Genomic DNA, 57,671 nt, shown 5'->3' on the forward strand with positions numbered 1-57,671 from the left:
GCCGAGCCATGCTCGGCAGAGGCTTTACCGGTAGAGCCTCTGCCGAGCATGGCTCGGCACTACATTTCGGCAATGTTGGTAATGCCCTTTGCCGAGCATGGCTCGGCACTACAGTTTCTGCAGGCGGGTGCCGCTCAGGCGGTCATGCAGGGTCAGGCGCTCGCGGTCGAACAGCGCCCAGATGAAGCCCAGTCCGCCCAGCAGCAGTGACAGCGTGGCCAGTGCATAGCGCTTCCACAGCAGGGCCCGGCTGGGTGCTTGCCCGTCAGCGGTCTGCAGGCGCAGCCGCCACGGGCGCATGCCCAGGGTCTGCCCGCCGCGCTTCCAGCTCTCGGTCGCATAGAGGCCGGCTATCAACCAGCAGCTCAGCCATAGCAGCCATTGCAGTGCGCTGAAGGGGTGGATGTTGTCGCGGCTGGCATGGCCGGCCACGGTGTAGCCGACGGTGAACAGTGCCGACACCAGCATCCACAGCGCCAGTACCGGCCACAGGTCGTAGAACAGAGCGGCCAGGCGGCGCAGCAGCAACGCGGAGGGGTGGGGCGTTTCGGCAAGGGCGGGTGTGCTCATGGGCTGAGCATACGGTCTGTGCCGGTATGCGTGCATGGGCAGTCGTGGAAGCAGGGCTTATCCTTGCGCCGATGTCTGCGTCCCTGACCCCCGCCGAACGCCGCCAACTGGTACAGCAACTGCCGCCGTTGCGTGATGCCGATGACCGTGTGATCCAGCGTTTCCTGGATGCGATCTGGGCTGAGAACGGCTTGGCGCGGGCTTCGCTGGAGAGTTATCGGCGCGACCTGGAAGGTTTGTCGCGTTGGCGTGACGGCACCAGCGACGGCTTGGCTGGGATTGATCGTGCGGGTCTGTTTGATTATCTGGCCTGGCGCACGCGTCACGGTTGGACCGCGCGCAGCAATGCCCGCTTGCTGTCTGTGCTGCGCGCTTTCTTCGCGCAGGCACTCAAGCGTGGCGAACGGAGTGATGACCCTGCGGCACTGCTGGAGTCGCCCAAGCTGCCACGTTCGCTGCCCAGGGCCTTGGCCGAAAGCCAGGTCGAGGCACTGTTGGCAGCGCCAGACACGGAAAGCCCGGTCGGCCTGCGCGACCGTGCGATGCTGGAGCTGATGTACGCCGCCGGCCTGCGCGTCAGCGAGCTGGTCAATCTGCCGGCCAATGCGATCAACCTGCGCCAGGGCGTACTGCGGGTGACCGGTAAGGGCAGCAAGGAGCGGCTGGTGCCCTTGGGCGAGGAATCGCAGTACTGGCTGGAGCGCTATCTGGCCACGGCGCGGCCGGCGCTGACCGGAGGCAAGCCGGTTGCAGCGACGCTGGCGGGGCAGGTGCCGCTGTTCGTCGATGTCGACCGTACCCCGTTGAGTCGCCAGCAGTTCTGGGCCTTGGTGAAAGCCAGCGCGGCAGTGGCCGGCATTGATCCTGGCAAGATCAGCCCGCACGGCTTGCGGCACAGCTTTGCCACCCATCTGCTCAACCACGGCGCCGACCTGCGCGCGCTGCAGATGCTGCTTGGCCACAGCTCGCTGTCCACCACCCAGATCTACACCCTGGTCGCACGCGAACACCTGCAGAAGCTGCACCGCAAGCACCACCCGCGAGGGTGAATCGCCTCGGCGCGAGGGGGGCTGTTTTGTGGGCGCGGCGTGAGCCGCGAAGCAGAAGGACCATGAGATTGCAGTTGCTGGCTGTGTTCAGGCATTCCAGGCGCCGCGGCTGACGCCGCTCCCACACTGATTCGGGCGGTGTGCGAGAATCCGGCTGTTCTCTTTCGATGGGTCGCCATGTTCCGATTTGCCATTGCCGCGCTGTTTGGCGCGCTCAGCCTTACCGCCTGCGCGCAACAGCCCGCAGCACCCAAAGCCGCTGCCAGTGCTGCCGCTTCGCCGGCCGATGCCGCAGTTGAAAAGCAGGTACGCGACGCCCTCAAGGAGCTGGATCCAAACCTCAAGCCGGAATACATAGGCGCGGCACCGTTTGCAGGTTTCCGTGAAGTGTTGGTGTCCGGGCAGGTGCTGTACGTGACCGATGACGGTCGCTATCTGCTGCAGGGCACGCCTTATGACATCGAGAAGAAGGCCCAGGCCACCAGCCCCGGCTTGCTGGCTTACCGCCGCAACCTGCTGCAGACGCTGCCGCATGCGGACCGCATCGTGTTTGCGCCGCCAAATGCCAAGCACACCATCAGCGTGTTCACGGATATCGAGTGCGGCTACTGCCGCAAGCTGCACCAGGACATCGCCGAGCTGAACCGCAACGGCATTGCCGTGGAATACCTGGCCTTCCCGCGTATGGGCCTGGCCAGCAAGGACGCCACCGACATGATTTCGGTCTGGTGCGCCAGCGACCGCAAGGCTGCGCTGACCGCTGCCAAATCTGGCCAGCCGGTGCAGTCCAGGAACTGCACCAATCCGGTTGCCATGCAGTACAACCTCGGCCAGCAGCTGGGCATCAACGGTACCCCGGCAATCTTTGCTGCCGATGGCAGCCAGCTCGGCGGCTACCTGCCGCCAGCACAGCTGAAGGCCGCGCTGGACCGTATCGAAGCTGGCGGCAGCCGCTGATGGCGATACGCAGCAAGGCTTGAGCAGACAACGCCCCTCCCGTCAACGCGAGGGGCGTTGTGGTTTTTGGCAGCTGCCTACTTCAGGCCGTTGCTGACGCTGTTGACCAGCGTGCCCTGCGCATCGTCACCGCTGAACTCCCAGAAGAACGCGCCGCCCAGCCCCTGGGCTTTGACGTAGGCCATCTTGCGGCCAAGCATCTCCGGGGTGTCCACGCTCCAGAAGGTGTTGCCGTCATACAGCCACGTCGCCTGCGCAAGCGGGTCGGTATACACCGGCCAGCCGAGGTTCTTCAGCACCTTCCAGTCCTCGATGCCGGCCTCGTACTTGCCTGCTGCTGGCCGGCCGCTCTGGTACAGGCCGTTGTTGCCGCGTGCCACGTTGGTCCAACCGCGGCCGTAGAAACCGACGCCGAGGTTCAATTTGGCGGCAGGCACACCACGTTGCAGATACGCCTCGATGGCGTCATTACTGTTGTACAGCGCGGCGTCACCGGTTGAAGGATCTGCCGGGGAGTGGAACAGGGCGGTGTGGTGATTGGTGGTGCCGGCCCAGGCGCCATGGAAGTCGTAAGTCATCACATTGATGAAATCCAGGTGGCGGTGGTAGGCGGCCGGGTCGGTCGGGCGGATCTTGTCGATGCCGGCACCGACCGCCACGGTCAGCAGCAGGCCGGGGCGCACTGCGTCCAGCTGACGGCGGAACTCGGCCAGCAGGGCGGTGAAGTTGTCGCGGTCGGCCGGCGTGCCGCAGCTCAGTCCGCAGGCGGCCGGGTATTCCCAATCAATGTCGATGCCATCGAACACGCCTGCAGCAACACCCTGGCCGCCGGCATTGTCGGTGAACGGCAGGTTGCCCTTGATGTAGGCATCAATGCAGGAGGCGACGAAGGCCTGGCGGTTCTCCGGGCGTGCCGCACTGGAGAAGCCGCGTGACCAGGTCCAGCCGCCCAGTGAAATCAGCGTCTTCAGCTGCGGATGCTTGGCCTTGAGCTGCTTGAGCTGGTTCCAGTTGCCGCGCAGCGGCTGGTTCCAGCGGTCGCCGACGCCGCTGACGCTCTCGCCAGCGCCGAAACTGCGGGTGTAATCGGCATAGGCATCGCCGCCGGCGCCGGTGGCCGAATTGGCGGCCTGGGTGACGCCGACCTCGCAGCGGTTGTTGCGGACATTGCCGAAGGCATAGTTGATGTGGGTCAGGCGCGCCGCCGAGCCACTGCTGTCGATGTTCTTTACCCGGTAATTGCGGCCATAGATGCCCCATTGGGTGAAGTACCCAATCACCCGCTTGCCGTTGTCATTCGGGCCGCCGGGACCGCCCGGAGTGCCGGGATTGGGTGGATCGCCGCCGCCGTTGTCCTCGGGTAGCGTGCTGGTGCTGACCGCGGCGCTGAGTGCCGAGGTATTACCGGCTTTGTCACGGGCAAGCACCGCGTAGCGATAGTTGGTGGCCGGCTGCAACGCGGTGTCGCTGTAACCGGTATTGGAGAGCGAGGCGATCTGCTGCCCGTCGCGGTACAGCGCATAGCCGGCGATGCCGCTGCCACCGGGATTGTCGTTGGAGGCATTCCAATGCAGTGCGATGCTGGTCGGGGTGCGTGCCTGCACGCTGAGCCCGCTCGGGATCGACGGCGCGGTGGTGTCCTTGTCTGCCGCGCTGACGGTCACGCTGACCGTGGCCGAGCTGGTGCTGGCGTTGCGGTCATCGGTGGCGATGGCGGTTAGCAGATGGTCGCCTGCTGCGGCGTTATGCCAGGTCAGGCGGTAGGGCATGCCGCCGACGCTGCCCAGCGGCACGCCGTTGCGGAAAAATTCGACCTTGCGGACGCTGCCATCGCGGTCGGTGGCGTCGGCGCTCAATGTGATGCTGTTGCCGGCGTTGAACGTGCTACCCGCGGTGGGCGAGGTGATACGGACCTGCGGTGGCTGGTTGGCTACCGGCGCAGCGCCGTCGCAGCGTCCCAGGTTGTCGTAGTAACGGCGGCCAGCGGGGTGGTCCGGCGGGGCGTTCCAGATGGTCTGCCGGACCCGATAGAGCACGCCATCTTTCTGCAGGGTCTGGCCGGGCTGGTAGATCGTGGTTCCCAGCCAGGGGTTGACGCCCGCGCAGTCGGCGGCCTGGGCGGCAGGTATGGCGCAGGCGGGCGCCACTACCAGCGCCAAGGCCCAGCGCAGCCGTCCTCGGCGGTGGGTGAACGGGGGCCGGCAACGGCCTGCGAAATGATCCTTCATGGGGTTCTCCTTGTGGGTGGGGGGCGTGTCTGGGCATGCCTTCGGCATGACGGGCGCGCTTGCGCCCGCTCCTGGACCGCCTGGGGAGTGTTTTTGGGCCCTGGAATGGGGCGCCGCACCGGCATCGGTTGCCGGCTGATCGAGGATAACGTCGCCCAAAACGCTGGCGCGGTTTACCCGTCTCTTGGGGCTGTCGGTGTGAACCGCGTCATCCCTGAGGACTTCCGGTAGCCGGGATGCTGAGGCTTGGGGCGGCCGAGTCCGGTACAATCGCGGGCCGATTCCCACCATGGTCTCCCGGACATGATCGTCCTCGAGGGCGCAGCTGCCCTTTCGCCGTTCCGCCGCGAACGTCTTGAATCCCGCCTGCAGTCCATTGCCGCCGATCTGCGCATCACCGGTGCCTGGCACGTCTATTTCACCCAAGCTGCCGATGCCGGCGCGGTCGACCAGACCACGCTGGGCCGCATCCTGCAGGGCCAGCCACAGGCCGCCGAGCGCGCCGACGGCGCGATCTCGCGCTATGTGGTGCCGCGCCTGGGCACGCTGTCACCGTGGTCGAGCAAGGCCACCGAGCTGGTGCGCGGTGCCGGCCTGCCGATCCAGCGCGTGGAGCGCGGTACCCGCATCGACCTGAGCGGCTGGCCGTCCGATCCTGCACAACAGGCCGCACTGGCCAAGCTGCTGCACGATCCGATGACCCAGTCGCTGCTGGAAGGCATCGATCAGGCCCAGGCGCTGTTCAACAACGTTGGCCGCGGCACTCTTGAGCGTATTGCTTTGGGTGACCTGGAGGGCGCCAACAAGCGCCTCGGCCTGGCCCTGGCCGATGACGAGATCGACTACCTGCGCCAGCGTTACAGCGAACTCGGCCGTGATCCGTCCGACGTCGAACTGATGATGTTCGCGCAGGCCAATTCCGAGCATTGCCGACACAAGATCTTCAACGCCAGCTGGACCATCGATGGCAACGAGCAGGAGCGCTCGCTGTTCAAGATGATCAAGAACACCCACCAGCAGACCCCGCAGCACACGCTCAGCGCGTACAGCGACAATGCCGCGGTGATCGAAGGCGAACCGGCCGCGCGTTATCGCCCGGACCCGGCCACCGGCAAGTACCGCAGCGAAGCGGTGGTGCCCAGCGCCTTCCAGATCAAGGTGGAAACGCATAACCACCCGACCGCGATTGCGCCGTTCCCGGGTGCCGCGACCGGCGCCGGTGGCGAGATCCGCGACGAAGGTGCGACCGGCCGTGGCGGCAAGCCCAAGGCTGGCCTGACCGGCTTCTCGGTCTCGCACCTGCGCATCCCGACCTTGCCGCAGCCGTGGGAAGCGCCGCGCGCACTGAACCCGCGCATGGCACCGGCCTTGGACATCATGCTCGACGGCCCGCTGGGTGGCGCCGCGTTCAACAACGAATTCGGCCGCCCGAACCTGCTCGGTTATTTCCGCAGCTTCGAGCTGCCGGAAAACGGCATTACCCGTGCCTACGACAAGCCGATCATGTTGGCTGGCGGCCTGGGCGCGATTGACCGCGTGCAGGTCGACAAGCTGCAGCTGCAAGCGGGCGACGCGGTGATCGTGCTCGGCGGCCCGGCCATGTTGATTGGTCTGGGCGGCGGTGCGGCTTCGTCGGTGGCCTCGGGCGAAAGCGCCGAAGACCTCGATTTTGCCAGCGTGCAGCGCGACAACCCGGAAATGGAACGCCGCTGCCAGGAAGTGATCGACCGTTGCGTGGCCATGGGCACGAACAACCCGATCAAATTCTTCCATGACGTCGGCGCCGGTGGCCTGTCCAACGCCATTCCGGAACTGCTGCACGACTCCAACGTCGGTGGCGTGATCGACCTGGGCAAGGTGCCGACCGACGATCCCTCGCTGTCGCCGCTGGAGCTGTGGTGCAACGAGTCGCAGGAACGTTATGTGCTCGGCGTGGCGCAGGAGCGTCTGGCCGAGTTCGCCGCCATCTGCGCGCGCGAACGCTGCCCGTTCGCGGCCGTTGGTGTTGCAACCAGCGAAGAACACCTGGTCGTGGCCTATGGCGCGACCCCGGGCAATACCCCGGCCGATGCCCCCATCGATCTGCCGATGGACGTGCTGTTCGGCAAGGCGCCGAAGATGCACCGCGATACCGTGCATCCGCCGGCTCCGCGCTGGCCGTCGCTGAAGACTGCCGGCATCGATCTGCATGACGCTGGCCTGCGTGTGCTCGCACACCCGACCGTCGCTTCGAAGAGCTTCCTGGTCACCATCGGTGACCGCAGCGTGGGCGGTCTGACCGCGCGTGAGCAGATGATTGGCCCGTGGCAGCTGCCGATGGCCGATGTGGCGATCACCCTGGCTGGTTTCGACACCTATGCCGGCGAAGCCATGTCGCTGGGTGAGCGCACGCCGCTGGCACTGTTGAACGCCGCTGCATCGGCGCGCATGGCGGTGGGTGAAGCCATCACCAACCTTTGCGCCGCACCGGTAACCGCGCTGGATACGGTCAAGCTGTCGGCCAACTGGATGGCCGCCTGCGGCCACAACGGCGAAGACGCGCTGCTGTACGACGCAGTCAAGGCCGTCGGCATGGAGCTGTGTCCGCAGCTGGATATCAGCATCCCGGTGGGCAAGGACTCGCTGTCGATGCAGGCGCAGTGGCAGGCCGATGGCCAAGCCGAGAAGTCGGTGTCGCCGGTATCGCTGGTGATCACCGCATTCGCGCCGGTCAGCGATGCCCGCCAGCAGCTGACCCCGCTGCTGGACCGCGAAACCGAAAGCGAGCTGTGGTTGATTGGCCTGGGCGCTGGCAAGCAGCGTCTGGGCGGTTCGATCCTGGCGCAGACCCAGGCCGATCACAGCGCGTTGCCGGCGTTCGCCGGTGAAGCGCCGGATCTGGACGACCCGCAGCGCCTGCGCGCGTTCTTTGAATTGATCCGTGATGCACGTGAGTCGGGCCTGTTGCTGGCCTACCACGACCGCAGCGACGGCGGTGCGTTCGCCGCACTGTGCGAAATGGCATTCGCCTCGCGCATGGGCCTGGACATCGTGCTCGATGCCTGGGGCGATGATCCGTTCCGGAGCCTGTTCAACGAAGAACTGGGCGCCGTGGTGCAGATCGCCAAGGAAGACCGCGCTGCGTTTGCCGACCTGGTCGAACGCCATGCACTGACCGAATGCGCGCAGCGCATTGCCCGCCCGACCACCGCACCGGTGGTGCGGGTGCAACTGGCCGGCGACAGCGTGGTGGAATGGCGCTGGGAAGAATTGTTCGATGCCTGGTGGTCGGTGACCCACGCCATGCAGAAGCTGCGCGACAACCCGGATGCGGCTGACCAGGAGCGTGCGATTGCGCGCAACTTCAACGCGCCAGGCCTGAAGCCGAAATTGGCATTCGATCCGGCCGACGACGTCGCCGCGCCGTTCGTTGCAACTGGCACGCGACCGAAGGTGGCGATCCTGCGCGAGCAGGGCGTCAACGGCCAGATCGAAATGGCCAACATCTTCGAGCGCGTTGGTTTCGACGCCTACGACGTGCACATGAGCGACCTGATCGAAGGCCGCGTGCAGCTGAGCGACTTCCGCGGCATCGCTGCCTGCGGCGGTTTCAGCTACGGCGACGTGCTGGGTGCAGGCCGCGGCTGGGCAACTTCCATCCTCGAACGTCCGGCACTGCGTGAGGCCTTCGCGGCCTTCTTCGCCCGCCCGGATACCTTCGCGCTGGGCGTGTGCAACGGCTGCCAGATGATGAGCCAGCTCAAGGACATCATTCCGGGTGCCGAACATTGGCCGAAGTTCCTGCGCAATGCCGGCGAGCAGTTCGAAGCACGCACCGCTTTGCTGGAAATTGTGGAGTCGCCGTCGATCCTGCTGCGTGGCATGGCCGGCTCGCGCCTGCCGGTTGCAGTGGCACATGGCGAAGGCCGTGCCGAGTTCGACAGCGCGGTGGATCAGGCAGCCGCCAGCATCGCGCTGCGTTACGTCGACGGTGATGGCCGCGTGGCCACCCAGTACCCGCTGAATCCAAACGGCTCGCCGGACGGCATCACCGGCCTGACCACCAGCGATGGCCGCGTCACCATCCTGATGCCGCACCCGGAACGCACCCCGCGCACGGTCAACCTGAGTTGGGCACCGGGCAGCTGGGGTGAAGATTCGCCGTGGCTGCGTATGTTCCGCAACGCACGAGTGTGGTGCGGCTGAACAGGCGAAGCTGCCTGGAGTGCACCGTCGTCCATTGACGTTTGAACAAGCCCGCAGGCTGACGCCTGCGGGCTTTTGCGTTGTTGGGGCTCGATTCGTATCCAGCGGCTCGGCCGTACCCGAAAGCAGGAGCGCGGAGCGCTTCACAAGCGGATGGATTGGAAGCGCCGCAAGGGCTGGCATTCCACGGTTTGAGGGGGCCATCGCCTATGTGACCGCAGCCCTCCCATCCGCGCTCAGTCTGCGATGAGCACCTCAAGCCTCCGTAGGCAAAGTCCGCCGGCAACCTGACGTCTTGGTGAAATCCAGTTGCCCTATTGCAGGCAGCTGCTGGCGCAACTTGCCTTGTTGCAATGCAACTGTTTGCCACTTTTAAGGAAGATGAATCCATTTGTTTCGCGGGCGCGGTGAAATCAGCTAGAAGCCCGCAGCCCAAGGCCTGAAGGAACATTAACGCCTTCATCTTTTGGGTGGCTGAAATGGATGCCTCTGCGGGCAGTCGCGACTAGGCAACTGTTTCAGAAGTAATTTTTTTGAAGATCTCATCAAATTGAGAGATTTGAGGAGTTCCTCACAGAACGGATTCTTAAGCCAAATATTTGACGAATCATGAATCGTCGATTAAGACTCCATCCATCCCGTAGTCACCCGACAGGTATGGAACAAGGGGGTAGACCGCGACAGGCGTGAGCCTCACGTGCCCAGCTGTACCGGGACCGGGACCACAACACCACAGGGGGATCGTTGGGCACACCAGTCCAGCGATGGGGTTTTCTGCAAGCGAAAAAACCCGTCCACTTGAGGAGCAGCAGCGATGAACCGGATCTACCGCAAGGTATGGAACAAGGCATTGGGGCAGTTGGTGGTGGCGTCGGAGTTGGCATCGTCCAGCTCGGCCGGTGTGGTCATGGATGAGCGGCATAGCGCCGGGTTGCGCCTGCAAGCCTTGTCGGTTGCCGTTGCGTTGGGTCTAGGAGCAGGTGCCTGGGTAACGCCGGTACAGGCACAGTCGGTGGAAGTGGGTGGTAACGCGCAATGTCTGGTAGTGGGCAGTGCCACCTTGGTGGATTGCGCCATCGCCAACAGTGCAGATGCCTCGGGCGCCAACGCGGTTGCCATTGGTGCGGGCACCGTGGCTTCGGCCGCAGGCAGTGTCGCGTTGGGCGCCGGCTCCATCGCCGATCGCGCGAACACGGTGTCGGTAGGCTCGGCTGGAAACGAACGTCAGATCAGCAATGTCGCCGCCGGAACTGCCGGTACCGATGCGGTAAACCTCGATCAACTCAATGCGGCTGCAGACGGCGCGCTGTTGGCTGGCCGCTACTTCAAGGCCAATGGCGCTGCCGATGGCAGCGATGATGCGGTGGCCAGTGGTGAAGGTGCGATGGCTGCGGGCGTCGGCTCGCTGGCAAGCGGCGTGGAAAGCACTGCAGTGGGCAGCTACAACGTGGCCGCCGGCGACTACTCCAGCGCGGTTGGCTACGTGAACACGGCCAACGGCGAGGGCAGTTCGGCAGTTGGCAATTTCAACCAGGTCGATGGCGCCAACAGCAGTGCCTTCGGCTCCGGGAATCTTGTCGATGGTGCCAACGCGATTGCGCTGGGTAGCAACAGCATCGCCAGTGGAGACGGCAGTGTGGTGATCGGTGATGGTGCCTACGCGGCAGCTGATGATTCCACTGCGGTCGGCTCCGGCAGTGTTGCCAGTGAGCTGGGCAGCACTGCGGTTGGCAGCGCGGCGGAAGCCACGGGTGCTTACGCAACCGCGCAGGGTAGCCAAGCGCTCGCCTCCGGGCAGCAGGCAACGGGCAATGGTTTCCGCGCCGATGCCAGTGGTCGCGGCACCACCGCGCTTGGTGCCTATAGCTCAGCCTCCGGAGACCTCGCTTCGGCCGTGGGTTACGGCGCGGATGCCAGCGGCGACTACGGCGTTGCGATGGGTCTGGGTGCTTCCGCCTCGGCGACCAGCACCACGGCGGTAGGTGAATCGGCGATCGCTTCAGGCGAAGAATCCACTGCGGTTGGCGGCACCACTTTCGGTGGCTTCATCAGCACCGAAGCGTCGGGCACCGGCGCGTCGGCATTCGGCAATGGCGCGTGGGCGATCGGCGAGTACGCCACCGCGATTGGCTTCAATAGCTGGGCCGATGCTGACAACTCCACCGCGCTTGGCCAGAGCGCCACGGCGGCAGCGGTCAACAGCGTCGCCATCGGTGCCAATTCCTGGGCCGATCGCGAGAACAGCGTGTCGGTGGGTGATGTGGGCAGCGAACGGCAGATCACCAATGTTGCTGCCGGCACCGAAGACACCGACGCGGTGAACAAATCGCAGTTGGATGAAGTCGCAGCGGTTGCTGACAACACCAGCAAATACTTCAAGGCTAGCGGCAGCGCCGACAGTGATGCCGGTGCCTATGCAGAAGGCGACGCGGCTACGGCGGCGGGTGAAGCCAGCAATGCGATCGGCAATGGCGCATCGGCCTATGGCAGCGGTGCCAATGCTGTCGCCAACGGTGCAACCGCAGTCGGCATGAACGCTTTGGCCACGGGCCAGAACAGTGCCGCGTTTGGCAAGAACGCTGAGGCCACCGGTCCGGCAGCAGTCGCCGTGGGCGGCAATGCAGTGGACGCCGATGGCAATCCCTTGATCACCTTTGGTGGGCAGCCGGTAACGACGGGTGCGACCAGCGCCGGTCTCGGCGGTACCGCCCTTGGTGCCAGCGCCAGCGCGGAAGGCTTCGCCGCCACCGCCGCCGGTCTTGGCGCCTTTGCGCAGGGCGCGCAGTCCTCCGCATTTGGTGCGGTGGCCAATGCAACCGGTGATTACAGTACGTCGGTGGGCAGCCAGAGTGCGGCGTCGGGCACCAGCAGCGTCGCAGTCGGTGGCCCGATCGACCTCATTCCGGGGCTTGGCTTCTTCGTTGATACCCAGGCCAGTGGCGAAGCGTCCACGGCGCTGGGGGCTGGCGCAATTGCCTCCGGAGATTACGCGCTGGCATCAGGCGCATTGAGCGAAGCCGCAGGTGCAGAAAGTACCGCTGTCGGCTACTTCGCCTACGCAGCTGGCGACAACGCCAGCGCGCTGGGCGCGGAGAGCTGGGCCAGCGGCGCCAACAGCACGGCAGTTGGCTTCTACAGCACCAGCCTGGGCGCGGACAGCACCGCGCTGGGCGCAAACGCCACCACCATCGCGACCGCCACCAACAGTGTTGCCTTGGGCGCGAACTCGCTGGCGGATCGTGCCAACAGCGTGTCGGTTGGTGCCGAAGGCGCCGAGCGGCAGATCACCAATGTTGCTGCAGGTACCGAAGGCAGCGATGCGGTCAATGTCGACCAGCTCACTGCCGTCGCTGATGGCGCGGAGTTGACTGCGCGCTACTTCAAGGCCAACGGCGCAGCCGATGGCAGTGACGACGCGGTGGCAAGCGGCGATGGTGCAACCGCCGCCGGTGTGGGTTCGCTGGCCAGCGGTGTGCAGAGCACGGCGGTCGGCAGCTACAACGTCGCTGCTGGTGATTACTCCAGCGCCGTTGGTTACGTGAACACCGCCAATGGCATGAACAGCTCGGCGGTAGGTAACTTCAACCAGGTGGATGGCGAGAACAGCAGTGCGTTCGGCATGGCCAATCTGGTCGATGGTGCCAATGCAATCGCCTTGGGCAGCAATAGTGTCGCCAGCGGTGACGGCAGCGTGGTGATCGGCGATGGCGCCTTGGCTGATGCAGACGATGCAGTTGCGATTGGCTCCGGGAGTGTCGCCAGTGGCGACAGCAGCAGCGCCGTGGGTGCGGGTGCAGAGGCCTCGGGCGCATTTGCTACGGCGCAGGGTGCGCAGGCGGTCGCGTCCGGTCAGCAGGCACTGGCCAGCGGCTTCCGTGCCGAGGCCAGTGGCCGTGGCACCACGGCGGTTGGCAGCTATGCCGTTGCCTCCGGAGACCTCGCCTCGGCGGTGGGGTATGGCGCGCAGGCCACTGGTGATTACGGCGTTGCCATGGGTCTGGCTGCAGAGGCATCCGGCGCCAGCACCACGGCAGTGGGTGAATCGGCGATTGCATCGGGTGAGGAGTCGACCGCCGTTGGCGGTACCACTTACGGCGGCTTGATCAGCACCGAGGCCTCGGGCACCGGCGCTGCGGCATTCGGCAATGGCGCCTGGGCCTTGGGTGAATACGCAACTGCGATTGGTTTCAACAGCTGGGCCGATGCGGACAACTCCACCGCACTGGGCCAGAGCGCGGTGGCCGAAGCGGTCAACAGTGTCGCCATCGGTGCCAACTCCTGGGCCGATCGTGAGAACAGCGTGTCGGTGGGTGATGTAGGCAGCGAGCGCCAGATCACCAATGTCGCCGCGGGTACCGAAGGTACTGATGCGGTCAACAAGAACCAGCTGGATGAAGTGGCTGCCGTGGCTGGAAACACCAGCAAGTACTTCACTGCCACCGGCAGCGCCGACAGTGATGCCGGCGCCTATGCAGAGGGCGACAACGCCACGGCCGCCGGTGAAGCCACCAATGCGATTGGCAATGGCGCATCGGCCTTCGGCAGCGGCGCCAATGCCGTGGCTGATGGCGCGACCGCGGTCGGCATGAATGCCTTGGCCAGCGGCCAGAACGCAGCCGCGTTTGGCCAGAACGCGCAGGCGATGGGTCCGGGTGCGGTGGCGGTGGGTGGCAATGCGGTGGACGCGAATGGTGATCCGCTGATCAACGTGGGCGGTGCGCCGGTGCAGACCGGTGCCACCAGTGCCGGTGTCGGCGGCACCGCGCTGGGTGCCAGTGCCAATGCCGAGGGCTTTGCCGCCACCGCAACCGGTGTTGGTGCTTATGCCAAGGGCGATCAGTCCACCGCCAGCGGTGCGGTGGCCAATGCACTGGGCAACTACAGCACCGCGACCGGTTCGCAGAGCTACGCCGAAGGCGTTGGCACCACGGCAGTTGGTTACAACGCAGCTGCGTATGAAGACGGCAACGTCGCCGTCGGTCGCAATGCTTCGGCCCTGGGTGAAGGCAGTCTGGCGATCGGTGATGGTGCCGAAACCGGCTTTGGTTTGTTCGGCATCGGCGCGACCAATGCCGTGGCCATCGGCAGCGGCAGCTGGGCCTTTGGTGATGATGCAACCGCAGTTGGTGCCAATGCCTGGGCGTTCGGTCAGCAGAGCACCGCCATCGGTACCGGCGCCGAAGCAGGGTCCACCAATTCGGTGGCGCTGGGCGCAGGCTCGATAGCCGGCCGCGACAACACGGTGTCAGTGGGCGATGTGGGTGCCGAGCGGCAGATCACCAATGTGGCTGCGGGTACCGAAGGCACTGACGCGGTCAATCTGGATCAGCTCAATACCGCAGCCGAAGGTGCATTGCTGGCCGGGCGCTACTTCAAGGCAAACGGCGCGGCCGACGGCAGTGACGACGCGGTCGCCAGCGGTGACGGCGCAACCGCCGCTGGCGTTGGCTCCGAGGCCTCCGGTGCGCAAAGTACGGCGGTGGGCAGCTACAACGTTGCCGCCGGTGATTACTCCAGCGCCGTCGGCTACGTGAATACTGCCAACGGCAGCAACAGCTCGGCGTTCGGTAATTTCAACCAGGTGGACGGTGCCAACAGCAGTGCATTCGGCTTCGCCAACCTGGTCGACGGTGACAACGCAATCGCACTGGGCAGCAACAGCGTGGCCAGCGGTGAAAGCGCCATCGTGATCGGCAACGGCGCCTATGCCTTGGCCAGCGGTGCGGCAGCAATCGGCATGAATGCAGTAGCCAGCGGTCAGAACGCAGCGGCCTTCGGTCATAACGCACAGGCCACCGGGCCGGGCGCGGTGGCGGTGGGTGGTAACGCTGTAGACGAAAACGGTGATCCGTTGATCACCTCCAATGGCGAGCCGGTGCAGACCGGTGCCACCAGTGCCGTTGTCGGTGGCACCGCGCTCGGTGCCAGTGCCAATGCCGCAGGCTTTGCCGCCACCGCAACTGGTGTCGGTGCGTGGGCGCAGGGTGATCAGTCCACTGCCAATGGTGCGGTTGCCAATGCGGTTGGCGACTTCAGTACCGCCACCGGTTCGCAGTCGTATGCGGAAGGTGCAGGCACCACCGCCGTCGGCTACAACGCGGCCGCTTATGAGGACGGTAATGTTGCCGTCGGCCGCAATGCGTCAGCATTGGGTGAGGGCAGCCTGGCGATTGGTGATGGTGCCGAGACGGGTTTCGGCTTGTTCGGTATCGGTGCAAGCAATGCCGTCGCGATCGGCAGCGGCAGCTGGGCCTTCGGTGACGATGCAACCGCGGTAGGCGCCAATGCCTGGGCCTTCGGTCAGCAGAGCACGGCGATTGGTACCGGTGCCGAAGCCGGTGCCACCAACTCGGTGGCGCTGGGTGCGGGTTCGATCGCCGCCCGCGACAACACGGTGTCGGTGGGTGATGCAGGTGCCGAACGGCAGATCACCAATGTTGCCGCCGGTACCGAGGGCACCGATGCGGTCAACAAGGATCAGCTCGATGAAGTGGCCGCGGTAGCCGCGGAAGGGCAGACCACGGCCAAGTACTTCAAGGCCACCGGCAGTGCTGATAGTGATGCAGGTGCCTATGCCGAAGGTGACAACGCAACGGCCTCCGGCGAAGCGACCAACGCCATCGGCAATGGTGCATCGGCCTTCGGCAGCGGTGCCAATGCGGTGGCTGATGGTGCCACCGCCGTCGGCATGAATGCCTTGGCCAGCGGCCAGAACGCAGCTGCGTTCGGCCAGAACGCGCAGGCGATGGGGCCGGGTGCGGTGGCGGTGGGCGGCAATGCGGTGGATGCGAATGGTGATCCGCTGATCAACGTGGGCGGTGAGCCGGTGCAGACCGGTGCCACCAGCGCGGGTGTTGGCGGTACCGCGCTCGGCGCCAGTGCCAATGCCGAAGGCTTTGCGGCAACGGCAACCGGCGTTGGTGCCTACGCCAAGGGCGATCAGTCCACCGCCAGCGGTGCGGTGGCCAATGCACTGGGCAACTACAGCACCGCGACCGGCTCGCAGAGCTATGCCGAAGGTGTGGGCACCACCGCGGTCGGCTACAACGCAGCCGCGTATGAAGACGGCAACGTTGCGGTCGGTCGCAATGCCTCAGCTCTTGGCGAGGGTAGTCTGGCGATTGGTGATGGTGCCGAGACCGGCTTTGGCTTCTTCGGCATCGGCGCGACCAATGCGGTAGCCATTGGCAGCGGCAGCTGGGCGTTTGGCGATGATGCAACTGCAGTTGGTGCCAATGCCTGGGCAGTTGGCCAACGCACCACCGCGGTTGGCATGGGCAGTGAGGCCAGTGGTGAGAACGCGGTGGCCTTGGGTGCCGGTTCGGTTGCCAGTCGCGACAACGCGGTGTCGGTTGGCGATGTAGGCGCAGAGCGTCAGATCACCAACGTCGCTGCTGGTACCGAGGCAACCGATGCGGTCAACAAGTCGCAGCTGGATGCCGTGGCAGGCGTTGCCGGGGAAACCAACAAGTACTTCCGGGCGACCGGCGATGGCGTAGCTACCGCCAGTGGTACCAATGCGCTCGCTTCGGGCTCGGCTGCACTTGCCAGTGCCGAGCGCAGTACCGCGCTGGGCGCTTCCAGCACCGCCAGTGCGAATGGGGCAACGGCGGTGGGTGCGGATGCCGCAGCGAAGGCCAGCAACAGCACCGCACTCGGCCGGCAGACCTCGATCACCGCAGTCAACGGTGTCGCCATCGGCTACGGCGCGTTTGCCAGCAACGGTGTCAACAGCGTTGCTATCGGTGCAGGTGCCGGCGTCTCTGGTGCCAACTCGGTGGCATTGGGCGCAGGCTCGCGCGCGGTGGAAGCCAATGTGGTGTCGGTGGGCGGTGGCAACGGGACCAATGGACCGGCAACCCGTCGCATCGTCAATGTCGGTGCTGGGCGTATCGCCGAAGGCAGCAGCGATGCGGTGACCGGCGGCCAGCTGCATGTCACCAACCAACGCGTCGGTGCGGTGGAAACCCGCGTTACCGACATTGATGGTCGCATCGGCAGCATCGAGGGCGTCACCGCCAATGCGGTGACCTACGACGATGCCAGCCGCGACAAGCTGACCCTGGCGGGCGTGCAGGGCACCACGTTGGATAACGTGGCTGCTGGTGCGATTGCTGCGGGCAGCATGCAGGCCATCAACGGCGGACAGTTGTTCCAGTCGCTGGGCAACATGGCCAGCTTCCTCGGTGGCGGTGCCGGCGTCGGCATGCAGGGCATGTTCGTTGCCCCGACCTATGTCATCCAGGGGGCCAGCTACAACAATGTGGGTGCGGCGTTGTCGGCGCTTGATGGCCAGGTGACTTCCCTCAACAACCGCATTGCCAGCAACGGGAACGGGAACGGGCATGGCAATGGAAACGGAAACGGAAACGGAAACGGTCATGGCAATGGCAATGGCAATGGCAATGGCACGCGAGCAGAGACTGCTGCACCGGTTGCGAGCGCTGGCGTAGCGCTGGGCGAGCAAGCCAAAGCCAACAACGTAGCGGGTAGTGCCATTGGCAATAACAGCTATGCGCATGGCCCGAACGACACCGCGATCGGCAGCAATTCCCGCGTCAACGCCGATGGCAGCACCGCGGTGGGTGCCAATACCAGCATCGCTGCGGCGGCCACCAATGCGGTGGCGGTGGGTGAAAGTGCCACCGTCAGCGTTGCCTCGGGCACGGCGATTGGCCAGGGTTCCAGCGTCACTGCAACCGGTGCCGTCGCATTGGGCCAAGGGTCGATTGCTGACCGTGCCAACACGGTTTCGGTCGGTAGTAGCGGGCATGAGCGGCAGGTCACCAACGTTGCCGCAGGCACGCAGGCCACCGATGCGGTCAACAAGGCGCAGCTGGATAGCGGCATCACCGCGGCCAATACCTATACCGACACCAAGTTCAGCAGCATGGCTGACAGCTTCGACATCTTCCGGGGCGATATCGACAAGCGTCTGCGCCACGTCGACCGTCGTCTGGATCGTCAAGGCGCGATGAGTGCGGCCATGTTGAACATGGCTACCAGTGCTGCGGGCGTACGCACGCAGAACCGGGTCGGCGTAGGTGTCGGCTACCAAGGGGGCGAATCGGCGCTGTCCGTTGGCTACCAGCGCGCCATCAGTGATCGCGCCACCGTCACCTTTGGTGGTGCATTCACCAGCGACGACAGCTCGGTCGGCGTCGGTGCCGGCTTCGGCTGGTAAGCGGTTTGGTCTTGCCCCCGCCTGCTGCGGCGGGGGCTTCCAGGTTCATCGCCAGTAGCCGTGCTGCCCCCGCAGTGCGGCTGTTGCGGGCCAGGACGGCAAAGCGATGCAGCGTTGAGTTCCATCCCTGTTCTATCAAGACGAGAGATCCGACATGAAGAAGAAGACCCAGCTTGGTTTGGCGATTGCCGGTGCCGTACTGATGGCTTCGATCGGCGTGCCAGCCGCATCTGCTGCAGAAATTGGACCCGCGAAGGCAATAGGCTTGAGTTCGTCCACGGTGGACAGCAGTGGTGGCTATCGGTTCGTGGTGAAGTACCGCGCCGGCAGCAGCGAATTGCGTGATGCGGCGACGCTCAACCGTGGCCTTGGCGCAGCGGCGTCGCGCGCCGGCCTGGATCGTGCCGTGGCCAGGACGTCGCGCGTTGCCGCTGAGCCTGCGGTCCAGGCCACGTTGTTGCGGCGCATGGGCGCGCCGGGCTGGAGCGTGGTCAAGACCTCGCGTGCACTCAACGCGCAGGAAGCGGCGAACTTCGTCCGTGAGCTCAAGGCCAATCCGGCCGTGGAACGTGCTGATATCGATCGCATGTACCAGCGCATGGTGGATGTCGCCCCAGCAATGGTTCCGACCGACCCCAACTATGCCCAGTACCAGTGGAATTTCTTCAATCCCAGCACCGGTGTGCGAGCACCGCAGGCCTGGGATCTGTCGCAGGGCGAAGGCGTGGTGGTGGCGGTGATCGATACCGGCATCACCCAGGGCAATCCGGACCTGCAGAACAACGTCATTCCCGGCTACGACATGATCAGCGACAAGCGCGTATCGCGCCGCGACAGCGACGGGCGTGTCGCCGGCGGTTGGGATATCGGTGACTGGGTGGAGGCCAACTACTGCACCGGCTGGGCAACCGGCGGCTCGCATGCGGCCGACGTCAGTTCCTGGCACGGCAGTCACGTCTCCGGTACCGTCGCCCAGGAGACCAACAACGGCCGTGGTCTGGCCGGCCTCGCCTACAAAGCCAAAGTGATGCCGATACGCGTGCTGGGTTCCTGCGGCGGCTTCGGCAGTGATATCGCCGACGGCATTGTCTGGGCCGCAGGCGGCGAGGTGCCGGGGCTGCCGCTCAACACCAATCCTGCCGAAGTCATCAACATGAGCCTGGGCAGCGTATCGCCCGCGACCTGCCCAACCGAGTACCAGGAAGCCATCGATCTGGCCAACAGCAAGGGCGCCATCGTTGTGGTCGCGGCAGGTAACGATAATGCCAACGCCGCCAGCTACACCATGTCTTCCTGCAACAACGTGATCAGTGTCGGTGCTACCGGCATCACCGGTGCGCGCGCCTACTACTCCAACTACGGCGCACGCGTGGATCTGTCGGCACCGGGCGGCGGCGGTTCGGTCGACGGCAACCCGAACGGCTACATCTGGCAGGTGATGAACGGCGGTGAGAAGGGGCCGGAACCGAGCAACTGGATCCTTGGCGGCATGGGCGGTACCTCGATGGCATCGCCGCATGTGGCCGCGGCGGTGGCAATGGTGCAGAGCGTGGTGGACACGCCGCTGACCCTGAACCAGATGCGTGACCTGTTGAAGACGACTGCCACGCCGTTCCCAGTGACGATCCCGGCCAGCACTCCGATCGGTGCCGGCATCCTCAACATCAACGCCGCACTGGTAAAGGCCACCACGCCGCCGTGTGATCCCAACGTGGAGCAATGCGGTCCGGACGCGACACCCTTGGTCAACAAGGTCGCCGTGACCGGCGTTGCCGGCAGCAGTGGCAGCGAAACGGTCTACAGCTTCCAGGCCGAGGCCGGCAAGGTGCTGACCTTCATGACCTACGGCGGCAGCGGCGATGTTTCGGTGTATGTCCGCTACGAAGCGGTGGCGAGCAGCAGCGAATTCGACGCCAAATCGACCCGCAGCGGTAACAGCGAAACGGTGCGCTTCAACCAGCCGCAAGCCGGCACCTACTACGTCACCCTGGTCGGGGCGGGCGCCTACAGCGGCGTCAGTCTGGTTGCCCGTCAGTAATTCTGACTTTTGCGCCACCTTTGAGCCCCGGCGTTGCCGGGGTTCTTTTTGTCCGCAATGCGGGTTCATGTGCACGACCTGCCGGTGTGAACTGCTAAAGTTCGGCCAACACAGGAGGATTGCGTGAACGCGGTAGCCCACGACGCCCAACTTGCGCCATCGCCTGCCGACCGCATCGTCACCGAACTGCTGGCGCAGGGCCGGCTGAAAGAGACTGACCTGCAGCGTGCCCGCCAGCTGCAGCGTGAATCCGGCGGCGACCTGCTGGTATTGCTGGCACGGCTGGGACTGGCGTCCGAGCGCGACCATGCTGAAGTCTGCGCCAAGGTATTGGGGCTGCGGCTGCTGGCCGCCCGCGACCTGCCTGAGCATCCGCCGGAACTGGTGGAAGGCGCCGAGCCGGTCCCGTTGCGCTTCCTCAAGCAGTTCCTGGTATTGCCGCTGGGCGAGCAACGTGGCCGCATCCTGCTGTGGATGGCCGATCCACAGGATGGCTACGCGATCGAAGCGATCCGCTTGGCCACCGGTTGCGAGGTGGCGCCGGTGGTTGGCGTGCGCAGCGAAGTGGATGAGCTGATCGAGCGCTGGTATGGGCAGGGCCGTACCGCGATGGGCACCATCCTGGAGACCACCGATGGCGAGCTTGCGCCACTTGACGATATCGAACACCTGCGCGATCTCGCCTCCGAAGCGCCGGTCATCCGTCTGGTCAATCTGCTGATCCAGCGGGCAGTGGAGCTGCGCGCGTCGGACATCCACGTCGAGCCGTTCGAGAACCGGCTGAAGGTGCGCTATCGCGTCGATGGTGTGTTGGTCGATGGCGAAAGCCCGCCAGTCAACCTGACCGCGGCGGTGATCAGCCGTATCAAGATCATGGCCAAGCTCAACATCGCCGAGCGCCGCCTGCCGCAGGATGGTCGCATCATGCTGCGGGTACAGGGCAAGGAACTGGACCTGCGCGTGAGCACCATGCCAACTGCGCACGGCGAAAGCGTGGTGATGCGCCTGCTCGACCGCGAAGCGGTGGTGTTTGATTTCCAGCGGCTGGGTTTCAGTGAGGATTTCCTCCCACAGTTCCGCAAGGTATTGGAGCAGCCGCACGGCATCCTGCTGGTCACCGGCCCCACCGGCTCGGGCAAGACCACCACGCTGTACACCGCGTTGAACCAGCTCAATACCGACAAGGTCAAGATCATCACCGTCGAAGACCCGGTGGAATACCAGCTGGAAGGCATCAACCAGATCCAGGCCAAGCCGCAGATCGGGCTGGATTTCGCCAACGCCCTGCGCAGCATCGTGCGCCAGGACCCGGACATCATCATGATCGGTGAAATGCGCGATCTGGAGACCGCGCGCATCGCGATCCAGTCCGCGCTCACCGGCCACCTGGTGCTGTCCACCCTGCATACCAACAACGCTGCCGGCGGCATTACCCGTCTGCTGGACATGGGCGTGGAAGACTATCTGCTCACCTCCACCATCAACGGCATCCTCGCCCAGCGCCTGGTGCGCAGGTTGGAGCCGATCCATGCGCTGCGCTACCGCGCGTCGGACGAAGAAATCGAACACTTCGGCCTGCGTCGCTTCCAGCCGCAGGGCGACATCCATCTGTACCGCGCGCAGCCCTCGGCGCAGGCGCCAACCGGCTATCTCGGCCGCACCACCATCGTCGAGTTTCTGGTGATGGACGATGCGCTGCGCAATGCGGTGATGCGCAAGGCCGGCATGGGTGAGATCGAACAGATCGCACGCAAGGCAGGCATGCGCACCATGTACGAGGACGGTATTGGCAAGGCACTGCGTGGCGAAACCACGCTGGAAGAAGTGCTGCGGGTGACGGAGGACGCATGAGCCATCGCGTACACCAGGAGCGGCACTGCTGATGCCGCGTTACCGTTACAAGGCACTGGATGCGCGTGGCGATCTGCTCGAGGGGCAGATGGATGCGGCCAACGAAGGCGAGGTGATCGCGCGCCTGCAGGAGCAGGGTCATCTGCCGATGGAAGCCAAGCCGGCGACTGGCTCTGCGTTCGAGGGTGGTAGTTGGAAGCAGTGGCGGCAGCGCCCGTTTGCCGGCGCCACCCTGGTCCAGTTCACACAGCAGCTGGCAACGCTGTTGAGCGCCGGGCAGCCCTTGGACCGGGCCTTGTCGATCCTGATGGAGACGCCGGAAGACCAGCGCTCGCAACGGGTGATTGCCGACATACGCGACAGCGTGCGCAGCGGTGCGCCACTGTCGCAGGCGCTGGAGCGCCAACATGGCCTGTTCTCGCGGCTGTACGTGAACATGGTGCGTGCTGGCGAAGCTGGCGGCAGCCTGCACGAAACCCTGCAGCGCCTGGCCGATTATCTGGAGCGCAGCCAGGAATTGAAGGGGCGTGTCATCAACGCACTGATCTATCCGGCCATCCTGCTGGTAGTGGTCGGCTTGGCCTTGTTGTTCCTGCTTGGCTATGTGGTGCCGCAGTTCTCGCTGATGTACCAGAGCCTGGATGTGACCCTGCCATGGTTTACCCGCGTGGTGCTGGAAGTCGGCCTGCTGGTGCGCAAAGGCTGGTTGGTGTTCATCGTGGTGCCGGCGCTGTTGCTGTTGTGGGTGGAACGCAAGCGACGCGACCCGGTATTACGTCTGCGCTTTGATACATGGTTGTTGAAGCGGCAGATCATTGGCGGATTGGTTGCCAAGCTGGAGAGCGCACGGCTTGCGCGCACGCTCGGCACCTTGCTGCGCAATGGCGTGCCGTTGCTGGCAGGCCTGGGTATTGCCCGCAATGTGCTCGGCAACCGCGCACTGGTCGCTGACGTGAGTGAAGCCGCCGAGGCAGTGAAGAACGGTGCTGGGCTGGCTTCGTCGCTGGGGCGCAATGGCCGCTTCCCACGCCTGGCCCTGCAGATGATCCAGGTTGGCGAAGAGTCCGGCACGCTGGAAAGCATGCTGCTCAAAACCGCCGATACCTTTGAGCAGGAAACTGCCCGCGCCATCGACCGCATGCTGGCGGCGCTGGTGCCGGTGATCACCTTGTTGTTGGCGTCGGTGGTGGGCGTGGTCATCATCGCGGTGCTGGTGCCGCTGTATGACCTGACCAATGCCATCGGTTAACCCCTGGTTTTCGTAGAAGGAAGAAGAAATGAGGCGAGCCCTGAAACAACCCATGTCACGCACACGCCAGGCCGGCATGAGCCTGTTGGAAATCATCATCGTCATCGTGCTGATTGGTGCAGTGCTGACCTTGGTTGGCAGTCGCGTGCTGGGCGGCGCCGATCGTGGCAAGGCCAACCTGGGCAAGACCCAGATCCAGACGCTGGCGAGCAAGGTGGAGAACTACAAACTCGACACCGGCCGTTTGCCGGGCAAACTGGAGGATCTGTCGACCCAGCCTGCCGGTGTGGCTGGCTGGCTGGGCCCGTATTCCAAACCGGCCGAGTTCAATGATCCGTGGGGCAATCCGGTGCAGTACCGGGTGCCGGGCGAGGGGCGGCCGTTTGATCTGATCAGTCTGGGCGCCGACGGTCAGCCGGGCGGCGAAAGCTATAACGCCGATATCCGCTACGAATAAGCTGTGATGGTCGCGCCGCGTATTCCGCTTCCGTTTGCCGCCGTGCGTGCCGTACCAGCGCGGCGCGGCGCAATGCGTGGCATGTCACTGCTGGAGATGGTGCTGGTACTGGCACTGGTTGCTGCGCTGGCCTTGATGGCGGCAATGGCGATGAGCGGCGGCATGGATGGCATGCGCCTGCGCTCGGCCGGCAAGGCCTTGGCAGCCGAATTGCGTTACACCCGCACCCGTGCGATCAGCACCGGCGTCGTCCAGCAATTGCAGATCAACCCCGGCACCCGCCGCTGGCAGGGCGCGGACGGCCATCATGGTGAGCTGCCGAAGGCACTGACGGTGCGCTTCACCGGCGCCGGCCAATTGCAGACCCGCAAGGATGAAGGCGTCGTACGTTTCTTTGAGGATGGCGCCTCCAGTGGCGGCCGTATCGAACTGCGTGCAGGCGATGCGATATGGCGTATTGACGTGGCGTGGATCACGGGCGAGGTCAAGGCCGGTCCGCTGAGAGAGGGCGCTGGATGAAGCGCCAACGCGGTTACTCGTTGATTGAAGTGATCGTCGCCTTCGCCCTGCTGGCGCTGGCGATGACCTTGCTTCTGGGCAGCCTATCCGGTGCCGCGCGTCAGGTCAGCATGGCCGATGGCTATGGTCGCGCTGCCTTGCACGCGCAGTCGTTGCTTGCACTGGCAGGCGTGGAGGCGCCGTTGAGCGCAGGCCGCCAGCAGGGCGAATGGGAGCAGGGCCGCTATCACTGGAGTCTGCAGGTCTCGCCTTATGTGGAGCCGCGCCAGCAACAGGCGCGGCTATGGTTGCTGGATCTGCAGGTGCGCTGGGGCGATAGCGCGCAGGAACAACTACGTTGGCGCACGCTGCGGCTGCGTGGCAACGCGCCGCTGGAGGCGCCGCCATGAAGCGTTCACCGCGTCGATCGCGGCCAGTGCGCGCACGCGGTTTCACCTTGATCGAGGTGCTGCTGGCCACCGTGCTGCTCGCTGCCGGCATGGCGCTGGCATTCGCCGCAGTGCGTTCGACGCTGGCGATCAGTAGCCGTGGTGAGGCGATTGCCAGTGGCAATGAGCGCATGCGCGCAGTCGAGGGTTTCCTGCGCAGGCGTCTGGTCTCGGCAATGCCATTGCCTTTGCAGCGCGATGCGTTGAGTGGCAGTGCCAAGGTGTTTACCGGCACGCCACAGCAGCTCCGGTTTGTCGCCAATGTGCCAAATTATCTGGGCCGCGGCGGTCCCTATCTGCACACGCTTGAAGTCAGCGGCAGCGGTGACAAGCAGCAGCTGCGGATCGGGCTGACCCTGCTGCAGAACGGTGAGTTGCTGGAGGAAAATCCACCGCGTGGCAGCGAGCTGCTGGCCGACGATCTCAAACAGGTGAAGCTGCGCTATCGCGGTGCCGATCCGAATACCGGTGCAATGGGCCGCTGGCAGGACAGCTGGGATTTGCCGGGGCGCATGCCGGCCCTGGTCTCCATCGAGATCACCCCCGCAGGTGGCCCAGCGTGGCCGCCACTGGTCGTCGCATTGCCGCAGCACGGTGTCGCCGGGAGCTGGCGATGAAGATGCGCGGTGCGGCCCTGGTGCTGGTGTTGTGGGTGGTGGCGTTGTTGACCACTACCATCGCCGCGTTCGCGCTCACTGCGCGGGTCGAACACCTGCAGGGCCGGGTGACCGGCGACCTTGCCGGAGGCGAGCAGATCGCCCATGCCGGTATCGATTACGCGCTGTCGCGGATGCGCGCCACGCCGACCCAGCCCAGCTGGCACGCCGACGGGCGCCCTTACCGTTGGCAGTTTGATGGCCATGCGGTGGCGCTGCGTATCGTTGATGAGTCCGGCAAGGTCGATCTGAACAAGGCCGATCTGAACCTGCTGCAAGGCCTGTTGCGTGCACTTGGAGTGGCGCCTGACAAGGCCGCGCGGTTGGCCGGCGCCATCGTCGATTGGCGTGACGTCGATTCGCTGCTGCAGGTCTCCGGCGGCGCGGAAACCGCTAACTATCAGGCTGCTGGCCTGCCTTACGGCGCCAGGAACGCGCCATTTGACAGTATCAGCGAGCTGCAGCGCGTGCTCGGCATGGAGCCGGAGCTTTATGCACAGTTGGCACCGCTGGTGACGGTCTACGGTAGCGGCCAGCCCAGTCCACGTTTCGCACCAGCGCCGGTGCTGACCGCGATGGGGATGGATGCTGCGCTGATCATGGCCCAGCGTGAGCGTGCAGACGGCGGTGCCGGGATGGGCGAAACTTCACCCATGGGAGCCGACAGCGGCACTTATAGTGTCGAAAGCAAGGTGCAGCTGGTGGCCGAGCGAAAAGCGGTTACCCGCGCCGTGGTCCGTCTTAATCCCGGTGCTATGGCCGGTGCGCCGTATACGGTGCTGCAGTGGGAACAGGGAGCGATGTCCAGATGACAGGGTTGCGTGAACGACTGGGGCAGGCGAGTGCACGCATTGTGCCGGGCGCTGGTGGCTTCTGGTCATGGTGGTCGCAGGCGTTGCTGTCCTGGCTGCCTGCGCGTTGGCGGGCACTGCTTGGGGTCTCCGATGCGCGCTTGCTGCTGGAGCTTGTCGACGCGCAGCTGACCGTGTCGCTGTTGCAGAGCGGCCAGCGGCAGTTGCTGCAGGTGCTGCCCATCGACGCGGCGCCCAATGCAGTGGACGCGGCCTTGCCTCCGCGCGTTGCTGGCCTGCCGCGCTTCGCGCTGTTGTCGGCCAACGCAATACTGCGCAAGCCGTTGCGCATGCCTGCCGCGGCCGAGGCGCGCCTGCGTGAAGTGCTTGGCTTTGAGATCGACCGGCAAACGCCTTTCAGTGCCACGCAGGTCTACTACGACGTGCGCCTGTTGCAGCGTCGCGCTGATGGCCAATTGGATACCGAACTGGTGGTCGCGCCGCGGCCACTGGTGGACGCGTTGCTGGGCTCGGGCGAGGCATGGCAGCAGCAGCTTGACGGAGTGGATGCGGTCGACGTTGAAGGACAGCCCCTGGGGGTAAACCTGTTGCCGCTGGCGATGCGTCGGCAACGACATGACCCGATGCGCCGACTCAACCGCCTGCTGTTGATCGCAGGTCTGGTGATGATGGTGCTGGCTGCCTGGCAGTTGCTGGACAACCGTCGCGCCGCTGCCGCGCTACTGTCGACGCAGGTGGAGGCCGCTGCGGCGCGCGCACGGGCGGTGGCCGCGCAGCGGCAGCAGTTGCAGGATCTGGTCGATGGTCAGCAGTTCTTCACTGCACAGCGTGCCCAACAGGCATCTGCCACCGAAATCATCAATGAGCTCAGTCAACGGCTGGGCGATGACACCTCGCTGGAAAAACTCTCGATCGAAGGCGGGCGCATGCAGTTGATCGGCATGAGCAGCAGTGCCTCGTCGCTGGTCTCCAAGCTGGAGGGCTCCACGCTGTGGAAGACGCCGTCACTGACCGGTGTGCTGCAGGCCGGTCAAGGTGCCGGGCGTGAGCGTTTCACCTTGACCGCAGAACTGCGCGGCCCCAACCAGGAGGCTGCCGATGGCACCGCACCCCGCGCGCCGTGATCGCTGGTTGGCCCTTGCACTGTTGCTGGCCATATTGGGCGTGATCTATCTGCTGCTGGTGCAGCCCTTGTGGACCCGGCCGATGCAGGCGGTGGAAGCAGAAATCGCGACCCTGCAGGAGCGCCAGCAGCGCATTGGCATGCAGTTGCGGCAGGCGCCGCAGGTCACGCAGCGGCTGCAGCAGGCGCAACAGGCATTGGCCGATCAACCCGGTTTCATGGCCGAAAACTCGGTGGAGCTGGCGACCTCCAAACTGGTGCAGCGGCTGGAAGAAGCCGCGCGCTTGGCCAGCCCGGACCAGCGTAGTTGCGCGATCAGCGACCGCTCGCCGTTGCCGGCCGACAGCACTGGCCGCTTTCCGCGGGTGGCGGTGCAGGCGCGTCTGCGTTGCGGCATGAACGAATGGATGAGCGTGTTGCGGACATTGGAAACCGGAACACCGCAATTGCGCGTGGACCGGCTCGACATCCTGTCCGCCGGCCTGGGCGAAGGCGGTGGCGGACTGGATGTGAGTTTCGAGCTCAGCGGTTATCTGCGCCCCGGTGTGGTCGCACCGGCGACGGAGGTTGCCAATGCGCAATGATGTAGCAGGTCTACGCACCTGGTTGCTGGGCGCATTCGCTGGTTGGGCGCTGCTGGTGTGGGCGTTGTGCCTGTTTGGACTGGGCAGCAGGATCGGCAGCAGCGCTGCCGCACTGGACGTGCCTGCCTTGCCAGCGGTTCCGCAGCCCGCGGCGCTTGCGGTTGCCGACAATTCCGAGGCTTTGAGCCGGCCGTTGTTTGCCAGTGATCGGCGGCCGCATCCGTTCTTCATCGGCGAAGCCGGTGAGCCGGCAGCGGCCAGTGTGCGTTTGACCGGGGTATTGATGACGCCGGGCCTGGACATGGCTACGCTCACCACCGACCAGGGCAAGTCGCTGCGCCTGCGTCTGGGCGGCGAAGTACAGGACGGTTGGCAGCTGCTGTCGCTGCAGCCGCGCAGCGCCGTGGTCAGTGGGCCGGCGGGCACGCTCAATCTGGAACTGCAGGTGTTCAGCGGTGGGCCCAAACCGCCAATAGACGGTGGTGCAGCGCCCATGCCTGGCAATGCGCAGCCGAATCATCCGCCGGTCAGCGTGCCCACACCGCCGCCTGCAGCCGAACCGGTTGCACCGTCAGCAGATCAGATCAAGGCGATCCGTGATCGCATCCAGGCCCGCCGTCGGCAGGCACAACAGAATCAGAACGGCGGCTCTGGCCGCCAGAACCCGTAGAGTGAGCGTATGACATCACGCATAGTTGCAGCCAGCCTGCTGATCGGCGCCTTGAGTGGCTGCGTCACCACGCCGACGCCGGATATCCGCCGCACTGCTGCGCCGGACACGCGCACGCCGGCCCCCGGCGAGGCAGCCCGTACCAGCCCGCTGAGCGCCGAAGAAGCCCCCAAACCCGATGACAATCAGGGGCGTGCGGTGATCCGGCGTGGCAACGGCACAGTGATCAACCGCGCTGCCGCCTCGGCACCGGCTCCTGCCTTGACCGCGGCTGGCAATGGCACGGCAGTGTTCAACTTTGAAGGCGAGTCGGTACAGGCGGTCACCAAGGCCATCCTCGGTGACATGCTCGGCCAGAACTACGTGATCGCACCGACCGTGCAGGGCACGGTAACCCTGGCCACGCCCAAGCCGGTATCACCGGCGCAGGCGCTGAACCTGCTGGAGATGGTGCTGGGCTGGAACAACGCACGCCTGATCTACAGCGGTGGCCGCTACAACGTGGTGCCGGCGGACCAGTCGCTGGCAGGCACGGTCGCGCCCAGCACCGCACCGGCCTCGGCCGCAAGAGGCTACGAAGTACGGGTGGTGCCGCTGCAGTACATCTCGGCCAGCGAGATGAAGAAAGTGCTGGAGCCTTATGCGCGGCCCAACGCCATCGTCGGCATTGACGGCTCACGCAATGTGATCACGTTGGGCGGCACCCGCACCGAATTGGAAAACTACCTGCGTACGGTCGAGATCTTCGACGTGGATTGGCTGTCCGGCATGTCGGTGGGCGTGTTCCCGATCCAGTCCGGGCGCGCCTCGCAGGTGGCCAGTGATCTTGAGAAGGTATTTGGCGAAGCCAGCAAGACACCAAGCGCCGGCATGTTCCGTTTCATGCCGCTGGACAATGCCAATGCAGTGCTGGTCATCACCCCGCAGGCCCGCTATCTGGACCAGATCCAGCAGTGGCTGGATCGCATCGACAGTGCCGGCGGTAGCGCCCGTCTGTTCTCGCATGAGTTGAAATACATCAAGGCCAAGGACCTTGCAGAGCGGCTGGCCGAGGTGTTTGGCGCTGGTAGTGGCTCGCGCGGCGGGCAGGGTGGTGCAACTTCGCTGGCGCCAGGTGCCAGTGCGATCAACCTGCAAGGCGGGGGCACCGTCGATCCTTCAGCCAACGCCGACGACAACCTCGGCGATGGGGGCGGTTCGTTCGGCAAAAGCGATGGCATGGGCGGCGGTAGCGGCAGCAACAACGGCATGGGCGAGGGCATGGCCTTGCCGCAGCGCAGCCCCGGCAATGGCAGCGTTACTTTGGAAGTTGAAGGCGACCGCGTTGGAGTTTCCGCCGTGGAGGAAACCAATACCTTGCTGGTGCGCAGTACACCGCAGGCATGGCGGTCGATCCGCGAGGTGGTGGAAAAGCTCGACGTGATGCCGATGCAGGTGCATATCGAGGCGCAGGTTGCCGAGGTCGCCTTGAGCGGTGACCTGAGCTATGGCGTCAACTGGTATTTCGAGCAGGCGGTCAACGCCGCCGTCGACAAGGGCGGCGCCGGCCTGCCGTCAGCCCTCGGGCGTGGCATCTGGGGCGATATCGCCGGCTCGCTGATTCCCGGTGACGGAAAAGGCGGCGGCGGGTTGAGCTGGACCTTCCTCGGCAAGAACGCCGCCGCGGTGATCACGGCACTGGACCAGGTCACCGATGTCCGCCTGCTGCAGACACCGTCGCTGTTCGTGCGCAACAATGCAGTGGCCACGTTGAACGTGGGCAGCAAGATTCCGGTGTATTCGGTGTCGGTGTCAGGCATCAGCGACAACCAGTACGCGCAGGTGCAGTACCTGGAAACCGGCACCATCCTCAAGGTGCGCCCACGTGTCACCCGCGACGGCATGGTGTTCCTGGACATCGTGCAGGAAGTCAGCTCGCCAGAAGGTGAGCCTGATGACAACGGCAACGTACGCATCAATACCCGCCGCATGAAGACCGAAGCGGCCGTCAATGCCGGTGACACGGTGATGTTGGCCGGCCTGATCGAGGACAGTGCCACCAAGGGCTCATCCGGTCTGCCCGGGTTGAGCCGACTGCCGGTGATCGGTGGCCTGTTCGGCCGCAAGACCCAAAGCAGCCGACGCAGCGAAGTGATCGTGCTGCTGACCCCGACCATCGTCCGCAACCCGCAGGAAGCGCGCAATCTCACTGACGAGTACGGCAGCAAGTTCCGTGCGCTGGATCCGATCAACGCACCCAAGGGGCGCTGAGCATGGCGCTGCCGGTCATCCTGCTGCCGGTGGGTGTGGACGATGCAGCGCTTGACGCCTGTCTGGCGGCATTGGAGAAGCACACACCGGCAGGTACGCCGGTGTGGCTGGCCGATGATGGCCAGAGTGGCCCGCGCGGGCAGGTGGTGATCGAGCATTGGCTTGCAAGCACCCGCCTACAGGCCGAGTACACACGCCGTCCGCGCCCGATCGGCGAGGCGGCGCATCTGGACGAGATGCTGAAGGCCTGCGGCGATGCTGACGTGGCCGTGCTGGCGCCCGATGCGTTGCCGACTGCGGGTTGGTTGCAGCAACTCAGTGACTGTCTGGCGCGTGATGCCTCCATCGCCACCGCCACGCCGTGGAGCAACGCCGGCGAAGCCGTATCGTGGCCGCGTGCCGGCGAACTCAATCCAGTGCCCGCCGATCCGGCGCGGCTGCTGCAGGCCCTGGCGGCAATGCCGCTGCTGCAGCCGGAGCTGCCCTCGGCGGTCACCCATGCGGTGCTGATACGCGGCAGTGCACGTCGTCGTGCCGGCGGGCTGGATATCCACAGTTACGGCTCGTGGTATGCCGCGCTGGTAGATCTGAGCCTGCGCATGAGCGGGCTGGGCTGGCGAAACGTGCTGTGTGACAACGCCTTCGTTGGGCGCCAGAGTGAAGGCCAGCCGGCCGAAGGCGACATGGAAGTACTGGCCAATCGCTGGCCGGTGTGGACCGCGCGGCTGGCAGCGTTCCTGATGAACGACCCGCTTCATGCCCACCGCCAGCAACTGCAGCAGCTATGCGAGCAGGCGATAATGCCGCAAGCCCAGCCCGATCTGTTCGATGCCTGTGGTTCCCTTCCAGGCGCGGAGCCGGTGTGAGCGATTCAATTGCGGTGGTGGTGGTCAGTTACCAGAGTGCGAGCACCTTGGATGAGTGCCTGCAGCGTCTGCGTGCCGCCGCCGATATTGCCGAGATCCGCGTGGTCGACAACGAATCGCATGATGGCTCGCTGACGATCGCACAGCGGCATGCGCTGGCCGACAGCCGCGTGCGCTTCATCGCCAATCCCGACAATCCCGGCTTTGCCACCGCCTGCAACCAAGGCGCAAGTGAATGCCATTCGCCGTGGCTGGCCTTCGTCAATCCGGATCTGATGGTCGAACCGCAGACCCTGGCCCAGCTGCGCGACCTTGGCCGGCCACTGGGTGATTGCCTGCTCGGCGTGGAGCAGGTGGACGAGGACGGCGTCGCTGATCCGGCGGTACGCCGCCGCGACCCTGACTTCGCCGCGATGCTGCGTAACCCCGGTGCGGGTTCGCGGCTGGCGGTGCAGGTGGATCATTCGGCAGCGTTGCAGCAGGTGCAGGCCTTGTCAGGCGCGCTCTTGCTGATGCCGCGCGGCTTGTTTGATCGTCTGCAGGGCTGGGACGCTGGCTACCGGCTGCATGCCGAAGACCTGGATCTATGCCGTCGCGCGCGCCAGGCCGGCGCGGTGGTGGCCATCGCCAATGACTTGAAGGTGCTGCATGTGCGTGGCGTGTCCAGCCGCTCGCGGCCGTTCTTCGTGGAATGGCACAAGCATCGCGGCCTGTGGCGTTACTTCCGCAAGTTTGAAGCCAGCCAGCGCAGCTTGCCGGTGAGGGCAGGGGTGTGGTGTGCGATCTGGGCGCATGCGGCGTTGCAGGTGCCGCGGTTGTTGCTGAAATAAGTTTGGGTCTTGGGGTGTTGGGGCATTCAAAGCACCCGTCCCCAGCCCTCCCCTTGGCTGCGCCAAAGGGAGGGGACTGAAGCGTGCATGGCTCCCTCCCTTGCGCAACGCGCAGGGGAGGGTTGGGGAGGGGGCGCTTCGAGCAACCGCCGCCAGCCCTAACTCCAGCGACCGCCACAGACCATGAACAAGCCCCCGCGGCCGGCTGAACCCGAGCCTCCAGCCAGCGCATAATGCCGGGCATGATCATCCAATCCCTGCTCGACACCGACCTCTACAAGTTCACGATGATGCAGGCGGTACTGCACCAGTACCCGGGCGCCATCGTCCAGTACCGGTTCAAATGCCGTACGCCCGGGATTGACCTGGCCGCGTACATGGACGAGATCAACAGCGAGATCGACCATCTGTGCAGCCTGCGCTTCACCGCCGACGAGCTGGAATACATGCGTCGGCTGCGCTTCGTGAAGCCGGACTTCGCCGATTTCCTCGGCCTGTTCCACCTGGACCGCAAGTACATCAGCCTGCGTGCATCGGAAACCGTGCCGGGTGAGATCGAGCTGGACATCACCGGCCCGTGGTTGCACACCATCATGTTCGAAGTGCCGTTGCTGGCGATCATCAACGAAGTCTGGTTCCGCAATACCACCACTGCCGATTTCGCCGAAGGCGAACGCCGTCTGCAGGCCAAGACCGCGTTGCTGCGTGATACTGCCGGGTTCGAGAACTGCCGTATCGCCGATTACGGCAGCCGCCGCCGCTACTCGCGGGAATGGCATGGCACGATGCTGCCGATGCTGCGTGACGCACTGGGTCCGCAGTTCGTCGGCACCAGCAACGTGTACTTCGCGCGTATGTATGGCATGACGCCGCACGGCACCATGGCGCATGAATACCTGCAGGCCTTCCAGGCGCTGGGCCCACGCCTGCGCGACTCGCAGGTGGCGGCGTTGGAGTCCTGGGCACGCGAGTACCGCGGCGACCTGGGTATCGCCTTGTCGGATGTGGTCGGGTTGGATGCCTTCCTGCGCGACTTCGACATGTATTTCTGCAAGCTGTTTGATGGCGTGCGCCATGACTCCGGCGACCCGGTTGCGTGGGGCGACCGTATGCTGGCCCATTTCAAGGCCAACCGCGTTGACCCGACCAGCAAGGTACTGGTGTTCAGCGATGGCTTGAACATCGAGAAGGTGATGCAGCTGTACGACCACTTCCGTGGCCGCTGCCAGGTTGCCTTCGGTGTTGGCACACACCTGACCAACGATCTGGGCCCGACGCCGCTGAACATCGTCATCAAGATGGTCCGCTGCAACGGTCAGCCGGTGGCCAAGCTCAGTGATTCGCCCGGCAAGAGCATGTGTGATGATCCGGGCTACCTGTCCTATCTGCGGCAGGTCTTCGAGCTTCAGTAAGCGTCAAACGCCTGTCATCTGGCCTTGACAACTGCGATTGATTCCTTAACGCAGCGCATCCATGTGCCTATACCCCTGTAAACGTGAGTCCCATCACGTTATTGTATCGGGCAAGGAACAGATGATCAGGTACAGCCGTACTCCTCGTTGAATGAGTCCGGCCGGTTGTCTGCAGGGGGGCAGGTGGCTCACTAGGGTCAAGCCGATGGCGTCGCTTTGCAGGCGGTTGCCTCGGTTTGTGTGGGTGTGTGCCTGTTTTGTTCGCATCAGCACAGGTGTCTGACGTCGTAATGCGCTTACCGTTTTCAGATGCATTGTTCGCAAATACCCGCCCTGTAGTGATGCGCTGGTCGCGTCTGATGGCGCGTATTTTCCACTTCTGCGCCGCGGTCTCGCCCGCGGCGCTGGTGCTGTTGCTGATGGGGGTCCACGACAGCAGTTTGATCCGCACCTACGGGGTGCTGGCCTTGCTGGCGGGCCTGCTGACCATTCTGGTGTTCACCGCGTTCGGCATGTACGGGCGGGAGATGTTCAGCAATCGGGTGCTGATCCGCTCCACCATCGTTGCCTGGTCGGCCAGCTTCGGCCTGGTGCTGATGCTGCATACCGTGTTCCGGGTGATCGCCTACCTGCCAATCAAGATGGCGCTGCTCTGGTACCTGACGACCTTGTTGTTGCTGGTACTTGGGCGGTTGCTGATGCTGGCGTTCTTCCAGCGGCGCATCCGCGACGGCCACTTCGTTGGCCGCTCGGTGATCCTGGGGGCGACCGAGAACGGCAGCCGGCTCGCCCAGCACATGCAGCAGAACGTGGACATCGCCAGCGGCCTGCTGGGATTCATCGATGACCGCAGCCCGGACCGGATCGCCTCGCACCTGCGGCCGCAGCTGATCGGCAATTTCGCATTGCTTGAGCAGCTGATCCGCAACAACGAGGTGGATCAGGTGTTGATGGCACTGCCAGCGGTGGCCGAAGGCCGCAATCACCACTATGTGGAACTGCTGAGGAAGATGCCGGTACAGGTATTCCTGGTGCCGGAGATGCAGGCCTTCAACTTCGCGCTGCCGCGTGTCGCGGATATTTCCGACGTGCCGATGCTGGTGGTCTCGGAGCCGCCTTTGAAAGGCTGGGCGCCAGCCTACAAGCGGGCCGAGGATGTCGTGCTGGCAAGCCTGGCCTTGTTGCTGCTGTCGCCGTTGATGCTGCTGGTGGCCGTCGCCATCAAGCTGGATTCGCGCGGCCCGGTGCTGTTCCGGCAGCGTCGCTATGGTTACAACCATCAGTTGATCGAGGTCTACAAGTTCCGCTCGATGTTCCATGATCAACGTGACATGGATGCGCAGACCCAGACGCGCGCTGGCGATCCGCGGGTGACGCGAATCGGGCGTTTCATCCGCAAGAGCAGCATCGATGAGTTGCCGCAGCTGTTCAACGTGCTGGCGGGCAGCATGTCGATGGTCGGGCCGCGCCCACATGCCACCGCCACCAAGGCAGCCGACATCCTGTTCGAGGAGGCCGTCGCCAACTATGTGGCGCGGCACAAGGTGAAGCCTGGCATCACCGGTCTGGCGCAGGTGCATGGCTACCGCGGCGAGACCGATACCGTCGAGAAGCTGCAGAAGCGCGTTGAGTACGACTTGGCCTATATCGAGAACTGGTCGCTTGGCCTGGATGCCTTCATCCTGCTGCGCACCTTGCCGGCGGTGTTGTCGATGAAGGCGGCGTACTGATGGCCAGGCCGCGTGTTGCCCTGATCATCCCGGTACGTAACGGTGAAGCGCATATGGCGCGGATGCTGCCGGCGCTGCGTGCGCAGTCGCTGCAGCCAGACGAACTGCTGATCATCGACAGCGCCTCCACCGATGGCGGTGTCGCGCGCTGGCGCGAGTTCGGCGCGCGGGTGGTGGAGATTGATCCAGCTACGTTCAACCATGGCGGTACGCGGCGTCTTGCGGCCAGCCTGGTCAATGCTGATGTGTTGATCTACATGACCCAGGACGCGATACCGGTGCCGCCGGATGCGCTGCAGGCGCTGGTCGATGGCGTGTATGCCGCCGCTGATGTGGCGGTGGCCTATGGGCGGCAGATTCCGCACCCGGAGGCAGGCATCCTGGCCCGGCATGCGCGTGCCTTCAACTATCCGCCGCAGGGCCGCATAAAGCGCAGTGGCGACGCCGCCGAGCTCGGCATCAAGACCTGTTTCAGTTCCGATGCATTCTGTGCCTATCGCGCCGATGTGCTGGCCGAGGTGGGCGGGTTTCCGGTGGATGTGATCGGCACCGAGGACACACATGTCGCCGCGCGCGTGCTGCTGGCGGGTTGGGCGGTCAACTATGTGGCTGCTGCCGAGGCCTGGCATTCGCACGACTACAGCATCCTGGAAGAGCTGCGCCGCTACTTCGACATCGGCGTGTTCTATTCGCGCGAGCGCTGGATACGCGAGCGCTTTGGTGGTGCGGGCGGCGAAGGTGGTCGCTTCGTGCGCTCCGAGCTGCGCGCGCTGCGCCAGGCCGGCGCGGTCACTGCACTACCCGGTGCGTTGTTGCGCACCGCTGCAAAGTTCATTGGTTATCGTCTGGGGCACATGGAACGGCATCTGCCGCTGCGCTTGAAACGACGTATTGGAATGTTTACCGGCTATTGGAGGCAATCATGAAGTCCCTGCGATTGGCGCTGCCGGCGCTGCTTACCCTGTTGTTCACCGCCTGCGCGATGTCCAACGTAGTCCAGCTGCCCACCGGCAAGGTGGTGCGTGAGCGCCAGATCAGCAATTTCAGCCCGGATCAGCTACCCAAGCCGGTGCTCAAGGTACATACCGGCGATGTGCTGCGGATCGTGCGCGATGCGCAGACGCCCGCCGAGAAGGATGAGGCAACGCTGTACCGGGTCAGGCCCGACGGCAACATCGCCTATCCGTTCATCGGCATCGTCAAGGCTGGCGGACGTACCCCGGAAGCCATCGGTGAAGAGCTGACCCAGCGACTGGATGCGATTTACCGCGAGCCACGGGTGACCATCAATATCGCTGAAGCGCCCGGTAGCCGCGTCTATGTCGGCGGTGCCGTGCGCAATCCGGGCACCTTCGACCTGATGTCGGCGGTGACCGTGCCGCAGGCCATCACCGCCACCGGCGGCGTGCTGCCGACCGCGGACAGCCATCATGTCGCACTGGTGCGCCAGGATGACGAAGGCATGCAGCAGGTCTACTTCTTCGACTATGCCGCCTTGCTCAGCCCTGCCACCAATGGCCAGCCGGGCGTGCAACTGCAGCGCGGCGACCTGGTATTCGTGCCCAGTTCGCGGATCGGCAATGCGATCCAGCGCGTGGACATGTATGTCGGTCAGTTGCTGATGTTCCGTGGTTTCGGTGCATCGGCCAATTACCAGATAAACGAGCCGTCCTACCGGATCAATACGCCAGAGGTAACCGTGCCGTGATCGAAGTCCGTAGCCTTCGCGACGCGCTGCGTCTGCTGTTTATTTTCGCCCGCGAGTTTCGCCTGACCTTGATGGTCACGATCGCGGTGGTGGTGGCCGGTGCGTTCCTGCTGCCCAATCGCTTCGTCTCCGATGCGCGCTTGCTGGTCAAGCCGACGCAGAGCGCCAGCGTGCAGTTGCCGGTGCAGCCGGGCCCGGAATCAGGTTTCGTGCAGCAGAGTCCGCAGCGCGATCCGCTGCTGGATGAGGAGAAGATGGCGACCAGTGCGCCGGTCATGCTGAAGGTCGCCAAGGCCTATCTGGCGATGTCATCGGTACCGCCGCAGGGCGGCTGGGCGCGCTTCAAGTTCCATATGGGCAAGGCCGCGGCCTGGTGCAAGGAAGTCGTGCGTGATGTGTTCGTCGGCGTGGGTCTGATGGACAAGGCGCCGCCGGAGGACCGCCTTGCTGCACGGCTGGCAAAGCGTCTGGCGGTAAGCCACGATCCGGGCTCGAACGTGATGGAAATGCGCGTGACCTGGGGTGACCCGCATGTCGCGCAGGGCATCTCGCAGGCTTGGGTGGACGCTTATTTCGATGAGCGCGCCAATGCTGCTGGCGGCGATGCGCTGTTTGATTTCTACCAGCAGCAGAACACCGAGCTCAACGACACCATCATCAAGCTGAAACAGCAGCTGCGTGACCGCCTGCGCGTCATCGATGCCACCAGCGTCGAACAGCGCATCGAGGACGTGACCGACCAGCTGCAGAAGCTGTACCGTCATCGCCGCGAGCTGCAGGCCGAGCGCGAGGCGCTGCTCGGCATTCTCGGTGCGGCCGGCCGGCAGTTGCCTGCTGTCGCAGGCGAGGTGGTGACCGAGCGCGAAATCAGCCTGAATCCTGCCCGCGAAGACCTGAAGCTGAAGTTGAACGGACTCAAGCAGCAGCGCCTGGATCTGCTGCGCAACTTCAAGGAAGGTGCGCCGCCGGTACGTGCGTTGGATGAGAGCATCGCCGGGCTGGAAGCAGAGATTGCTGCGGTCAATGACAATGTGGTGCGTTCGCGCAATGTCGCCCCCAATGCCCTGGGTACCCGCCTGCGCCAGGACATGCAGGATGCGCGTATCAATGTCGCCAAGATCGATGCCAACATCGCCGAGATCGATGAGCAGCTCAAGCAGCTGCAGGCCTCGCGCGAAGAAGTGATGGCGGCCGAGCCATCGCTGTCGCGCTTGAGCCTGGAGCTTGGCTCGGCCGAAAAAACCTTCGCCCAGTATTCGGACTATCTGCTGCGTGCGCGCGTGATCCGTGACTTGAACCGCAATCGCCTCAGCAATGTGGCGCTGGTCGGTGAGTCGAGCTTCACCCCGTCGCGCGTGTTCCCGAAGAGCATGTTGATGCTGCTGCTGACCATTCCGGTGGCGCTGGCCGTGGCCTTGGTGGTGGTGTTCCTGCTGTACCTGATGGACCAGCGCATCCACGACGGCGGTCGCATCGAGAAAACCTTCAACGTGCCCCTGCTGGCCACGGTGCCGGAGATCGAGCGCGACCAGGATGCCTCGCAGCCGCTGCGTGCAGCCTTGTACCGCATCTATTGCCGCCTGCCGCTGGAGCAGATCGCCGAGCAAGGACTGTCGGTCGGCTTGACCTCCGGTCGCTCCGGCGAAGGGGTCAGCTTCATCGCCTCGCGTCTGGCCATCGTGCTAAGGCAGCAGGGCTATAGCGTGCGCGAGGGCGCACTGCCGGCGCAGCCCGGCGAAATGGTGATCGTGCAGGCGCCGCCGCTGAGCGACGAGCACGCGCTGATTGCCTTGCGTGGCTGCGATCGCATCATTCTGGTGGTGCAGGCGCGCAGCACCACGGTGCCGGCGGTGGAAAATGCCCTGGCGTTGCTGCGCGATGCCTTGGGGCGTGTCGACGGCATCGTGCTCAATCGTCGCGTTTTCGAAATCCCGGCCAGGTTCTGGAAGCCGATCAGTCGTTGGCTCGGGGCGTACTGAGTGAGGCTTGCGCTGCTCGCACCGTTGCCGCCGTTGCAGAACGGCATCGCCGACTATGCGCAGGCATGGATGGAAGCGCTGCGTGCTGCAGGCGTGGATGTGCGGGTACCACCGCAGCGCGCAGACGGTGCCTGGGACGCGAGTGATGCAGCGTTCTGGCGGGACGTGGATATCGTCCATGCGCAGCTGGGCGGCGGGCGTGGTCCCGAGTTCCTCGCGCTTGAACAACTACGTGTGCGCTGGCCGCAACTGGCGACCAGCGCGACCGTGCACGATCCGGAGCGGCTGGTATGGCGCTCGCCGGACCCTGCGCAGGGGCTGGCCCGCCGCATAGCGACCTGGCCGCGCCCCTTGCCGCAGCTGCTGGCACTGGCACAGGACCGACGCACGCTGGCGCGCGAGCGCAGTTTGGCTGCTGGTCTGGATGCAATGGTGGCGTTGACCCGTACCGGTGGCAGCTGTCTCGTTGAGCGGATGCAGGTTGCGCCAGACAAGGTGCATTTCATCGCGCATGGCAATCCGGCATTCGCCGCTGCCACATTGCCGGAAGGCGAGGTCGTGAAGTTGCTGTATTTCGGCTTCATCTATCCGGGCAAGGGAATCGAGGACCTGTTCGATGCCTTGGCCGCGGTTTTTCGCCAGCGGCCACAGGCGCGGCTTGCAGTGACCATGGCGGGTGGATCGGCGCCGGAGCTGGCGTTTGGCAGCCGTGGCAACTACCTGTCGCAGCTGCGAGCGAGCGCTGCCGAACTGGGTATCGCGGATCGCATCGAGTGGCAGCTCGACCTGCCCGCCAGCGGCATCCTGGACTGCGTGCAGGCCCATCACGCGATGGTGCTGCCGTATCGCGATTCAAAGAAGCTCGCCTTGCTCGGCCGGATGCGCGGCACCAGCGGCGCGCTGTCCTGGGCCAACGCCAGCGGGCGCGGGGTGATTGCCTCGGACGCACGCGCGTTTGCCGAAGAAGTGTCTTACGGCAACGGCGTGGTGTATGCGCAGGGGCAGAGCCACGCCTTGGCCGAACGCATTGTCAGCCTGCTGGATGAGCCGTCATTGGCGCACAGCTGGGCGACAGCGGCGTCCGCGCTGGGCGCGCAACGCCAGTGGGCGACAATTGCCAGCGAGTTTGCGGCACTGTTTACATCGGTTGTGGAGCGTAAGCGATGAAAGGACCAGGCATGTTCAGGGCGCGGCTGCTGCGGGTACTGGCGTCAGCCGTGCTGGTCGGTTCGCTGCTGTGGGGCGTCACTGCCTGCGCCAAGGGCGAGCGTGCGGCCTTGGAGCTGGTGCCGCCGCGGCCGCTGGTATGGGCTGATTATCTCGGTGTGAATGCACACTTCCTGTGGTTCGAGCCTACCCAGTACCGCAAGCAGATGGATCAGTTGCAGGCCCTGGGCCTGCAGTGGGTAAGGGTGGACCTGCATTGGGACACCATCGAACCGCGCCAAGGCCAGTTCCGTTGGGACGTGCTGGATCCCCTGATGGAGGAAATGGAGCGCCGTGGTCTCAAGGCCGAGGTGTATCTGGTCGGTTCGGCGCCGCACGCCACCTCAGCGCCAGCCGGCAGCCCAAACCCGGACCAATACCCGCCGAAGGATCCGAACCTCTACGCGCGCGCCCTGGTGCAGCTGGCGCAGCGCTATCCCAAGGTTGTTGCCTGGCAGGTGTGGAACGAGCCCAACCTGCCGGCATTCTGGCGACCGCGCGAAGATCCTGCCGCCTATGGCCAGCTGTTGCTGACCAGCGTGGAGGCCATGCGCCGCGATGCGCCGGGTCGCAAGATCGTGTTGGGTGGCATGGGCTACTTCAGCCAGATGCCCACCCGTGGTGGCGCGTTGATGGTCGAAGCATTGGCCAAGGGCGGTTTGTTCTCGCTGGACGTGATTACTGCCTATCACCCGTACTCCTTGTATCCGGAAGGCGACGACGCGCATGCGATGGACTTCGTGCAGCGTGCCCGCCAAGGCAATGCATCACTGCGCGCCGCCGGTGCGCGAGACATCTGGGCCGACGAATGGGGTTGGTCCAGCTATGCCGGCCCCAAGGAAGAGCAGCCCATCATCGGCGCACAGGGGCAGGCCGACTTCGTGACCCGTCGCCTGGCGCTGATGAGTGCGCTGGATTACGACAAGATTTTCCTGTTCGCCCTGAGTGACCTGGACCAGCGCGCAGGTGCGCGTGATCGCCGCTATGGGCTGCTGGACGAAGCCGCTGCAGCCAAGCCGGTGTACAGCGCGGTGCAACGCCTGTTGCAGATCACCGGGCCGCGTCTGGTGCCTGGCAAGGCACCGGTGTTTACCGGTAACACGCCGGGCATGATCAGCATTGGCTGGCAGCGCCCGGACGGCCGTCGACTTTGGTTGTTCTGGGGCGCGCAACCCGGGCAGGTCCAGGTCAATGGCCTCAAGCAGGCGGTGCTGCACGATGTGCTGAGCGGCGCGCACAAGGAGATCGGCAGCGGCGATGCAGTCAATGTGCCGGTATCGACGTCGCTGTCGGTATTGGAGTGGTGATGCGACCGCTGCGCATTCTGTGGATCCTGCCTTACCTGCCGTGGCCGACCACCAGCGGCGGCAAGCTGCGCCAATACCATCTGTTGCGTTGCCTGGCCGCGCGCGGCCATCGCATCACCTTGTTGGTGCAAAGCAAGGTACCGCTGGATGCTGCCACCCAGGCGCAGCTGGAGCCATTGCTGGAAGAGCTGATCGTGCTGCAGCGACGGCCGCTGCGCTCCCTGAAGACGATGCTCGCTGGACTGCTGTCGCCGGCACCGCTGCTGGCGTCGGTGAATGGTCATGCGCCTGCCTTCAGCAGCACCTTGCAGCAGTTGTTGCAGCAAACCTGGGATGTCGTGCAGCTCGAGCATTCCTATATGTATGAGCCGTGCCGGGGACCGCTGCAGCAGCACGCGCGCGGCTTCCTGCTCAGTGAGCACAACGTCGAGTCCACGCTTGCCGAGGTGACTTACAGCCGCCTGCCTGCGGTGTTCAGGCCATTGGCGCGGCTGGACCGTTGGCGCTACCAGCGTTGGGAACGTCAGGTCGTGGGTGCTGCACGCAAGGTAGTGGCCTTGACCGAGGACGATGCCAAGGTGCTGGCCGCCTACAGCCAGCAGCCCATCGCCGTGGTCGTCAATGGCACCGATACCGAAGCGTTCGCCGAGGTGGTGGCCGATCCTGCCGCAGGGCGGATTCTGTTCGTCGGCAACTTCGAGTACGCGCCCAATATCGATGCGGTGGAGTGGCTGCTGGACGAGATCATGCCGGCGATCTGGGCGGCTGCGCCGCAGACGCGGCTATGCCTGTGTGGTTACGCATTGCCGACGCAATGGGCAGAACGTTGGCCCGATGCGCGTATCGAGTGGCAGGGCTTCGTGCCCAGCCTGCAGCCGGTGCAGGCCAAGAGCAGCCTGTTCCTGGCCGCGCTGCGTGATGGCGGCGGTTCCAAACTCAAGGTGTTGGAGGCGATGGCGGCGGGCTTGCCCGTGGTCGCCACAGCGCAGGCGGTATCCGGGCTGGACGTTCAACGGGGCACGCACTATCAGGGCGGGGCGGATGCTGGCGCATTGATTGCAGCCGCGCTGCAGTTGTTGGCCGATCCGCAGTTGGCGCGGGCCACCGGTGAGGCTGGCCGTGACTACGTGCGTGCGCAACATGATTGGCAGCGCTCCGCGGACCAGTTGGAGGCGGTGTACGCCGAGCTGACATGCGCATAGGCATCGATTACCGGCCGGTCACCGCCGCGCCGCATTCGGGCATTGCCCGTCAGGTGTTGGCGCTTGAGCAGGCGCTGTTGTCGGAGGGCTGTGAACTGGTGCGCTTCAGCATGGCGCCGGATGGGCACCCGCACCGGCAGCTGGCGATCTGTCCGCCTGCGTCGGCGGCTAGCAATGGCCTGCATCGTCCGCGTACGCGTATCGCCTTCGAGCTGGGGTTCCTGCCGGATGCGTTGCGCCAGCAGGGCATCGAACTGTACATCGCCACCGCCAACAGCGGCTTGCCGCTGCGCCGTCCAGCGACGCTGCGCAGGCAGGTGCTGTTGCTGCACGATGTTTTCCAGCTGACCTTGCCCGGTCGCCACGCCAGTTGGTTGCACGGGCGCGTCTATGGCGCAATGGACCGCTTCATGATTGGGCACGCGGTACGTGCCGCCGATGCGATCTGGACGCCGTCGCAGTTCAGCGCCACCGAGCTTGCACGGCTGTACCCGCGTGCGAGCACGCGGACCTCGGTGTTGCCCAACGCGGTGTTGCCGCTGGCGGCACCCAGTTCAGCAACCGATCCAGGCTTGCCTGCACGTTATTGGCTGGTGGTCGGCACCCGCGAGCCGCGCAAGAACATTCCGTTCCTGCTGCAGCAGTGGCAGGCGCTGCGCGAGGAAGGTAATGCGCTGCCGGATCTCGTTTTGATAGGTGATCGCGCTGATGTAAGCGCGGAGCTGGCTGGTCTACCCGGCCTGCATTGGCGCAGTGGCTTGAGTGATGCGCAGTTGTCGCGGCTCTACCACGACGCCGAACGTCTGCTGCATCCTGCGACCGCGGAAGGATTCGGCTTGCCGGTGATCGAAGCATTGGGGTGTGGCACGCCGGTTGCGGTTGCCACCGGCAGCGCGCTGGATGAGATCACTCCGATGCAGTCGCTGCGCTTCGATCCGCGCGATGCCACTTCGTTGCGTGAAGCGCTGCTGGCAGCGGCAGCGGGGCGCGGTGCTCAGGAAACACGCGAGGCCTTGATCACCGCAGCACAGCGCTATGGCGCTGGACCGTACCGGCAGCGGGTGGCGCAACTGCTGCAGGAGGTGTCGCGATGAGGCTCGGCACTACCATCGCGGTGCTGTGCGGTCTGTTCTTCGGCAGCCTGCTGCTGTTCCTGCCGCCATCCAAATTCTTCGTGGTGCTGGTTGGACTGCCAGCTGCACTGGTGGTTCTGCGCTGGCCGGTGGTCGGGCTGTCGCTGTTTGCGCTGGCGGCGACCTTCATGCCGTTCAGTACGTTGCAGGTGGGTTTTCGTTTCACCGTGGCCGAGGCCATGCTCGGGTTGACCTGGGCCGGGGTGGCGTTGCAGTTGTTCTTCCAGCGGCTGGAGCGGCCGCAGTGGGGCGGTGTCGAGCGCGGAATGCTGTTGTTGATGGCGTTCAGCGTGCTGCCGTTCGTGGTGGGTCAGGTCACGATCGTGGCTGACGGCAATGGGCCAGTGAACTGGGTACGCTGGTTGGCAAACCTTTCATTGCTATTGCTGGCCCCGCTGATGCTGTCGCAGGAAAAGCAGCGCGAGCAACTGGTGGTGATGCTGCTGCTGGGTAATCTGGCGATGCTGTTGTTGTCGCTGGGGATGTTCGTCAAATCACGCAGCGCACTGGACATGATCCCGGTGCTGGAGAAGCTGCGCTACGCGCACCCGGAAGCCTTGCTGGACATCTTCAGTGCCGAGAACGCGCGCCTCGGTTCGCCGTGGGTACACCCGAACCTGACCGGCGGTGCGATGGCGATGTTCGTGCCACTTGCCGCGTTCTACGGGCTCTACCAACACGGTTGGCGGCGCGGGCTTGGCGCATCGGTGGCCGTGCTCGGTGCCGCGGCGCTGCTGCTGAGCAGTTCGCGTGGTGCCATCCTCGCTATCGGCGTGGTGCTGCTATGGCTGTCCTGGTTGCGGGTGCCGTATGCGCGCGCAATGGTGATGGCCGGAATCATTCTCGGCGGCGTGTTGACCGTTACCTATGCGCCGCTGCAGGACCGTCTGGCGACGATGTTCTCATCTGACAATGCCAGTACCGAGGTGCGTGTGGATGAGTACAAGCGCTTCCCCGAGGCGGTTGCGCGTTATCCCTTGGGAATTGGTTTCCGTACCGAGCCGCCGGTGCCGGGCAGCGGCTTGCTCGGCATCTCCAACCTGTGGTTGTACTACATGTACAAGCTGGGCTTGATCGGCATGCTGCTGTACTGCGTGGTGACCTGGCGCTGGTGGCGGCAGGTGCGGCCGCAGGGCAAGGTGCTCAACATCGACCGCCGCAACGGCTTGTGGATGGGCTGTACCACCGCGCTGGTCGCCGCCTTGCTGACAGGTCTGATTGATCACTACTACAGTTTCACCATGGTGCTGGTGGCCTTGTTCTGGCTGGTGATGGGGCTGGGGCTGCAGAGCGCGGCCGCCGTCCCACCCGGCGCAGAGGGTCGGCCCTTATCGAGTTCGAGGAAGCAGCAATGAGGCATCGTATTTTTCATTCCGTCGACCTGCGCTCGCGGCTTGGCGACTACGCTGCGCGCATGGGCGTGGAACCGGCCGCGTTGACCGAGGCCTATGAGTGGCTGTTGGCCAACGAAGGCGCGTTCGAGGAGAGCAGCGGCGATCAGGTACGGGTATCGATCTGCTCGGTGGACATCGAGTGGCGCCTCGAGCATCCACTCGGGAAGCGGCTCTACCACCAGCTGAAGACCGAGTTGCCGACCAAGCTGGTACCGCGCTACGGCATCAACTGGACGACGTTCAAGGATCGCAGCCTGCGCCTGTGGGAGCAGATCTACAACATCGCCATCAACAAGGTGCCGTTCCATTGGGTGCGCCTGACCTGGTTGCGCATCGGCGGCGCAAAGATTGGTGAGGGCTCCACCATCTGGCGCAACACCGAGGTACTGGGCATGGACAGCCTGGTGATCGGCAAGGACAGCGTGATTGCCTGGCATTGCCAGATCGATGCGCGTGCGGGTCTGCGTATTGGCGACCACGTCGCGATTGCATCGCACGTGCTGATCATCGCCGGGACGCATGATCTGACCGCGCCGGAATTCTGGTCGGTGTCGGCCCCGATCGTGATTGAGGATTATGTGTGGATCGCCAGCCGTGCGCTGGTTGCGCACGGTGCGCACCTGGGACGCGGTTGTGTGATCACCGCCAATACCGTGGTGGCCAAGGAAATTCCGCCTTACAAGATCATCGGCGGCACCGGCGCAAAGCCCATGGGCGAACGCCCGCACAACCTGTCCTATCGGGTGGGTGGCAAGAACATCCTGACCCTGCTGCACTGAGCCATGTTCCGCGCCACGCTCTGGTTGACCTTGGTGACGGTGGCCGGGCTCGCGCTCGGCTTCGGCCGCGAATGGCTGTTGGTTGATGCCTGGGGCGCAGGTGCGCGCAGTGATGGTTTCCTGGTCGCGTTGTTCCTGCCCGAAGCCATCCGCATGACGCTGGCTGCAGGCCTGTTGTCGTCCGCCGCATTGCCGCTGTACCAGCAGCTGGAAGTCACGCGGCAACCAGAATGGGTATCCACGCAGATGCTGGGTCTGCTGCTGATGGGCGCGCTGATCGCGGTGACGCTGGCGGCAGGCGCGGGCATCTGGGTCCGCTTGATCGGACCTGGCCTGGCGACGGGCGTGCAGCATACGGCCGCGTCCAGCCTGTTGATTCTGTCCTGCGTGGTGCCGATGCTGCTGGTGCATGCATTGGCAGCAGCGATAGGGCAGGCCCAGCAACGCTTCCTGGTGGCTGGCCTGGGTTCGTTTCTGTACAACCTGCCGGCGGTGCTGTTGCTGTTGATGCAGCGCTCGGCAACCAATGAACGCGATCTGGCCTTGGCCTTTGTTGCTGGTGCGGTGTTGATGCTGCTCTCGGTGCTGCCGCTGCTGTGGCGCGGTGGCTGGCGGCCGTGGCGTTGGTACTGGCAGCAAGCCGATGCGTACGGCTTGTACAGTCGGCTTGGGCCGTTGCTCGCCAGTGCAGGTGCCAGCCAAGGACTGGTCTTGCTGGAGCGCATTTGTGCCTCGTTCCTGGGCGAAGGCGCGATCACGCTGGTCAATCTGGCGCGCAAGCTGGTCAACCTGCCGCTGGTCGCACTGATGAGCCTCAATCAAGTGGTGCTGGCGCGCATGGCGCAGCTGGGCGAAGACGAGGCCGCTCGACGCAACGCACTACGTCTCGGGCTGCTGGTGACGGCTACCCTGACCATTCCCGCCGCGGCCGGCATGATTGCCAGCGCGCCATCGCTGGTGAAGCTGTTGCTGCCTGCCGGCATGGAGCAGGGTGCGTTGCCGATGTTGCTGGCGTGGTTTGCCTGCGTGATTGTATTTGGCGCGTGGAATGCGTTGCTCGCGCGCTACGCTTATGCGATTGGCAACACCGTGTTGCCGATGCGCTACGAATTGATGGGCAGTGGTCTCAATGCGCTGGTGTTGTTGCTGGTGCCCGCGGTCACCGGCATCGCGGGCATCGCTTGGGCAGCGCTGGCCGGCTGCCTGCTCACGGCCTGTCTGTTCCTGCGGCGCTACGCGCTGCTGGCCGATCCCTTGATGTCGCGCCTTCCCATTGTGGCTGTGGTTGCGCTGAGTGGAGCGATGGCGTTGTGCAAGTTCGCGCAGGGCATCTGGACGCAGATGATTGTTGCGTCGATGTATGCGCTCGCATGGTTGCTGTTGTTGGCTATCTGGAGTGTGCGGGCGGCTCGAGTCCAGGATGCAGCGCGTGTGTCCGCAGCGTGACCCCGCGAGTTACCGCCAGGGCTTGTGGTATAGCCCGATTTCAGGATCCACGCATCGCTGCGCGTCGAATGATGGGCCCGGGTCGCCGATCTCGGTGAATGCAGCTCAAGTGTCGGATGATGGTGGTTGACTGCACCGGAACCGGGCAGGCCTTCAAGCCTGCCGGTTGCCGTCGGGGATGTCACGGATAGGTGACCACCACCAGATAGCCTGCTTTTGCCGATTGCCCGGGGCGAGTCTGCAATGCATAGCTCTGGGAAAAAACGCGCTCGGGAGCTTCGCCTGGATGCGCCGAAAGGCCTGCCTGCTTGTGGTAGGCGGCCAAGGTGATGACATCGCCGGTTGCCAGGGTGGATACCTGCAGCTGCGCGCCTTGCGCAGACATCGGGCAGGTATCCAGGTTCAGTTGTTGCTGATCGCGCACCAGCCCAATGTTGCAGCCCGAATCAACTATGCGTCCCACGAAGCGAATGGTGCCTTGACTTGCGTTGGTTGCCGAAGTGATCGAAAGCAACGCCGCACTTAGCAGGAGAGAACGAATCATGGCCGTACTCCGCGTTTGGGAGCTTCAGTAGGCGCCTGTGGGAAGCAGAGCAGAAGAGGCAACATTCCGTTCTGCTCGCGGACATCACGCGTGTTGAGTGATCACGATCAAGTCGCTCCAAATCCACCGCAGCTTGAATTTCTGGCTGATCAACTGTGCTGGATGAAATCCGGGTACACGAGATCCCCCACATGTGCTGCATGTGCAAGCGTCATGCGAAGGGCTGTTGCAGATTTGATTGGAATGGCTAATTGGCAATTTATGTGGAGAGCGTCACATTTGTTCCTGATAACTTCTCGTCCAGTTCTCGAACAGCAGCTGTCGAGTTCTGATCGGGAAGCGAGTCAAGGACTGAGTGTTGCTTCGTTGAACTCCTTGCTTGCCCCGGACCCACTTCCACTCAATCAGAGCAAGGTAATCGCAATGCGCAACGTCAACATCATCGCAGTACTCGTACTGGCCGCAGTCCCGTTCGTCGCCAGCGCCGCCGACGGCACCATTACTTTCAATGGTGAAATCACCGACAAGACCTGCACCGTTTCCACGCCGCAGGGCAAGGACTTCACCGTGACACTGCCGACTGTTGGCGCCAATGCGCTGGCCGCCAGTGGTCAGGTTGCCGGCCGCACGCCGTTCTCGATCAGTCTGACCCAATGCGATTCCGGCAATGTGGCGACCTACTTCGAGCCGGGTGCCACCATCGATGCCAGTAGCGGTCGTTTGAATAACACCGCTACCGCCAACGCAGCAACCCAGGTGCAGCTGCAGCTGCTGGGCAGCAACAATCTTGCGCTGCCGATCACGGCGGCAGGTGCCGGCCAGCCGCAGACCAATTCGCAATGGGTCACTGTTGCTGCGGACGGCTCGGCAAACCTGAACTACGCGGTTGAGTACTACGCGCAAGGTGCGGCGACCCCGGGTGAAGTCACCAGCAGCGTGAAGTACACGATCATCTACAACTGATTGCAGTTGTCGGGACCCTCGGCCGGCAATACGCCTGGTCGAGGGAATCTGTTCCGCGCAAAAAAGCAGTGGCTGCGATGAAATCACATTTCCCCAAAGCACTGCTGGGCGCGGTGTTGATGGTGTCGTTCTGCCCGCCGACCCTGGCGGGCGTGGTAATCAGCGGGACACGGGTGATCTACCCTGAGCAGGTGCGGGAAATCACCGTGCAGGTAAACAATGTCGGCGAGGCGCCTTCGTTGGTGCAAAGCTGGATCGACAGCGGCAATCCCGAGCAGACGGCGGAGAACAGCGATGCTCCATTCTTGCTGACGCCGCCTATCGCACGTGTCGAGGCGGGCCGCAGTCAGGCGTTGCGGGTGATCTTCACCGGCGCCGATCTGCCGAAGGATCGCGAGTCGCTGTTTTGGTTGAACGTACTGGATGTCGCTCCATCGCCGAAAGAGTCCGGTGAAGAGCAGAACTATCTGCAGGTGGCTTTCCGCTCGCGGATCAAGCTGTTCTATCGCCCCAAAGGGTTGCCGGATACCGCCAACGATGCGCCGCCGAAGCTGCTTTGGAGCTGGTCGGGCGGAAAGCTGCGCGCAGAGAATCCAACGCCCTACCACGTGACGTTGGCGGAGGTGCATGCGGTCAATGCCAACGCAGACAGACTGATTGAAGAGAAAGGAAAGATGGTCGGCCCCAACCAGCAATTGCTGCTGGATGCCAATGGCCCCGTCGACAAGGTGCGCTTCATCACCATCAACGACTACGGCGGAAGGGTAGAGAACAGCGCCAGCGTCGTGGCTGGTCCCTGAGTAGCAGCTCGATGGATTGAGCGTGTTCGCGGTTGCGATCGTTTTGAAGGAAGCCGGTGTGATTGAGAGCAGGTTGTCATCATCAATTCGGAGGTCAATTGTCGATGCAGCAGTGGGCAAGGGCCGATTGCTGCCGATATTCCTTTTTTCGTTGGGCGCGGCGCTGCCGTTGCATGCATGGGCGGCGCCAGCACCTGCTCCTGAGCCCAACGGCAATCTCGGCGAGCAGGCGTTGTTGGTAAGCGGTGGCCCGGCCAGGCCAGCTGCTCCCGAAGTTGCGCAGTTCGACTCCAACTTTCTTTCCGGTTCTGGTACCAAGGTCGATCTGTCCGCCTTCAGCAATGGCAATCCGATGGTGGCGGGTGACTATCGTGTGGATATCTATGTAAACGGCAGTTGGAAGGGACGCCGCGACCTGCCGTTCCGCGCCAATGGACAGGGCGAGGTTGGCGCCTGCCTGGACATCGCGCTGCTTGAGGAGCTTGGGGTGGACGCCGAGCAACTGAAGGCGGTCGATGCCAATACCAGCATCAACACGGCAGCTTCCTGCTTCCAGGTACAGGAGCGCATGCCCAATGCATTCGGCATCTATGACAGTGGCAATCTGCGCTATGACTTGAGCATCCCGCAGGTCAACCTGCGCCGGGAGGCACGCGGCTATGTGAATCCGGCGCTATGGGACCGCGGCATCAATGCAGGCTTCGTTGGCTACAGTTTCAATATGGTGGATGGGCAGACCCGTGGTGTGGTGAGTCAGCGCAATCGGAGTGCCTATCTTGGGCTGAACCTGGGGTTGAACCTGGGTGGATGGCAGCTTCGGCAGGACTCCAACCTGACCTGGAACGAGGGTGCGGGTAGCCATTGGCAGCGCATTGCAACCTATGCCCAGCGCGGATTCGCAGGCGTCGGGGGGGAGCTCACCGTTGGTGAGGCTTACACCAGTGGTGAGTTGTTTGATTCAGTTGGTTATCGCGGTGTCAGCCTGGCCACCGACGATCGCATGCTGCCTGATTCGCTGCGTGGCTATGCGCCAGTGATACGCGGCATCGCCGAGACCAATGCGCGTGTGGAGATTCGGCAGAACCAGCAGCTGATCTACTCCAGCACGGTATCACCAGGCAGTTTCGTCATCGATGACCTGTATCCAACCGGCTACGGCGGCGACCTGGACGTGAGTGTTGTCGAGGCCGACGGTCGCACTCGTTCCTTCAAGGTCCCGTTTGGTGCGGTCGCGCAGATGCTGCGCCCTGGGATGTCGCGCTACGCCTTCACAGTTGGCCAGGTGCGCAATGAGAATCTGCTGGATGAGCCCTGGTTGGCGCAGGGTACCTACCAACGGGGCATTGGCAATCGTCTGACCTTGTATGGCGGTGGCCTGTTGAGCCAGGACTATGCCGCGCTGTTGTACGGAGCCGGTCTGGCAACGCCGGTAGGCGCATTGTCGTTTGACATGACGCATGCGCGTTCGCGCTTTCAGGAAGGCCAGGATAGGTGGGGCTCGAGCATGCGGCTGAGCTATAGCAACCTGATTGGTCCGTTGGGTACCAACGTGACGCTGGCTGCGTACCGGTATTCAACCCGTGGCTACTACAGCCTGCAGGATGCGTTGAACCATCGCGATGCAATTTCGCGTGGGTTCGACGCGCAGCGTTACGGACGGCAACGCAGCCAGTTCCAGTTGACCTTGAACCAGCCGCTGGCCAAAGGCTGGGGTGCACTGTATGTGACTGGGTCGGTGCGGGATTTCTACGATATTGCAGGGACCAGCGTGCAGTACCAGGTGGGCTACAGCAACGCTTGGCGTGCGGTGAACTTTGGTTTTTCGGCAGTGCGTACCGAAGCAGGTCTGCCCGCGGTCCGCGATACCCAATACCTGCTCAGCATGAGCATGCCATTGGGCAGGCGTGGTCGGTCGATGGCGTTCAATGCGGATATCGGCATGCGTAATGGCGGTGCCGGAAATCGCAGCAACGGCTACGAAAGCAGTCGCATCGGCATCAGTGGCTCGGCTGGCGCAGACCATAATATCGACTATGGACTGACCTTGACCGACAGTCGCAATGGCAGCAGCAGTGTGATGGCTTCGGCAGGCTATCGAGGCCGCTATGCGACCCTCAATGGCGCCTATGGATACTCCGACGACTTCCGCCAATTGTCGCTCAGTGCAAGTGGCAACGCGGTAGTGCATGGCGGTGGCGTTACCTTCGCTCCGTATCGCGGCGACACGATGGTGCTGGTGCATGCTCCCGGCGCTACCGACGCACGCTTGACCAATGCACTGGGATTGCGCGTGGATGGTCGCGGTTATGCCGTGGTGCCGTATGTATCGCCCTACCGGCTCAACGCCGTCACCCTTGATCCGGCGGAGATGTCACGTGATGTTGAACTGGAGTCCAGTAGCCAGTCGATAGCACCTTACGCGGGTGCTATCAGTTTGCTTCGATTCCAAACGCGTAGTGGCAGGGCACTGTTGATCAGTATGCGCGGTGCTGCAGGGCAGTCGCTACCTTTGGGCGCTTCCGTAAAGGATGAGCAGGGGCAGCTGGTTGGCCTGGTCGGACAGGGCGGTCGTCTCTATGTTCGTAGCGAACACGATAGCGGCAGGCTGCAGGTTGAATGGGGAGCGCAAGCCTCGCAGCGCTGTGTGTTTGACTATCAGGTGGCGCCCGTTTCTGGCGATGATCAGCTCGGAGTAACTTCAATGGAGACGGTATGTCGGTGATCCATCCATCGGTGCGCTTGTTTGCTGGTGCCGTGCTCGCAGTGCTAGGAGTGGCTTATTCCCAACATGCTTCGGCTAATTGCCGCGTCAATCCACTCGTAAGCTTCGCTGCGCAGAATATCGACATCAATCTAGGCGAAATTAGTGTTCCATCCAGCTTGCCGGTTGGGGGGGTAATTCTTGTGCGTAGCTTTAACATCAGTCCGAAGAGCGCGACTACTTTCATCTGCGACCCGTTTGGACCAAACAGCTCTTCATTGGCGATTTTCCAAGCTACTTCCAATGGCTACGTTTCAGGGGTGCCGGGGGGGCTTATCACCGCTGTCCCCGGGATTGGAATCAGAATAACGCAGACATTGACTGGTAATGGTGGAGGGTTGAGCTCGTCCTACTACCCTGCGGAGATATACTACCGGCCTGGGCAAATCTTGGGTATTCCAGCATCCACTGTGACCGTCGAATTGATTAAAACCAGTGCAGCTGTAGGTAGTGGCAAAATTGGAGGTGATGGGGTTTTTGTGGGGCAGGTGCTGAATAATGCAAGAACTCCTATGGTTACGCTGAACCTTCGCAACGGAGGCGCAATTATCAAGCCACCCACCTGCAAGGTTAGTGCTGGTAGCCAGAACATTGCTGTCAACTTCGGTCCCGTGTCGAGTAGTGCGTTCTCCGGAGTTGGGGCCATTGTCGCGAATCGCGACTTTAATATCGAGCTTGATTGTCAAAGCTCCAATGTAGCCAATTCCACGGTGGGAATTCGTGTGGATGCCCTTCGGGATGCATCCAATTTTCCGGGGGTGTTGGCGTTGGCTGTTTCTGCGGATGCAGCCAGCGGTATTGCGATTCAAGTGGTCCGCAGCGAAAGTCAGGGCGAGCAGCCTGTGCGTTTCGGAGAAAACATGGTACTCGCGACCGGTGTCCTGAGTGCTGGGACACTGGTTCTGCCATTGCGTGCCCGTTATATCCAGACCCGGGCGGGTGTGGTGCTTCCTGGTAAAGCAGCAGGTTCGGCGACGTTTACGATCCAGTACAATTGAATTGTACCGCCTTGCCGATACGGGTCGAGTGGCTGTGTTGATGAAGTTTTCGATGTTGTTGTCGGGTCTGGGCTGATCCAGGGCATGTGTGTTTGCACAGCTGCTGCCGTTTGTTGGATAGTGTTCCGTTTTTCGTCTGTGTTTTTTTGGCGGGTCGATGGCCCATGGAATCACCCGTTCGGGTTCGGTTGGTGCTTTAGCTCTGTATTATTTGCTTTGGTTTTAAAGCGTGGTGTCGTGCGTTCACTCCGACATCAGTGGTGTAGTCGATACGCCTGATTGCGTTCGATTCAACTAGCAAACGGAGGTGCTTGCCTATGTGCTTGGCTATGCCGATCAAGGTGCTGGCTGTCTGAATTGAATCGTTGGCTTTCCCTGCGGGAAAGTGGACGGGCGGTGCGGGGCGGCGTTCGTTCCATTGCAACACCGCTTGCTTCCGTGATTTTGACCTGACCTTCAACCACAGCTGACGCCACGCGTCGGATCGCACTGCAGTCAACTGCAGCCTGCGCTCGTACGAAAAACCTGTTGAGCATGTTCGGCCGCGCTGCATGTACAGCGGGCACGACGCAGGTATGTGCGAAACAAATCAGTCGACCTCTCGTCTGCGCGCTGCGCCAGGTGGTTGTCGTCTTTGACTTTGCGGCATCGCTTATCAACTGCCGGCCCAGTAGCTGCAGTGCTGCCGGCTTCCATAACGATGGAGGCAATATGTCATTGATTCATGAGCGTGCCTGCCTGTTGCGGGCAGCATTGTCAGGTGTTGTGTTGGCGTCCCTGGCACCTGTGGTGCAGGCCGCTTGCTCGTTGAGCACCGGAATTTTCGTGCCGCAGGATGTGCAGATGGACATGGGGCAACTGGTGATACTGCCGAGCTTGCCGGTGGGCGGGCTGATCAAGGAGCTGGTGGTGAACATCGATCAGCGTTCCAGTGTGGGCAGATGTACGGGAGCCAGCAGCGTCATCGGCATTTATAACAATGCGCGGCAACAGACGATGGTGCCGGGATTGAGCAATGTTCGTGCGACTGATGTGGACGGCATCGGGATTCGCGTCTACCGCGATTCCGGGCAGGTGCAAGCGTACTATCCACACGTACTCCCGGTGAATACCAACGGCGCGGTGGATCTTGCCGGTGGCTTCTTTCGCGTGGAGTTGATCAAGACGGCGACAGTCACAGGTTCTGGCTTGATCGCTCCCAGCGGCAGATTCACGACCTATTACTTCGATGGAGATGGGGTCGGCAAGCCGGTGCTTGTATCGACGTTCAAGGGAGCGGGTACCACGGTGGTGAATCCAACATGCTCGGTGCAGGCGGGCAGCCGCAACATCGTCGTCGAGTTCGGGACAGTGCCTGCAAGCACATTCGCCGGCGTGGGGACGCGCGCTATCAATCGCGATTTCGATATCCGCCTGGACTGCCAGGGTAGCAATGTCGCGCAGTTCCAGAGCAGGATCGGGATCCGGCTGGATGCGTTGCAGGATGCATCCAATCTGCCGGGGGTGTTGCCGTTGAGTGCGATTGCGAACTCGGCTGCGGGCATTGGCATCGAGCTGGTCCAGCGCAGTGGTAATGCCGAGAAGGCGGTACGGTTTGCCGAGAACATCGAGCTGGGCTCCAGCGTGGCTGGTAGCAGTACCCTGAGCCTGCCCTTGCGTGCGCGTTACATCCAGACCCGGGTGGGCAGGGTGACACCCGGCACGGCGAACGGTGCTGCGACGTTCACCATTCAATACAACTAGGAAAGGGCAGGATCGGCTCTTGCCCTGGGGCAAGCGTCCCGTTCGTGGCCAGCGTCGAGATGGTGGTGGCCAACCCCAGGTAAGCGATACCGCAGCAAGGGGTGCTGGCTGTTCATCGCGGGGCGATGGCGGAGATTCTCCGCCTCGTTCTAGAATGCTGCCTTGCCATCAACGGGGGCGGTGCATGGGGATGCACGTCGACACCAGCTGTATCAATTGCGATCGCGTAGCCGGCGGTCCTGAGCAGAAGTATTGCCCGAACTGCGGGCAGCCAACGCCGGTGCATCGTATTGACTGGCATTTCCTGGGCCATGAACTGGAGCACAGCGTGCTGCATATGGACCGGGGCATCCTGTATTCGCTCAAGCAGCTGATGCTGCAGCCGGGCAAGTTGCTGCGCGATTACATCGAAGGGCGGCGTGGCAACCAGGTCAAGCCGCTGTTGCTGATCACGATGATGGCGGCGGCCGTGCTGTTGTTGAACCGGCTCATCACCGGCACAAGCATCCTGGACGGCGGTGCGTCTGAGGCAATGCTTTCAGGCCGGACCTTGCCGGGCGAGGTGCTGCAGTTCATGGCTGCCAATCGGGCGGTTTCCGCCTGGGTCGAGTCGCACTTCGCGGCGTTCACGCTGATGCTTCTGCCCATCGAAGCCATCGTTTTTCGTTTGGTCTTCAGCCGCTACAGCAAGCTGAATTATCCTGAGTGGCTGGTGATCACCACCTTGCTGACTGTACAGACCTTTGTCATCTGGTCGGTACTGATGGCGGTGCACCGGTGGGTGCCTTACACCCAGGTCATGGCGGGAGTGTTGGGCATGGCTTACAGCGTTGTGTCGCTGGTGCAGTTTTTCCAGGCGCGGCCGCTGTGGTCGACCATGTGGCGCAGCCTGTTGGCGCTGGGGTTGTTCTCGTTGATCAGCATGATGGCTGTGCTGGCTGCAACCGTGGTGGTGATGCGGGTGGGATAACCCGCTCACGTTTGGGTTGAGCAGCGCCAGCGATCACTCCAGCGCGTAGCGCAGCACAAACAAACCCGCCACCAACCAGACTGCTGGATGCACTTCGCGCCAGCGGCCGGTACCGGCCTTCAGCGCTGCGTAGGCGATGAAGCCGAACGCCAGTCCGTTGGCGATGGAGTAGGTGAAGGGCATCGCCAGCGCACAGAGGGCGGCTGGTACCGATTCGGTCAGGTCATCCCACTTCACTTCCACCAGCTCGCGCAGCATCAGCCCGGCGACGAACAGCAGCGCCGGCGCGGTGGCATAGGACGGCACCATCGCCGCCAGTGGCGAGAACAGCAGCGCGGCCAGGAACAGCGCGGCAACCACCAGCGCGGTCAGGCCGGTGCGGCCGCCGACCTGCACGCCGGAGGCGCTTTCAGCAAAGGCGGTGGTGGAGCTGGTGCCCAGCAGTGAGCCGGCGACAATCGCGCTGCTGTCGGCCAGCAATGCGCGGCTGAAGCGCTTCTTGCCATCTTCCAGCTTCAGCAGCCCGGCGCGGCCGAGTACGCCGTACAAGGTGCCGGTGGCATCGAATACTTCCACCAGCACGAACACCAGCACCACCTGCAGCAACACCGCCAGCGGCGCGCCGCCGTCGTGATGCAGCAGACCAGGCAGGTCCAGCTGCAGGAAGGTCGGGGCCAGGCTTGGCGGCAGCGAGACGATGCCCTGGTACTGCACTGAGCCGATCGCCCAGCCAATGCCGGTGACGGCGAGGATGCCGATCAGGATGGCGCCGCGCACCTTGCGCGCTTCCAGGATGGCGATCAGCAGGAAGCCGGCCAGGGCCAGCAGCGGCGGCGCGGTATTGAGCGGCCCGAGCGTGAGCATGGTGTCTTCATTGGCAACGATCACGTTCGACTTCTGCAACGCGATGATGGCCAGGAACAGACCAATGCCGGCGACGATTGCCGAGCGCAACGAGGCGGGAATACCGGCCACCAGCCAGGCGCGGATGCCGGTCAGTGACAGGACCCAGAATACGATGCCGGAAATGAATACCGCCGCCAGCGCCTGCTGCCAGGGCAGCCCTGCAGCACCCACCACGGTGAAGGCG

40 protein-coding genes (1 of these 40 running past the window's edge) are annotated in these 57,671 nt (G+C 63.8%); 36 read left to right on the plus strand and 4 right to left on the minus strand.

The window, feature by feature from the left end; translation table 11 throughout:
• Nucleotides 1-108 precede the first annotated feature (108 nt).
• Nucleotides 109-570, minus strand: a complete 462-nt coding sequence (locus ACVOLS_RS02400) for an RDD family protein (RefSeq protein WP_481544322.1) — start codon at nt 568-570, stop codon at nt 109-111.
• 71 nt (nt 571-641) lie between these two features.
• Between ACVOLS_RS02400 and xerD the strand changes: the two genes are divergently transcribed.
• Together xerD and ACVOLS_RS02410 are read left to right on the plus strand one after the other, a co-directional pair.
• A complete protein-coding gene (gene xerD / locus ACVOLS_RS02405; RefSeq protein ID WP_481544323.1) occupies nt 642-1,619 on the plus strand; it encodes a site-specific tyrosine recombinase XerD in 978 nt (325 codons plus the stop codon).
• A gap of 177 nt (nt 1,620-1,796) precedes the next feature.
• Nucleotides 1,797-2,576 (plus strand): DsbC family protein, encoded by a 780-nt coding sequence (locus ACVOLS_RS02410; protein ID WP_481544324.1) that lies wholly within the window; start codon nt 1,797-1,799, stop codon nt 2,574-2,576.
• Between the two features lie 77 nt (nt 2,577-2,653).
• Here the strand turns inward: ACVOLS_RS02410 and ACVOLS_RS02415 are convergent, their stop codons facing one another.
• The gene (locus tag ACVOLS_RS02415; RefSeq protein ID WP_481544325.1) at nt 2,654-4,804 is read right to left on the minus strand and encodes a glycosyl hydrolase family 18 protein; all 2,151 of its coding nucleotides are present in this window, start codon (nt 4,802-4,804) and stop codon (nt 2,654-2,656) included.
• 303 nt (nt 4,805-5,107) lie between these two features.
• Between ACVOLS_RS02415 and purL the strand changes: the two genes are divergently transcribed.
• The 28 genes from purL (at nt 5,108) to ACVOLS_RS02555 (ending at nt 47,802) form a co-directional block, all read left to right on the plus strand.
• Nucleotides 5,108-8,989 carry a phosphoribosylformylglycinamidine synthase gene (purL, locus tag ACVOLS_RS02420; RefSeq protein WP_481544326.1) on the plus strand — a complete coding sequence of 1,294 codons (3,882 nt, stop codon included), beginning with the start codon at nt 5,108-5,110 and terminating at the stop codon, nt 8,987-8,989.
• Between the two features lie 814 nt (nt 8,990-9,803).
• Nucleotides 9,804-18,173, plus strand: a complete 8,370-nt coding sequence (locus ACVOLS_RS02425; protein ID WP_481544327.1) for an ESPR-type extended signal peptide-containing protein — start codon at nt 9,804-9,806, stop codon at nt 18,171-18,173.
• Nucleotides 18,174-18,327: 154 nt separating this feature from the next.
• On the plus strand, nt 18,328-20,211 hold the full coding sequence (locus ACVOLS_RS02430) for a S8 family serine peptidase (protein ID WP_481544328.1): 1,884 nt from the start codon (nt 18,328-18,330) through the stop codon (nt 20,209-20,211).
• A gap of 123 nt (nt 20,212-20,334) precedes the next feature.
• Entirely contained in the window at nt 20,335-22,062 is a 1,728-nt protein-coding gene (gene gspE / locus ACVOLS_RS02435) for a type II secretion system ATPase GspE (RefSeq protein WP_481544329.1), read from the plus strand.
• Nucleotides 22,063-22,093: 31 nt separating this feature from the next.
• A complete protein-coding gene (xpsF, locus tag ACVOLS_RS02440; RefSeq protein WP_481544330.1) occupies nt 22,094-23,311 on the plus strand; it encodes a type II secretion system protein XpsF in 1,218 nt (405 codons plus the stop codon).
• A 28-nt stretch (nt 23,312-23,339) separates the two neighbouring features.
• Nucleotides 23,340-23,768, plus strand: a complete 429-nt coding sequence (gene gspG, locus ACVOLS_RS02445; RefSeq protein WP_481544331.1) for a type II secretion system major pseudopilin GspG — start codon at nt 23,340-23,342, stop codon at nt 23,766-23,768.
• A gap of 72 nt (nt 23,769-23,840) precedes the next feature.
• On the plus strand, nt 23,841-24,287 hold the full coding sequence (gene xpsH / locus ACVOLS_RS02450) for a type II secretion system protein XpsH (RefSeq protein ID WP_481544417.1): 447 nt from the start codon (nt 23,841-23,843) through the stop codon (nt 24,285-24,287).
• Nucleotides 24,284-24,676 (plus strand): type II secretion system protein XpsI, encoded by a 393-nt coding sequence (gene xpsI, locus ACVOLS_RS02455; RefSeq protein WP_481534858.1) that lies wholly within the window; start codon nt 24,284-24,286, stop codon nt 24,674-24,676. Before xpsH ends, xpsI begins: the two co-directional genes overlap by 4 nt.
• A complete protein-coding gene (locus ACVOLS_RS02460) occupies nt 24,673-25,332 on the plus strand; it encodes a prepilin-type N-terminal cleavage/methylation domain-containing protein (protein WP_481544332.1) in 660 nt (219 codons plus the stop codon). The genes xpsI and ACVOLS_RS02460 overlap by 4 nt, the downstream gene beginning before the upstream one ends.
• Nucleotides 25,329-26,183, plus strand: coding sequence for a type II secretion system minor pseudopilin (locus tag ACVOLS_RS02465; protein WP_481544333.1), 855 nt, complete (start codon nt 25,329-25,331; stop codon nt 26,181-26,183). The genes ACVOLS_RS02460 and ACVOLS_RS02465 overlap by 4 nt, the downstream gene beginning before the upstream one ends.
• The gene (locus ACVOLS_RS02470) at nt 26,180-27,307 is read left to right on the plus strand and encodes a PilN domain-containing protein (RefSeq protein WP_481544334.1); all 1,128 of its coding nucleotides are present in this window, start codon (nt 26,180-26,182) and stop codon (nt 27,305-27,307) included. Before ACVOLS_RS02465 ends, ACVOLS_RS02470 begins: the two co-directional genes overlap by 4 nt.
• Nucleotides 27,282-27,890: a type II secretion system protein GspM gene (gene gspM, locus ACVOLS_RS02475; protein WP_481544335.1), complete on the plus strand. Its 609-nt coding sequence runs from the start codon at nt 27,282-27,284 to the stop codon at nt 27,888-27,890. Before ACVOLS_RS02470 ends, gspM begins: the two co-directional genes overlap by 26 nt.
• Entirely contained in the window at nt 27,880-28,560 is a 681-nt protein-coding gene (locus ACVOLS_RS02480) for a type II secretion system protein XpsN (RefSeq protein WP_481544336.1), read from the plus strand. Before gspM ends, ACVOLS_RS02480 begins: the two co-directional genes overlap by 11 nt.
• A 9-nt stretch (nt 28,561-28,569) precedes the next feature.
• On the plus strand, nt 28,570-30,810 hold the full coding sequence (gene gspD / locus ACVOLS_RS02485) for a type II secretion system secretin GspD (RefSeq protein ID WP_481544337.1): 2,241 nt from the start codon (nt 28,570-28,572) through the stop codon (nt 30,808-30,810).
• The gene (locus tag ACVOLS_RS02490) at nt 30,807-31,676 is read left to right on the plus strand and encodes a glycosyltransferase family 2 protein (protein WP_481544418.1); all 870 of its coding nucleotides are present in this window, start codon (nt 30,807-30,809) and stop codon (nt 31,674-31,676) included. Before gspD ends, ACVOLS_RS02490 begins: the two co-directional genes overlap by 4 nt.
• Nucleotides 31,673-32,506 carry a glycosyltransferase family 2 protein gene (locus tag ACVOLS_RS02495; protein ID WP_481544338.1) on the plus strand — a complete coding sequence of 278 codons (834 nt, stop codon included), beginning with the start codon at nt 31,673-31,675 and terminating at the stop codon, nt 32,504-32,506. Before ACVOLS_RS02490 ends, ACVOLS_RS02495 begins: the two co-directional genes overlap by 4 nt.
• A gap of 242 nt (nt 32,507-32,748) precedes the next feature.
• Complete coding sequence (pncB, locus tag ACVOLS_RS02500) at nt 32,749-33,918, plus strand: nicotinate phosphoribosyltransferase (protein WP_481544339.1); 1,170 nt, start codon at nt 32,749-32,751, stop codon at nt 33,916-33,918.
• A 359-nt stretch (nt 33,919-34,277) separates the two neighbouring features.
• Nucleotides 34,278-35,648, plus strand: coding sequence for an undecaprenyl-phosphate glucose phosphotransferase (locus tag ACVOLS_RS02505; RefSeq protein WP_481544340.1), 1,371 nt, complete (start codon nt 34,278-34,280; stop codon nt 35,646-35,648).
• The gene (locus ACVOLS_RS02510; RefSeq protein WP_481544341.1) at nt 35,648-36,574 is read left to right on the plus strand and encodes a glycosyltransferase family 2 protein; all 927 of its coding nucleotides are present in this window, start codon (nt 35,648-35,650) and stop codon (nt 36,572-36,574) included. The genes ACVOLS_RS02505 and ACVOLS_RS02510 overlap by 1 nt, the downstream gene beginning before the upstream one ends.
• On the plus strand, nt 36,571-37,356 hold the full coding sequence (locus ACVOLS_RS02515) for a polysaccharide biosynthesis/export family protein (RefSeq protein ID WP_481544342.1): 786 nt from the start codon (nt 36,571-36,573) through the stop codon (nt 37,354-37,356). Before ACVOLS_RS02510 ends, ACVOLS_RS02515 begins: the two co-directional genes overlap by 4 nt.
• Nucleotides 37,353-39,335: a GumC domain-containing protein gene (locus ACVOLS_RS02520; RefSeq protein WP_481544343.1), complete on the plus strand. Its 1,983-nt coding sequence runs from the start codon at nt 37,353-37,355 to the stop codon at nt 39,333-39,335. Before ACVOLS_RS02515 ends, ACVOLS_RS02520 begins: the two co-directional genes overlap by 4 nt.
• On the plus strand, nt 39,336-40,502 hold the full coding sequence (locus tag ACVOLS_RS02525) for a glycosyltransferase (protein ID WP_481544344.1): 1,167 nt from the start codon (nt 39,336-39,338) through the stop codon (nt 40,500-40,502).
• Nucleotides 40,499-41,848 (plus strand): beta-galactosidase, encoded by a 1,350-nt coding sequence (locus tag ACVOLS_RS02530; RefSeq protein WP_481544345.1) that lies wholly within the window; start codon nt 40,499-40,501, stop codon nt 41,846-41,848. The genes ACVOLS_RS02525 and ACVOLS_RS02530 overlap by 4 nt, the downstream gene beginning before the upstream one ends.
• Nucleotides 41,848-43,050, plus strand: a complete 1,203-nt coding sequence (locus ACVOLS_RS02535) for a glycosyltransferase family 4 protein (RefSeq protein ID WP_481544346.1) — start codon at nt 41,848-41,850, stop codon at nt 43,048-43,050. Before ACVOLS_RS02530 ends, ACVOLS_RS02535 begins: the two co-directional genes overlap by 1 nt.
• Nucleotides 43,041-44,144, plus strand: a complete 1,104-nt coding sequence (locus ACVOLS_RS02540; protein WP_481544347.1) for a glycosyltransferase family 4 protein — start codon at nt 43,041-43,043, stop codon at nt 44,142-44,144. The genes ACVOLS_RS02535 and ACVOLS_RS02540 overlap by 10 nt, the downstream gene beginning before the upstream one ends.
• Entirely contained in the window at nt 44,141-45,538 is a 1,398-nt protein-coding gene (locus ACVOLS_RS02545) for an O-antigen ligase family protein (protein WP_481544348.1), read from the plus strand. The genes ACVOLS_RS02540 and ACVOLS_RS02545 overlap by 4 nt, the downstream gene beginning before the upstream one ends.
• Nucleotides 45,535-46,356, plus strand: a complete 822-nt coding sequence (locus ACVOLS_RS02550) for an acyltransferase (protein WP_481544349.1) — start codon at nt 45,535-45,537, stop codon at nt 46,354-46,356. The genes ACVOLS_RS02545 and ACVOLS_RS02550 overlap by 4 nt, the downstream gene beginning before the upstream one ends.
• Nucleotides 46,357-46,359: 3 nt before the next feature.
• The gene (locus ACVOLS_RS02555; RefSeq protein ID WP_481544350.1) at nt 46,360-47,802 is read left to right on the plus strand and encodes a lipid II flippase MurJ; all 1,443 of its coding nucleotides are present in this window, start codon (nt 46,360-46,362) and stop codon (nt 47,800-47,802) included.
• A 181-nt stretch (nt 47,803-47,983) separates the two neighbouring features.
• On the opposite strand, the gene ACVOLS_RS02560 is transcribed toward ACVOLS_RS02555, so the two are convergent.
• A complete protein-coding gene (locus ACVOLS_RS02560) occupies nt 47,984-48,346 on the minus strand; it encodes a hypothetical protein (RefSeq protein WP_481544351.1) in 363 nt (120 codons plus the stop codon).
• Between the two features lie 423 nt (nt 48,347-48,769).
• Here ACVOLS_RS02560 and ACVOLS_RS02565 point away from each other — a divergent pair, with 423 nt between their 5' ends.
• The 6 genes from ACVOLS_RS02565 (at nt 48,770) to ACVOLS_RS02590 (ending at nt 56,581) form a co-directional block, all read left to right on the plus strand.
• Nucleotides 48,770-49,309: a fimbrial protein gene (locus ACVOLS_RS02565; protein ID WP_481544352.1), complete on the plus strand. Its 540-nt coding sequence runs from the start codon at nt 48,770-48,772 to the stop codon at nt 49,307-49,309.
• 77 nt (nt 49,310-49,386) lie between these two features.
• A complete protein-coding gene (locus tag ACVOLS_RS02570) occupies nt 49,387-50,109 on the plus strand; it encodes a fimbrial biogenesis chaperone (protein ID WP_481544419.1) in 723 nt (240 codons plus the stop codon).
• 112 nt (nt 50,110-50,221) lie between these two features.
• On the plus strand, nt 50,222-52,831 hold the full coding sequence (locus tag ACVOLS_RS02575; RefSeq protein WP_481544353.1) for a fimbria/pilus outer membrane usher protein: 2,610 nt from the start codon (nt 50,222-50,224) through the stop codon (nt 52,829-52,831).
• The gene (locus tag ACVOLS_RS02580; protein WP_481544354.1) at nt 52,822-53,868 is read left to right on the plus strand and encodes a fimbrial protein; all 1,047 of its coding nucleotides are present in this window, start codon (nt 52,822-52,824) and stop codon (nt 53,866-53,868) included. The genes ACVOLS_RS02575 and ACVOLS_RS02580 overlap by 10 nt, the downstream gene beginning before the upstream one ends.
• 711 nt (nt 53,869-54,579) lie before the next feature.
• Nucleotides 54,580-55,611 (plus strand): fimbrial protein, encoded by a 1,032-nt coding sequence (locus ACVOLS_RS02585; RefSeq protein WP_481544420.1) that lies wholly within the window; start codon nt 54,580-54,582, stop codon nt 55,609-55,611.
• Between the two features lie 280 nt (nt 55,612-55,891).
• Nucleotides 55,892-56,581 (plus strand): DUF3667 domain-containing protein, encoded by a 690-nt coding sequence (locus ACVOLS_RS02590; RefSeq protein ID WP_481544355.1) that lies wholly within the window; start codon nt 55,892-55,894, stop codon nt 56,579-56,581.
• A gap of 33 nt (nt 56,582-56,614) precedes the next feature.
• Here ACVOLS_RS02590 and ACVOLS_RS02595 read toward each other — a convergent pair whose 3' ends face one another.
• Nucleotides 56,615-57,671, minus strand: partial view of an NCS2 family permease gene (locus tag ACVOLS_RS02595; RefSeq protein WP_282266305.1) — the 3' portion only. Its footprint extends 260 nt past the window's final position; 1,057 of the gene's 1,317 nt are visible here — the last part of the coding sequence; its start codon lies beyond the right edge, outside the window; it ends in the stop codon at nt 56,615-56,617.

The sequence above is a fragment of the Stenotrophomonas sp. STEN038 genome (assembly GCF_056759895.1).

Bases quoted from the DNA above. Each gene is read 5' to 3' on its own strand.
- ACVOLS_RS02400 (WP_481544322.1), bottom strand. From the start codon at position 570: ATGAGCACACCCGCCCTTGCCGAAACGCCCCACCCCTCCGCGTTGCTG.
- xerD (WP_481544323.1), top strand. From the start codon at position 642: ATGTCTGCGTCCCTGACCCCCGCCGAACGCCGCCAACTGGTACAGCAA.
- ACVOLS_RS02410 (WP_481544324.1), top strand. From the start codon at position 1,797: ATGTTCCGATTTGCCATTGCCGCGCTGTTTGGCGCGCTCAGCCTTACC.
- ACVOLS_RS02415 (WP_481544325.1), bottom strand. From the start codon at position 4,804: ATGAAGGATCATTTCGCAGGCCGTTGCCGGCCCCCGTTCACCCACCGC.
- purL (WP_481544326.1), top strand. From the start codon at position 5,108: ATGATCGTCCTCGAGGGCGCAGCTGCCCTTTCGCCGTTCCGCCGCGAA.
- ACVOLS_RS02425 (WP_481544327.1), top strand. From the start codon at position 9,804: ATGAACCGGATCTACCGCAAGGTATGGAACAAGGCATTGGGGCAGTTG.
- ACVOLS_RS02430 (WP_481544328.1), top strand. From the start codon at position 18,328: ATGAAGAAGAAGACCCAGCTTGGTTTGGCGATTGCCGGTGCCGTACTG.
- xpsF (WP_481544330.1), top strand. From the start codon at position 22,094: ATGCCGCGTTACCGTTACAAGGCACTGGATGCGCGTGGCGATCTGCTC.
- gspG (WP_481544331.1), top strand. From the start codon at position 23,340: ATGAGGCGAGCCCTGAAACAACCCATGTCACGCACACGCCAGGCCGGC.
- xpsH (WP_481544417.1), top strand. From the start codon at position 23,841: ATGCGTGGCATGTCACTGCTGGAGATGGTGCTGGTACTGGCACTGGTT.
- xpsI (WP_481534858.1), top strand. From the start codon at position 24,284: ATGAAGCGCCAACGCGGTTACTCGTTGATTGAAGTGATCGTCGCCTTC.
- ACVOLS_RS02460 (WP_481544332.1), top strand. From the start codon at position 24,673: ATGAAGCGTTCACCGCGTCGATCGCGGCCAGTGCGCGCACGCGGTTTC.
- ACVOLS_RS02465 (WP_481544333.1), top strand. From the start codon at position 25,329: ATGAAGATGCGCGGTGCGGCCCTGGTGCTGGTGTTGTGGGTGGTGGCG.
- ACVOLS_RS02470 (WP_481544334.1), top strand. From the start codon at position 26,180: ATGACAGGGTTGCGTGAACGACTGGGGCAGGCGAGTGCACGCATTGTG.
- gspM (WP_481544335.1), top strand. From the start codon at position 27,282: ATGGCACCGCACCCCGCGCGCCGTGATCGCTGGTTGGCCCTTGCACTG.
- ACVOLS_RS02480 (WP_481544336.1), top strand. From the start codon at position 27,880: ATGCGCAATGATGTAGCAGGTCTACGCACCTGGTTGCTGGGCGCATTC.
- gspD (WP_481544337.1), top strand. From the start codon at position 28,570: ATGACATCACGCATAGTTGCAGCCAGCCTGCTGATCGGCGCCTTGAGT.
- pncB (WP_481544339.1), top strand. From the start codon at position 32,749: ATGATCATCCAATCCCTGCTCGACACCGACCTCTACAAGTTCACGATG.
- ACVOLS_RS02505 (WP_481544340.1), top strand. From the start codon at position 34,278: ATGGCGCGTATTTTCCACTTCTGCGCCGCGGTCTCGCCCGCGGCGCTG.
- ACVOLS_RS02510 (WP_481544341.1), top strand. From the start codon at position 35,648: ATGGCCAGGCCGCGTGTTGCCCTGATCATCCCGGTACGTAACGGTGAA.
- ACVOLS_RS02515 (WP_481544342.1), top strand. From the start codon at position 36,571: ATGAAGTCCCTGCGATTGGCGCTGCCGGCGCTGCTTACCCTGTTGTTC.
- ACVOLS_RS02530 (WP_481544345.1), top strand. From the start codon at position 40,499: ATGAAAGGACCAGGCATGTTCAGGGCGCGGCTGCTGCGGGTACTGGCG.
- ACVOLS_RS02535 (WP_481544346.1), top strand. From the start codon at position 41,848: ATGCGACCGCTGCGCATTCTGTGGATCCTGCCTTACCTGCCGTGGCCG.
- ACVOLS_RS02540 (WP_481544347.1), top strand. From the start codon at position 43,041: ATGCGCATAGGCATCGATTACCGGCCGGTCACCGCCGCGCCGCATTCG.
- ACVOLS_RS02545 (WP_481544348.1), top strand. From the start codon at position 44,141: ATGAGGCTCGGCACTACCATCGCGGTGCTGTGCGGTCTGTTCTTCGGC.
- ACVOLS_RS02550 (WP_481544349.1), top strand. From the start codon at position 45,535: ATGAGGCATCGTATTTTTCATTCCGTCGACCTGCGCTCGCGGCTTGGC.
- ACVOLS_RS02555 (WP_481544350.1), top strand. From the start codon at position 46,360: ATGTTCCGCGCCACGCTCTGGTTGACCTTGGTGACGGTGGCCGGGCTC.
- ACVOLS_RS02560 (WP_481544351.1), bottom strand. From the start codon at position 48,346: ATGATTCGTTCTCTCCTGCTAAGTGCGGCGTTGCTTTCGATCACTTCG.
- ACVOLS_RS02565 (WP_481544352.1), top strand. From the start codon at position 48,770: ATGCGCAACGTCAACATCATCGCAGTACTCGTACTGGCCGCAGTCCCG.
- ACVOLS_RS02570 (WP_481544419.1), top strand. From the start codon at position 49,387: ATGAAATCACATTTCCCCAAAGCACTGCTGGGCGCGGTGTTGATGGTG.
- ACVOLS_RS02580 (WP_481544354.1), top strand. From the start codon at position 52,822: ATGTCGGTGATCCATCCATCGGTGCGCTTGTTTGCTGGTGCCGTGCTC.
- ACVOLS_RS02585 (WP_481544420.1), top strand. From the start codon at position 54,580: ATGTCATTGATTCATGAGCGTGCCTGCCTGTTGCGGGCAGCATTGTCA.